We start from the raw sequence: 52,058 nt of genomic DNA, 5'->3' as shown, positions 1-52,058 counted from the left end.
CCCCCCCCCCCCCCCCCCCCCCCCCCCCCCCCCCCCCCCCCCCCCCCCCCCCCCCCCCCCCCCCCCCCCCCCCCCCCCCCCCCCCCCCCCCGGGGCCAGTTCGGCGTCGTCGCCCAACCACGCGATGGATTCAGGAAGCTCGGGGATATCACGGGCGAGGAAACGCGAACGGGCCAGGATAAGGGCGAGGCGGTGCGCGACGGGCCCGCCGTCGCGCAGGGTGCGCATATACCAGGAGGTATCCCCCATTTTTTCCGAGAGCACCCGGAAGGCGAGGAGCCCGGCATCCGGTTCGGGACCTTCCGCAAACCAGCCGAGCATCACGGGGAGGAGCTGGCGGGCGATCGCTGCGCTCCTGCTGCTTCCCGCGGTCAGGGCGGCGATATGGCGCAAGGCCCCGGCAGGGTCGCGGTAGCCGATACTGGCGAGGCGGCTGCGGGCGGCCTCGGGGGCGAGGGAAATATCATCCGCGGAGAGCTGGGCTGCGGCGGGCAGGAGAGGCCGATAGAAAATATCTTGGTGGAGTTCACGCACCTCCCGGCGTACCTGCGCGAAAGCTTCGAGAAGCGCGCCGGCGTCGGGCAGGCCGAGGGAGCGGGCCAGGCGGCGCAGGTCATCTTCCCGGGTCGGAAGCACGGCGGCGCGGCGCAAGCGCACCATTTGGGCGCGGTGTTCCAGGCAACGCAGCCACCGGTAGTGGTGGTCGAGGCGGGCGGCATGCGTGCGAGAAATATATCCGCCTTCGGACAGACTCGCGAGCGCCGTGGTAGTAGTGGCCGAGCGGATGGTGGTATCTACTCGCCCGTGGACTAATTGGAGGAGCTGGACGGTGAATTCGACGTCGCGCAGGCCGCCCGCCCCTAGTTTGATATGGCGTTCGCGTTGGGCGGTGGGGATATGGGATTCGACGCGGGTACGCATGGCCCGGGCGTCGGTCACGAAATTCTCTCGGGAGGCAGCGTTCCATACCAGCGGGCGGGTGGCGCGCACGTAACTTTCACCGAGTTCGCGGTTTCCTGCGGCTACCCGGGCTTTGAGGAGGGCTTGGAATTCCCAGCTTTGCGCCCAGGTAGCGTAGTAATCCAGGTGGGAGGCAAGGGTGCGGACAAGGGAGCCGGTGCCGCCTTCGGGGCGTAGCGCGGTATCAATGGTCCACAGGGCACTTTCGGGACCGGGTGCGCTGATATATCCGGCGAGGGTGGTGGCCAGTGCGGTGCCGATCTCCAGTGCCCGTTCTTCGCTCACGCCCGGGCGGGGTTCGGTGATATAAACAACGTCCACGTCGGAGGCGTAATTGAGTTCCCCTCCCCCAGTTTTCCCGAGCGCGATGATCGTGAAGTCAATATCCTGGGCATCAGGTACCCGGGTGCGGGCGAGCTGGAGGGCACCTTCCAGGGTGGCGCAGGCCAGGTTAGAGAGGGTGGCGGCCGCCTCGGGCAGGCGGATAAGGGGGTCGGGGAGGGTGAGATCCCAGCCGGCCAGGGTGAGAATACGGGTGTAATAGTGGGCTCGTAGCGCGGCAATAGCATCCTGGAGGTTGTTTGCGGTGCCGGTGAGCCAGGGGGCGAGGGCAGCTCGCATGGCGGTGCGTTCCTCCGCCTCGCTCAGGAGCGCGCGCCTTTCTGCTTCCTCCGCGCTGCCGCACAGGTTACGGGCGGCTTCCGGGTGCCGGGCCAGGTGATCGGCCAGCGCGGTGGAAAGCCCGAGGACAGCGAGGAGGCGCGGCCGGGCGGCGGCGTCGCAGCCTACGCCCTCCCGGCGGGTTAAACCGAGCCGGGCACAGGCCGCAAGTGCCCGGTCCGGGTCCGCCACGTGCGTGAAATCCTCGGGCTGCCAGGCGCCGGCCTCCAGATCCGGAACGGCGCGTTCGGGGGCCGTGAATCCAGAGCGCCGGGCCCGCTGGGCGAGGGTGAGACGACGCATACCCGTTCCCCGCTACCCTAGCGATCCGCGCGGAAACGTGCGCGTTCCAGCGGGGTAACCTGGGCGCGGTATTCGGCCCATTCGGCGCGTTTATCACGCAGGAAGTAATCGAAGGCATCTTCGCCCAGAATCTCGGCAACCAGATCGGAGCCCTCCATGAGCTTGAGGGCGGAGTCCAGGCTCCCGGGTAGGGATTCGATGCCGAGTACCGAGCGTTCCATATCGGTGAGGAGGAGAACGTCCGTATCGGCCGGATCGGAAAGATCGTATTTCCCTTCGATTCCGGCCAGGCCAGCGCCGAGTACCGCAGCAAAAGCTAGGTAGGGATTGGCGGCCGTGTCCAGGGCGCGGTATTCCAGGCGTGCTGATTGCGGTTTCGTGGGTTTATATTCGGGTACCCGCACGAGGGCGGATTGATTGCGCGGCCCCCAGCACACATAGGGTGGGGCTTCCCCGCCGCCCCACAGTCGCTTATAGGAATTGACGTGCTGGTTGGTGACAGCGGTAATTTCGCGGGCGTGGCGCATGAGGCCGGCGAGGAAACGCCGCGCCGTCACCGACATTCCGAACTGGCCGCGTTGATCGTGGAAGGCATTTGTTTCGCCTTCGAAAAGCGAGAAATGGGTGTGCATGGCCGATCCGGGCCAGTGCGCCAAGGGCTTGGGCATGAAGGATGCTTCCACCCCGTGACGCAGTGCCACTTCTTTAATGATGACGCGGGCGGCCATAATGCTATCGGCCATCGTTAGGCAATCGGCGTAGCGCAGATCTACTTCTTGCTGGCCCGGGCCAATTTCGTGGTGGGAAAATTCCACGCTGATGCCCACGTCCTCCAGGGAGAGGATCACATCCCTGCGGAAATTATGAGCCACCGAGCGGGTAACGTAATCAAAATAGGAGGCCGAATCGATCGGGGTGGGCTCTTCATCATCGCTCGCCCCGGGCTGGAACAGGTAGAACTCGACTTCCGGGTGGGCGTAGGCGGTGAAGCCCAGATCCTCGCAGCGCCGCAGGGTACGTTGCAGAATGGCCCGGGGGTCGGAGCGGGCTGGTTCACCTTCGCGGGTGAGGATATCGCAGAACATGAAAGCGGCGTCGTCGCTCCCATCCACGCCACGCAATACCGCAAAGGTAGAAGCATCCGGGCGCGCAATCATATCTGACTCATAAACGCGCGTGAGCCCTTGAATGGCCGAGCCGTCAAAACCGACGCCCTCCGCGAAAGCATTATCGAGCTCCACGGGGGCTACCGCCACGGATTTGAGGGTGCCGACGATATCGGTGAACCACAACCGCACGTAGCGGATGCCCCGGTCGGTTATGGTGCGAAGGACGTGTTCTTGCTGGTCATCCATGGCGCTTCATCTTTCCGTTCTGTATCCGTGGGGTGTTGCGGGCGTGGTCCATTAGGTGTGGGTGCGAATTGCGGCGGGTAGTAATCCGCGCACGAAGCGCCGCAGGTGGCGGCGCCGCGCGTGCGGGAGATCGTGGGCGAGCGGGTGGGAACGGAAGCGGGTTTCCAATACGCTCAGGGCCTCGCGCAGCTGGTACCAATTTGTGATGTCTTCGCCGGCAAAATGCAGCCACGGGAGGGCCGCGCCGACGTCGCGCATATCCCGCGAGTTAATTCGCTCGAGGGAACGGACCCATTCATCCGCGCATTCCAGGGCATAAGCCCAGCCCACATAAGAAGCGAGGACGTCCGCGCTCACCCCAGCGAAACGGGGAGCCGCGGTGAGGAAACGCCGGAAACCTTCCACTTGGTCGCTGGCCACCACCCCGTTCGGAGTGAGAGAAGAAAAATTGAGGAGCCCCACGAATCCGCAGAACACCAGCCAGCCGCCCACGATGAGCCAATACCAGGACAGTTCAAAAGCCAGGGCCCCGATAAAGGCCAATCCCGTCAGGGCGATACCACCGAAGAAGAGTACGGCTGCCAGCGACCCCACTAATTCGCGCCCGTGGTGGTACCAGCCCCGCCGCGATACCACTTCCGCTTTGCTATCGCGCGCGATGGCGAGGGCGAGGCGGGTGGAGAAGCCCTGCACGCGTAGCACCGGGCGGGAGGCGGCGGGCAGCCCGGCGTTTTCCATCGCGGTGCGATACGAGCGATCATCGAATGGCTCAGATTCACGGAATGCTGCCGATTCGGCGCTCTGCGGGGAGGCGAGGGCCGCCAGAACCCGCATCTCAAAAGGTTCGAGGGTGGAGGTATCCGCCTCGGTGAGCGAAATTGTGATCATCTGGCCACGTAAGGCCGGATCGCGGAAGAAGTCAATGGTGAGGAACCCGCGGGCGGCCAGGTCGAGGAGGGTGGTGATGGCGGCGTCGTCCGCGGCGTAGTGGCGGTGCATAAAAGCCCCGAGGGCGGCCGGCATCTCCGGAGGGATGGTGCGCACCGGCGGGCGGGTATGCCGGCGGCGGCGCCGGTAATTATGGCCGGTTACCCCGGCAGGTTCACGCGGATACACCCCGCGCGGCAGATCGGCATATTCCCTACTGGGGATAAGCGCCAGGCACATAATGACCAGGGCAGTCACCCCGATCCCTAAGGCTAACCAGAATTCCAGTGCGTTCATGGACACCAGCTCAAGCAAGGGTTCCACAGTCACCTCCTCGCACCTAGCGTACCGTGCCCGATGATGCACCGGCGCGCGTGACCTAGTACTCTAAGCCATAGATATCGGGAGGTAATCATGACGGAGTTCTCACCGGCACGAATTCGGGTGCAGCACCTGAATGAAATGGTCGCTAACGGAGAGGTGCTCACGGCACTGACCTGCTATGACGCTCTCACAGCGCGCATTTTGGACGCGGCCGGAATCGATATTTTGGTGGTGGGTGATTCCATCGGCAATACCGCCATGGGATTCTCCTCCACAATCCAGGTCACCCTGGAAGATATTGAGCGCGCCACCAGCGCCGTTATGCGCGGCACCACCCGGGCTTTCATCATTGCCGATATGCCGATGGGCACCTATGAAGAAGGCCCTGCGCAAGCTATCCGCACCGCTATCCGCCTGGTGCGGGCGGGCGCCGATGCGGTGAAATTAGAAGGCGGGGAAGCTTTCGCACCCATCGTCGAAGCCCTCACCCACGCCGGGATTAACGTGGTGGCCCACGTCGGCTACCGGCCCCACGCCGACGCTGCCTTGGGTGGCCCCCGGGTGCAAGGCCGGGATGAAGAAGAAAGTGAGGCCATTATCGACGATGCGGTCTCGCTGGAGAAGGCGGGCGCTATTGCCGTCGTCGTCGAAATGGTACCCGGGAAACTCGGAGCGAAAATTACCGAAATTCTCTCAGTTCCCACCCTCGGGATCGGGGCCGGCTACCGCACGTCCGGGCAGCTACTCGTATGGCCGGATATGGCCGGAATGAATGAATGGCAGCCCTCCTACGCCAAGCGTTTTGGTGAGGTGGGTAGCGCGCTCAGCAACGCGGTCACGGCTTTCCGCACGGCCGTCAAGAGCCGGGAATTCCCGGATAAGGAGCACAGTTTCTAAGCCACTACAATGGTGGCTATGAGTCTTGCAGCACGTGCGCCGCTCGGTTCGGCGCGTCCCGGAAAGATTTCGCCGCGCCGTAAAGTTCCGGCCCATATTGAACGCCCCGAATACATGTTTCATGACGGGCCGGAAGTGATCACCGCCTCGGATGTGAAAACTGAGGAAACGATTGAGCGGATTCGGGTGGCGGGAACCATTGCCGCGGATGCCATGTACGAGGCCGCCAAAGCGATCCGCCCGGGCGTGAGCACCGATGAACTAGACCGCATCGCCCACGAGTACATGATCGATAACGGCGCCTACCCCTCGTGCCTGGGCTATATGGGTTTCCCCAAGTCGATCTGCACTTCCGTCAACGAAGTTATCTGCCACGGTATCCCTGATGACCAGGTGCTACGCGAAGGTGACATTATCAACCTGGACGTGACGGCCTATAAGGACGGCGTGCACGGGGATACCAATGCCACTTTCGGTGTGGGTGAGATCGACGAAGAATCCCGCCTGCTTATTGAACGCACCGCCACCGCCACCCTGCGCGGGATTAAGGCGGCGCGCCCCGGGCGCCAGGTCAACGTGATCGGCCGAGTGATTGAGTCGTATACCAAGCGTTTCGATTACGGGGACGTGCGTGATTTCACCGGGCACGGCGTGGGAGAGGCTTTCCATTCCGGCCTCATTATTCCGCATTACGACGCCGCACCTTTGCACGGGGAAACCATCGAAGAGAATATGGTCTTTACGGTGGAGCCCATGGTGACGCTGGGAACTATCGACTATGAGATCTGGGATGATGACTGGACGGTCGTGACCAAGGACCGCGGGCGCACCGCCCAATTTGAGCACACCATCGTGGTGCGGGAAAGCGGGCCAGAGATTTTGACGCTGCCCTCCGATCCGAAACTCGGGCTGCGGCTCTAGGCGGATATGCACGCTGGGGCAGATATGCACGTGGGGGCGGATTCGAAAATCCGCCCCCACTGTCATCTTGGCCTATACGCCGGGTTCTGTACCGCTCGCGCGGCGGCGACCATCCATCTACGTGCGCCATTGCTGACGCACTCTAGCAATCCACCCGTGCCCTAGACGAGGAGCCTGACGGGGCACTGTCTGATCTTGCTCCCGGTGGGGCTTGCCGTGCCATGCCGGTCACCCGGCACGCGGTGGTCTCTTACACCACCCTTTCACCCTTACCTTGCGGCGGTTTACTTTCTGTTGCGCTTTCCCGCGGGTCACCCCGGGTGGGCGTTACCCACCACCGTCCTCTACGGAGCCCGGACGTTCCTCGAGGCGCATACGCGCCGCGCGGCCGCCCGGCCAACATGACCCGTTTATGCTACCAGTCTGACGGGTGCACGGCAGCCATCCCCGCGATTATTACCCGGATTCGAAACGATACAAGAATGCCTTTTCTGAATGTATATACCGCATCAATTACCGCGAGTAATATTGCCGGATTGTTACTTTGCTCATATACGAAAGCGCGAAAGGCTGGGAAAGTAAGGCAGGCCGTTCCTACTCGAACTACCGCAATTATTAAGTGTTTGAGGATCCCTTGCCCCTAAATATTAAACCTGCTTAGAATCCGATCAACAGTCAAAACAGCGACGTTTCGCAAGTTTTCTCTGTTAGTAGGTAATGGATGCGGGGGCCGACTTTGCGTGAGGGTCGGCCCCCGCACCGCAACACAGACGGCTACGCACACGCCACGAGCTGCATATATACACCGCCGTAGACGCTCACCACATTTAACCAAAGGTCATATACGGATACACCGCACGGCCCGTAGACTTTGGATGTTTCATTAAACACTCAAAATTGCAGATTAGCCGCTCAGGATAGTACTGCAATGTCTTTCGCGAAGGATTCCCATGAGGCAGCGTATCTCCCGAATCGCCAGTACTCTCACCGTGACCACCCTCGCCCTCACAATGGCGGGTACCGTGGCCGCCCAGGCCCAACCGACCGCCGACTCCCCCGCTCCGGGCGCTTCCTTTAGCTCCTGCACGGATTCCCCGAAAGCAACGGCCGCGGTCGCCCAAGCGAATTCCGAACGGGACGCGCTGCTCCAGAAATCGGAAACTGCACAGCAAGATCTCACAGCCGCCCAGGCTGCCGCAACGGAGGCACAAGCCGCGAAAGATTCGGCTACCGCGAAACTGAACGCCGCGGAGAAGGCCGCCCAGGCTGCCGTACAGGCCCGCGATGCGGCCAAGGCTGCGCTGGATGCGTTCCAGGCGGAAGGGCAGGCGGCGAAAGATGCGATTCCCGCGGCGCGCACCGCTCTGGAAGCGGCGGAGAGCCAGGTAGTGGCGGCGTCGGCCCAAAAGGAGAAAGACGCCGCAGCAGCGGCCGACGCACAACGCGTTCTTGACGAGAAGACTGCGCAGCTCGCCGCGAAGACGCAGGTGGAGAAAGATGCCCGCGCAAAGCTGGAGGCGGCGCAGGAGGCCGAGGCTGCCGGAAATGCTGAACGCGAGAAGCTCGCCGCGCAGCTGCGTGAGGTAACCGCGAAGAAGAATCAGGCGGACGCGGATTTGCAGACTGCACGGGCCAAGGAACGCGCGGCTCAGGATACCCGCGACCAGGTTGCCGCGCGGGAAGCGGAAAAGGTTGCCGCGGCGCAGCGGGCGCACGACGACGCCGTCGCTGCCGTTCCCGCCGCCCAGAGCGCGAAAGATGAAGCGCAGCAGGCGGCCACCGCGGCAGCTAACGATGTGACGCTCAAGCGCGCTGATGATGAAACTGCCCAGCGTAATGTCAAGGATTCGGAAGCGAAGCTGGCGCAGGCCACGCAAAAACTCGGCGATCTTGAGAATGCGCTTACCGGACTCAAGAACCGCCAGGCCGAGGTGCAGGCCGCACTGCCGGGACTGGAACAGGCCAAGAATGATGCCGAAGCCGCCTACAACGAGGCCCAAGCGGCCGAGGACGAGGCGAAGGAGATGTACGAAGCCGCCGCCGGGGACAAGAAGAATTACAGTAACGAGGAAGTGGAGCAGTTCCGGCAGGAATGGGAAGCGAAGAAGGCTGAAACCGCCCCGAAGAAGGCTGCATTCACGCAGGCGAATGAGGCGTATACCGCCAAGGTTGCGGAAAAGAATGAGCTCGCCACCCAGATTCCCGCCAAAGAAGCGGAGCGTGATGCGGCGCAGACCGAGAAGACTGGCCTGGAGGCCACCCACGCCGCGAATCAGCAGGCCGCGCAGGAAAGCGCCGCGCAGCTGACGGCCGCGGTGGAAAGCGAGAAGGCGAAGCGCGCTGCTGTTGCCGAGAAAGACGCGGCTCTCACCGCGGCTCAGCAGCAGGTAGAAACCACGAAGGCAGCCCTCGCCGCCGCGGAGACCGCCGCGACGGAAGCAACCCGCCCCGCCGATGAGGCGCTAACGGCAGCCCAGCAGGAAACCACCGCCGCACAGGAGAAAGCCACGCAGGCGAACAAGGAGCTGGAAGACCTCTCCGCGAAGATTATCAATGAGTTCGTGCCGAAGCTCAATGACCTCAAGGCTAAGCGCGAAGAAGCCCAGCAGGAGCACACCCAAGCGGCAACAGCCCTGACGGAGGCCGAGACCGCGAAGGGCGCTGCCGACCAGGAACTTGAGAAGGCGAAGGCGGCGGCGGACAAGAGTTCCACCGCGCTGACGGCCGCCGAGGGGGCACGCGATAAGGCCCGCCAGCAGGTTGCGGATCTGGAAGCAGCCGCGGCGAAGCTGGACGGCTTGCAGGCCGAATATGACAAGTTGGCAGCGGCGGCTACCCAGCCGGAGGCTGATGCCGCGGCGGCCCGTGAGCACGATACGGCTGCGAGCGCCACCCTTGCCGAAGCGACGCAGAAGGTCGCGGCGGCGGATGCTGCGGCGAAACAGCTCACGGATGATCTAGCGGCGGTCGATGCCCGTATCGCGGCATTGCGTACCTTCCTGGAGAAATGTGCGGCAGAGCAGCCGGAAACTCCTGGTGCGGGAGAGACGCCGGGTGCGGGTGAGCAACCCGGCACCGGGGCTGCTACTCCGAGCGCGCCGGCACCGGAAACGCCTGCACCGAATGCCCCGGCACCGGGCGGCAAGCACGCCGATCCTGCCGCTCCGGTAGCCCCGGCAGCCCGCGCTAAGCAGTCGGTTGCCAAGCACGCCGCGGCCGCGGCGCAGCTGCCGAACACCGGTGCGGAAAGTACCGGTGTGGCCGGTGCGGCTCTGCTGCTTATGCTGGCTGGAACGGGCGCGGTGGCGTATGCCTCCCGCAAGCGTGCCGCGCGCTAGAAACCGCATGGCTAGCGTTCCCTACCAGCCGCGGGCCTAGCCGGCACGGGCACAGCCGCGGGCCTAGCCGGCACGGGCACAGCCGCGGGCCTAGCCGGCACGGGCAGCTGGGAACATAGCCCCAAGAAGCGCATTCGGATGGTGGCCGGGAAGATCTTTATGGTCTTTCCGGCCACCTATATGTGTGCCAGAGCTGAAGTGGTACTGGAGCTACAGCAAGAGCCCATTTTCTTGTCGGGAAGTACCACTACGTGCGGCCCGATGTTCTCGGGTACCACTCTGATGGCTCACCTGGCTCAACGCGAGCCTCGCTCCCGGGCCTGGCTAATGCTCGGGCAAGGAAAAATGTTCTCCGCGCCCCGCGCACCCGGGCAATCACCTAGGCTTCGTCGTAATCCACCGGAACGATAATGCAGTCGTAATCCTCGGAAAGATAAATATCATCTTCCGGGGTGGACTTGATTTGTGCTACTTCTACCGGGGAGAGTGTGATTCCAGCGCCGGTGGCACCGTTGGGAGTCATGGTCATGACCGCGTAGCCACCGGTGGCAACCGAGTGTTCGTACACTTTTTTGAGCGACGCCGCCAGCGGTGCATAAAGCTCCTCGCGGTGGGCGCGGATTTTTTCTTGAGAGGCGGTAAGCTCGGCAACCACATCTTCCAATTCGGAACGCTGCGCCAGTACTTTTTCTTGGAGTGCATCAATAGCTGCGCCCAGTTCCCGCACCCGTTCCTCGCCGCCTTCAACCGCTTCAAGCGCGGTGAATTCTCTGTCCGAAGTTTCCTCGAGGGTAGCCCGCAAAGCCGCCATTTCGTCTTCCAAAACAAGCAGATCGCGGGATGTCAGCCCGGTTCCGGCATTATATTCTTCTTCTTTGTCCGCAACCTGGCGCGCTAATTCCGCGCTGGTTTTTTCAATATCTGCCAAGTCTGCCCGTGCCTGCTCCAGCTGCGTTTCCGCCGCGGCTTTTTCCCGCCCGCGCGCGGCAATCGCATTGAGGAGTTTCCCCAGGGATACCCGCAGCGGATGCTGAGTATTCTCCCGCTCGAGGCGGTTGAGCTGCGCATCCAAATCAGCAACTTGAAGCAGGATAAGTTGATCGGCACGGGGTGCTTTCATCGGGTGGATCTCCTTCGACTCGCACGAAAGGCGCGCGGCGCGCCTCCCCTATTCTATGTGGGAGAGCCCGCCCCGCGCAGGGTACCGCCACCGCAGCCGCGGTCGCCTCAGCCACGCACCGCGATATTCCACGCATCCGTGGGAATCGCGGAGATATACGTATTCAGCTGCGGGAAATGTTCACGCAGGCGCTCCTCCATCTCACCGAGCACCGGCCATTCACTGGCCCAGTGGGTGGCGCAGATGAGCGCGCAGCCACCGTCCCAGATATGGTCGGTGGCCGGGTGGTGGCGTAAATCCGCGGTGAGATAGGCATCCGCGCCCGCGGCTTTCGCGGCCGCTAAGAGTGAATCTCCCGAACCGGAGCAGATAGCCAGGCGCCGCACTTCCCGCTCGGGATCACCCGCCCCGAGCACCCCGGCCGGGGTATGCGGTAATACCTGAGCTACCTTCTCCACCAGTTTCCCGAAGGGCACGGGCGCAATGCTCCCCACCCCGCCGATTCCGGATTCGGGATCCAGCGGCCTCTCGATCTCCACGCCCAGAAGCCGCGCGAGCGCAACGGTGGAGGCCACCACGTCCGCATTGGTATGGGCACTGAAAAGCGCGACTCGCCCGCGCACCAACTGCGTTATCCACCGCCCCTTGGCGAAAGTTCCCGCCACGGTGGAAGTTCCGCGCAAAAAGAGCGGGTGGTGGGTGATGAGGAGGTCAGCACCGCGTTCGCAGGCTTCTTGCACGGTTGCTTCACACGGGTCGACGGCGAAAGCGACGCTGCGCACCTCATCGCTGGGCAGGCCTGCCACCAGGCCGACCCGATCCCAGCTTTCCGCGCACGCGGGTGGGAATAATTCGTCCATAACCGCGGTGATATCCGCCACTGTATATGTCATGAATCCACCCTACCCGGGGCGCCTACGGAACTGAAAATGCGCGTTCATTCTCAAGTACGGCGCCTAATTCCGCCAGGAAAACACTAGATAGACATGATATCTGTCACATTGATAGGCTGAGGGGCATGACCGCATCCGATATTCCCACCGTTATTCCCACCGTTCCCCTTGCCGATGGCGGGCAGATTCCCCTCGTCGGGATCGGCTCTCTGCTAGCCAAGGGAAACGAACTTGCCACCATCCTGGGCCACATCATCGCCGATGGCTACCGCCTCGTCGATACCGCCCAGCAGTACGCCAATGAAACAGCCGTGGGGGAAGCGGTGAAACGCTCCGGGGTGGCGCGCTCGGAGGTGTTTATCACTTCGAAAGTGGCCGGCGCGGAACAGGGCAAACGCTATACCCGGCGCAGCATCGAAGATTCCTTGCGCCGCCTCGATACTGATTACCTCGATGCCCTCCTCATCCACTGGCCCAATCCTTCCCGCGGCCTGTACGTGGAAACCTGGGAAGAAATGCTCGCCGCCCAGGCCGAGGGCGTGGTGCGCCACGTGGGAGTCTCTAATTTCTTGCCGGAACATCTCACGCGCCTGCATGAGGCCACCGGGGTGTGGCCGGTACTCAACCAGATCCAGCTCTCGGTTGCCCTCCCGCGCACCGATCTGCGCGCCTTCCATGAGCGCCACGGCATTGTCACCCAAGCGTGGCGCCCGCTGGGCGGCCCGGAGAAGCTGCTGGATCAGATTGTGGTGGGGCGCCTGGCTGCCAAGCACGGGGTAAGTGCGGGCCAGATTGTGCTGCGCTGGTGTGTCCAGCAGGGCATTGTGGTGATTCCGTCGTCGTCCCGCCGCGAGCGCTGGCGGGCGAATGCTGATCTCTTCAGCTTCACCCTGGATGAATCAGATATGCGGGATTTAGCCGCATTGGATACCGGTGACCTGCACGTTTGGGATGCGCGTACGCATGAAGAGTGGTAGCACCACCGGCGCGCGATGAAGCGCATAGCGGTATAAGCGCATAGGCGGTATAAAGAGTGGGCCCGACCGGATTCGAACCGATGACACCCTGGGTGTAAACCAGGTGCTCTGACCAACTGAGCTACGGGCCCGCGCGCTGCGCACTCGGATGATCCTACCCGATGCGCGGCCCGCGCGCACCTTCTCACCGAAAATACCTACCGCCCACATCCTTGGGCGAGGTGAGGAGCCTAGTAGCGCAGGCCCTTATTGGTCAGGCGCACGCCCGTCCAGGATTCACCGAGGGCCACGGATGTGGTTGGTTGCATCCCCGCGGTATCGGCAGCCTCTTCAATATCGTTATGCGGTACCGCATTCGACACCCGCCCGGTGGGCACGAAGAGCCAGCAGATAGCATTTTCGTCGTCGAAATTAGCCTTGATATCCAGGAGCAAATCGGCGAGGTCATCGACGTTGCCATCGTCTGCACGCCACCAGGCGATGGCGCCGTCCACGATATCGCGCGAATCTTCGTCCAGCAGCTCGCTTCCGATAGTTTCTTCGATCTGCGCGCGGACCTGGGTGGCTACGTCGTCGTCGTAGCCAAATTCTTGGATGATGTTCCCTTTCTGGAAACCAAACGAACTCATGGCTTAAGCTCATCTGATCGCCGCCGTTTTTTCAAGTTAATCTCAGCCGCGTGCCTCGTGATTTTGGTGATCATTCCGGTACGACGACGCGCGCCGCCCGGTATCCGGGCGCCGCGAAACCCACCCGCCGCGCGCCCCGTCCACCGCTCAGCTTAATTCCCCTCATGCCTGTGCGATGGCTCTCAACAACGCGGTACTATAAGAGTGCATGTGTAAGAGGCACCACAGCCGCTCTGGGACTAAAGCCGCGAACGGGTAGCCTTGACACGTCCCTAAGAAACATGACCACTCAAGCAATGGAGGAGATTCCGTGGCTTCACAAGATTCTGATGCTCGCATGGTATCCGGCCAGCTCAGCCAGATCCCGGATGTTGATCCGGAAGAAACCCGCGAATGGCTAGCGTCCGTGGATGATCTGATTGAAACAAATGGTGCGGATCGGGCGCGGTTTATCCTCGCCAGCGTGGACGAACACGCGCGCACCAAGGGAGTTTCGGTCTCCCCTGATCTCGTCACGCCCTATATCAATACGATTCCGGCTGAAGAAGAACCTCCCTACCCGGGCACCGCGGAAGAAGAGGAACTCGAACATCAGTTCCGCAGCTGGACCCGGTGGAACGCGGCCGTGATGGTAACGCGCGCCCAGCGCCCCGGCGTGGGGGTTGGGGGGCATATTTCTTCCTACGCCGCCCAAGCCACCCTCTATGAAGTGGGCTTCAACCACTTCTTCCGCGGTCCGGATGCTCCCGGCGGCGGGGATCAAATCTTCTTCCAGGGCCACTCCTCCCCCGGTAATTACGCCCGCGCCTATCTGGAAGGGCGCCTGACGGAAGCTGACCTGGATTCTTTCCGCCAGGAAGCCTCCCGCATTTCCGGCGGGCGCGGTCTCCCTTCCTACCCGCATCCCCACCAGATGCCGGACTTCTGGCAGTTCCCCACCGTGTCCCTGGGTATCGGTGCCACGAATTCCATCTACCAGGCATGGTTCAATCGCTACCTGAGCGAACGCGGCATTAAGGACACCTCTGATTCGCACGTCTGGGCCTTCCTGGGCGATGGCGAAATGGACGAACCCGAATCGCGCGGGATGCTCCAGCTGGCCGCCTCCCAGAAGCTCGATAATCTCACCTGGGTGGTCAATTGCAACCTCCAGCGCCTGGACGGGCCGGTGCGCGGCAACGGCAATATCGTTCAGGAACTCGAGTCTTTCTTTAAGGGCGCGGGCTGGAATGTCATTAAGGTGCTGTGGGGCTCGGGCTGGGATAAGCTCCTCGCCCAGGATAAGGACCACGCCCTCGTGGATCTCATGACGTCCACCCCGGATGGGGACTACCAGGGCTTCAAGGCAAACGATGGTTCTTATGTGCGCAATAACTTCTTCGGGCGTGACCCGCGCACAAAGGCCATGGTGGAAGATTGGTCCGATGATGAGATTTGGGCGTTGCGCCGCGGCGGCCATGATCATCACAAGATTTACGCCGCCTACCGGGCTGCCCTCGCCCATAAGGGCCAGCCCACCGTGATTCTGGCGCAAACGGTCAAGGGTTATGACCTCGGCTCCAATTTCGCCGGGCGCAATGCCACCCACCAGATGAAGAAGCTCAACAGCAACGATCTCAAGCTGCTGCGCGATACCCTGCGCATCCCCATTGATGATTCCCAGCTGGAAGATCCCTATAACGCGCCCTACTACAAGCCTGCTGAAGATCACCCGGCGATGAAGCATATGCGTGAACGGCGCGAAGCTCTGGGTGGCTACCTGCCCCAGCGCCGCACCCACCAGGGTGGGATCGCCCTGCCGGCCGATAAGCCTTTCCAGTCCATGAAGAAGGGCTCGGGCAAGCAGAAGGTGGCCACCACTATGGCCCTGGTGCGCCTGCTCAAGGACATTATGCGCGATAAGGAATTCGGCTTCCGCATGGTACCTATCGTCCCGGACGAAGCGCGTACCTTCGGCATGGATTCCATGTTCCCCTCGGCCAAGATCTTCAATACCCAGGGCCAGCAGTACACCGCGGTGGATCACGATATGCTGCTCTCCTACAAGGAATCCACCCAGGGCCAGCTGCTCCACACCGGTATTACCGAAGCCGGTTCCCTCTCCGCTTTCGTGGCGGCCGGAACCTCGTATGCCACCCATAACACCCCGATGGTGCCTTTCTACATCTTCTACTCGATGTTTGGATTCCAGCGCACCGGGGATCAGTTCTGGGCGGCCTACGATCAGCTGGCACGCGGTTTCATTATTGGTGGCACCGCCGGGCGCACCACCCTCACGGGTGAAGGCTCTCAGCATATGGACGGGCACTCCCCCGTGCTCGCCTCCACCAACCCGGGCATGGTTATTTACGATGCGGCCTACGCTTACGAACTCGGCCATATTTTCAAGGATGGCCTCACGCGTATGTACGGGGATGGCTCGGACGGGCGTGAGCAGAACGTCATGTACTACCTCACGGTCTACAACGAACCCATCCACCAGCCGGCCGAACCGGAGAATGTGGATGTGGATGGCATTATCCGCGGTATCTACAAGCTCGATGAAGCCGATGGCCTGGGCGGCCCGCGCGTCAACCTGCTTTCCTCGGGCGTGGGGGTGCGCTGGGCTCGCGAAGCCAAACGTATGCTGCGCGATGACTGGGGCGTGGATGCCACCGTCTACTCCGTGACTTCCTGGTATGAGCTGCGCAAGGATGGCTTGGCCACCAATGAATACAACTACCTCCACCCGGAGGAAGAACCGCGCAAGGCCTATGTGACCGCGAAGCTGGAAGGCGAAGAAGGCCCCTTCATCGCCACCTCCGATTTCGAGCACCAGGTTCAAGATTCCATCCGCGAATGGATCCCGGGTGATTATGAGACGCTCGGCGCCAACGGGATTGGTATTTCCGATACCCGCCCGGCCGCCCGGCGTTACTTCAAGATCGATGATGCCACGATGGTGGTGCGGGCCCTGTACGCGCTGGCCAAGGCCGGCAAGATCGACCGCTCGGTTGTCCGCCAGGCAATCGAGAAGTACGATCTGCATAACCCGGCCGCAGCCGAACCGGTGCCCGATAACGATCCGGAGTAAACCGGAGTAAAGCTACCCGGGCGGGCCTGCATCGCTGGCATAGCCAGTATCCCCGGCGCGCCAAGCTACGGCGCTCGGGCGCTGCACTGGCAGCGGTGCAGGCCCGGCGTCGTCGTAACTAATTGAATAGTGTTTGAGCATCTGTGCTCTCACACGTAGCATAGTGTGGCGGTCCCTTCTCACGCGGCGAGCTATTTTCGCACAGTGAGCTTTCGGGCCGCCACACCTATATGGAGGCGAGTGATTGACCGTTTATCGACTGGCGTGGAGGCATCTACGCGACCGCAAATTCCAGCTCTTCGCGATTGCTGTGTTACAGATCGCGCAGGTGCTCCTCGGGCTCACCCTCCCCGCGCTGGGCGCGAACGTTATCGATTACGGCATCCTGGAAGGCAATAGCTCCTATATCTGGTCGCGCGGGCTACTCATGCTCCTCTTTACCCTCGCGCAGGTGCTCTGCGCTATCGGGGCGATCTATTACGGGGCGCTGGTGTCCACCCATCTGGGCCGGGAGCTGCGCCGCGAAACTTTCGCGCACGTGCAGCGCTTCTCCCCCGCGGACCAGCAGCGCTTTGGGGCCTCCACCCTCGTGACTCGTACCACGAACGACGTCAATCAAATCCAAATGGTCACCCTCATGTCCCTCACTATTATGGTGACGGCCCCGATTATGGGAGTGGGCGGGGTGCTCATGGCCATCGGGCAGGATGTGGTACTTTCTCTCACCCTTCTTGTGATTATTCCGGTGCTCACCGCAATTATTCTGGTGTGTACCGCGATGCTCGCCAAACGCTACGAAACCCTGCAGCGGCGTGTGGATGCGATTAACGATGCGCTGCGCTCGCAGCTGTCCGGGGCGCGGGTGATTCGGGCTTTCCGTCGCGAAGATGCGATGGCGGGGGAATTCGAGGGCCACAATCGTAATTTCCGTTCGATTATGCTCCAGATCGGCACGATTTGGTCCGCGCTGCTGCCGGCTATGAGCGCGGTCATCGGGCTGGCCTCCGCGCTTATCGTCTGGATTGGCGGGCATCGAATTGTCGGAGGTTCCATGCCGGTGGGGGCGCTGGCGGCTTTTATTACCTACCTCATGATGATTCTGGGCGCGGTCATGATGCTCGGCATGATTATTATGGTGGTTCCGCGCGGTAATGTGTCCGCCGAGCGTGTGATCGAGGTCAATAGCACCGTCCCCTCCATTGCGGACGCGCCGAATGCGCGGGAGATGCCGCCCGGGCCGCTCACTTTCAGCTTGCGCGATATTTCCCTCACCTACGCGGATGCGGACGAACCGGCCTTGCGCGGCATTTCTATAACGTTCAGACCTGGAACGACGACGGCGATTATCGGCGCCTCGGGCTCAGGCAAATCATCGCTGGTCAAAATACTGCCCCGCCTCGTGGATGTGAGCACGGGGCGCTACACCGTGGAAGCTAGCACCGGGGCCGGCGACGTAGATGTGCGTGATATTCGACTCGCTGATTTCCGCCGCCGGGTAGCCATTGTGCCCCAGCGTGCTTTCCTGTTCAGCGGAACCGTGGCCAGCAATGTTGCTGGATCCACCCGCGATATTGATCAGGAGCGGGTGATCAATGCACTGCGCTGCGCCCAGGCCTGGGATTTTGTGCAAGCCGGGGGCGGGCTGGAGATGCCGGTAGAAACCGGGGGAACCAATCTTTCCGGCGGGCAGCGCCAGCGCCTGACCATCGCGCGGGCTCTTTACCGTGCCCTCCCCGATAACTCCGGGCGGGCCGGAGCGGACCTGGTGGTTTTTGATGATTCTTTCTCCGCCCTCGACTACGCCACCGATGCGCGGGTACGGGCGAATCTCAAGGAGCGGGTCCGAGATGCGGCGGTGGTCATTATCGCCCAACGTATTTCGACCACCCGCAGCGCCGATTGCGTCGTCGTTCTGGATTGCGGCGAGGTGGTGGGTTGCGGAACGCACACCGAACTTATGGAAACAAATGAGATGTACCGCTCCATTGTGCGCTCCCAGGAGCGCGAGCCGGAAGGCGACGCGGTACGCGATACAGAAGCGGACAGCGCGGAAACGAACGGCACCGCGGCCGCAACGAATGAGGAGGCGCGAGCATGAGAGGTGCCGGAAATATTGACGAAGCTCGTGATATCCGCGGGGCGCTCCTCACCCTTATTCGCCACTACCTGCGCCATTATGTGGGGCGGATCCTGGCGGTGCTGCTGCTCTCGCTTATCGCGACCGCGGCGGTGGTGGCCGCGCCCTTCCTCCTCGGGCAGGGCACCAACGTGGTGGTCGACGGGATTCGCGCGGGCGGGGTGGATTTCCCGGAGCTGGCGCGGGTGCTGAGCCTGGCGGCCGGATGTTATATTCTCTCGGCGCTGCTGCGTTTCTGGTTCGGCTATATCATTCGCCTCATTATTCAGGATCTCGGCTATGAGATGCGGCGGGATTGCCAGCAGAAAATTGATCGGATGCCGCTGTCCGTGCTGGATAAACAGCAGCGCGGGGACGTGCTCTCGCGGGTCACGAACGACGTCGATAACGTGACCCAGTCCCTGCTGCAAACCCTGTCCGAAGTGCTCTCCGCGATATACCAGATCATCGGGATCGTGGCGGTCATGGTCTATTTGTCCTGGTCGGTAGCCCTTGCCTCGCTTGTGGTGATCCCGGTGGGGATTATCGGCATTCTGCTTCTCCTGCGTCGCTCCCGCCCGTATTTCCGCGACCAGTGGCGGCTCACAGGTGAGGTATCCGCCGTGGTGGAGGAGAGCTTCACCGGGCTGGATGTGGTGGCTGCCTACGGGCTGGAAGATGAATTCCAGCGCCAGTTTGATGCCGCGAATGGAGAGCTTTACGATGCTTCCTTCCGTGCTCAGGCGATTGCGCAAATGTCCCAGCCGCTCATGATGCTGGTACAGAACGGTTCCTTCGCTATCGTCACGCTCCTGGGGAGTATCCAGGCGATGACCGGCACGATGACCATTGGTGGACTCCAGGCGATGATGCAATACACCCGCCAGCTTTCCCACCCGCTCCAGTCCCTAGCATCTACCGCGAATCTCATCCAATCCGCGGCGGCCTCCGCGGAGCGGATTTTCGATTACCTCGCCCAGGAAGAAATGGAGCCGGATGCGAGTTCGAGCTATCGCGAGGTGGTGGCTCCCGAAGCGCGGCGTGGCACTATCGAGTTTTCGCATGTGCGTTTTGCTTACGAACCGGATACCCCGGTGATCCGTGACCTCTCGCTGCGGGTGGAGCCGGGGCATTCGGTGGCGATTGTGGGGCCCACCGGCGCCGGGAAAACCACGCTCGTCAATTTGCTTATGCGTTTTTACGAGGTAGATGGCGGGGCGATTACCGTGGACGGTGCGCCCATCGATTCTTTTACCAAGGAATCTCTGCGGGAACATTTCGGGATGGTCCTGCAAGACACCTGGCTGTTTGACGGCACTGTCTGGGAAAATATTGCTTTCGGAAAGGAAAAGGCGACGCGCGACGACGCCATTGCCGCCGCGGCCGCCCTGGGTATCGATGATCTTCTCGAGACTCTCCCCCACGGTTTCGATACCCATATTGGCGATGAGGGCGAGAATGTATCCGCCGGGGAGAAGCAGCTCATCACCATTGCGCGAGCGTACCTAGCCAATCCCGATGTGCTGATTCTGGATGAGGCCACCAGTTCGGTGGATACCCGCACCGAGGCGCTTATCCAGGATGCCATGGAGCGGCTGCGCGAAGGGCGTACCTCTTTCATTATTGCCCACCGCCTCTCCACCGTCCGCAATGCCACCACGATCCTGGTCATGGAAGCCGGAGACGTGGTGGAAAGTGGTAGCCATGAGGAATTGCTGGCAGCCGGCGGCGCCTATGCCCGCCTCTACGAAAGCCAGTGGGCCTAGGCCGTGCGGCGCGTAAGGTAGCCGGACATGAGCCGTGCTACCGCACTGGCACCCAGGCTGAGAACCCACAGGGCAGCTATGAGAATCAGAACGCTCGGGTGCCCGGCATTTTTAATAATGAGGAAGACCAAGAGAATAGCTCCCAGCGCAGCAGCGCCCACCGGGATCGCCTGCATCGTGGGGCGCAGCCATGCGGGAGCGGGGCGCCGGGGTTGTTCCAGCAACGTGAACCATTGGTAGACCCCCAGGAGATAAACCTGGCCGAGCGCAACCCAGAGCATGCCAAAGCACGTACAGGTCCAGATAGCAAGGCTAAATTCCGGGGCCCCTTGCGCCATATCCATGGAGTTAATATAGAGAAGCGGATAGCCAAGGAAAGCACCCAGGATCGCCGCTCCCGCCGCAATCTTTCCAGACATGTAGGCATTCATCATAAGATCCTTCCGTTGAGTTATATAATCAACCGCCGCGGTGACGACCTTATTTTTGAGTCTAACGATGCCTCGGGTGGATGGATACGGCCACGGGCCACACCAATAGCATCTTAATCAAATTGTATCCCGGGGTAATGCTACTGTAAGCCTTGTTAATATAACCGTGGCCGGTGTTAATGGGATTGTGACTGTTCCACCTCGGCAAAATCCCGCAGAATTTCACCGAGCTCAGCCGCGGTTCCCACGTGCCGCCAAGCTAGCTCCCATTCGCTACGCGGGGCGGTCCCCCACTCCACAAGCACCGTGGGCAGGCCATGCTGGCCTGCGCCTTCGACGTCGTGAATACGATCCCCCACCATAAGAGCCCGTGAGGTATCGACGCCCTGCGCCCGCAATTCGCGCAGCGCCGCCCCCACCACTTCAGCTTTCCCGTACCCGGGGATATCTTCAGGATCCCCGGCAATGTAGCGGAAGTGCTGTGCTACGCCCTGGTGTTCCAGAATCGCGCGGGCATTCTTTTCGTTTTTCGACGTCGCAATAGCAAGCGGCACCCAGGCTGCGTCCAGCTCCTCCACCAATTCACGCATCCCCGGGAAAATCGGGGTGTCGAGCATGCGCTGTTCGTAGCGCACCCGGTAGCGGCGCACCATCTCCACCGGGTCGGCCGCGCCGAGCTTCGTGAAGGTATCGATAAGCGGCGGGCCAATGAACTGCACGAAGAATTCTTCGGGGTGATCCTCCCCCATTTCTTCACGCAGAGTGGCCCGGAAAGTTTTTTTGACGATAGCGGCGGAATCGTGGAAAGTTCCGTCCAGATCAATAAGGATAGGGTTCACAGGTCAAGTCCGGCGGTATCGCCTGCTCCTTGTCTCGCGATTTCGTTAGTTACTAGGTCAAGTACGGTGGTGGGGCCGCGCCCCACGGGTCCGTTCACCACCACATCCAGGGCATGGCCCAGTTCATCTTCCACAATCCAGCCTTCTTCAAGGGGTTCTTCCGCGCCGGGAAGAATAAGGGTGGAGGAGAGCAAGGGTTCGCCCATCTCCGTAACCACAGCCTGGGTGATGCGGTGATCCGGGATACGCACGCCCACCGTGTGTTTCTTCGGGTTGAGGGTCATGCGCGGCACTTCTTTAGTGCCCTTGAGAATGAACGTGTAGGGCCCGGGCGTGAGGCTTTTGATGAGCCGAAAATCTGGATTATCTACGATCACAAGCTGCCCGAGCTGCGCGAAATCATGGCAGAGCAGGGTGAAATGGTGTTTATCACCCACCTGCCGGATGGTGCGAATCCGTTCCAGGCCCTCTTTATTGCCCATCTGGCACACAATGGCGTAACCGGAATCAGTGGGCAGGGCCACCACCTCACCGCGCCGGAGCCGATCCACCACTTTGGTGACGAGCCGCGGTTGCGGATCCTCAGGATGAATATCAATGAAGGTAGCCATGGCCACTAGTCTAGTCGAGGGCGCGACACGAGGAAGCCGCGCAGCTTTACTCCGCCGCACTCCGCTTTACTCTGACTTACTCTGACTCCGTTGCACGCGTCGCCCTACTCCGCCGCCCTACTCCGCCGCGCGCGCCGCCTCGCGCAGCTCCGCGAGCTGCGCCGCACTGGTATAAGGCTCCATTTCCCGCAGGTACGCGCGGGCTTCGCTGGCGCGTCCGGCTGCCAGCGCGGTACGTACCAGCGCTTCCCCAGCCTCGAAACTATGGGTGGCCGGATCCCAGTGCGCCAGACCTAAGCTGAGGGCCTGATCCGGGTGGCCGGCCTCGCGCAGAATAGCCATGGCGCGGGCGAGGATGTGCCCGTCCGCATTGCGGTCCGTGGCGGTGGTGAGGAGCCGCAGCGCTCGCTCCGGATCGGAGCTCACCGCGAGGCGAGCCATATGCAGCTGCGGGTACCAGGAAGCCGGGGAGCTGGAGAGCTCTTCCGCGAGAGCGTAGATCGCCAGATCCGCGGAAAGAAGGCTTCCGGTCACCTCCGCGGTAAGCGGATCCACGGGCGGGAGTTCGTTTTCGGCGTCGCGTGCCAGGGTGACAAGCTGGGTGAAAGCCTCGACGTCGTTGGGATCTTCAGCAAGCCGATCACGCAGCGCCTGCGCGGTGGCGGTATCGGCTTCCGGGGCCCGAGTATGCTGGAAGAGTTGCTGCATCAAATCGAGGAATGCCATGATGCGAGCGTACCGAAAATAGGGAGGTCGTGCGATGGAGGTAGCGCAACTCATGTCGCTGGGCGCGGATATCCTGGAGCGGGAAGGCTACCCGGATGCCACCGAGAGTTTCGAGCTGAGCCGCGTGGATAGCGTGACACGCTGGGCTGTTGCAGTGGCGCTGGAGGATGCCAGCGGCGTGGTGGTACCCGATAGCGAGATTTGCGCGGCGAATACTCTCGGGGATCTGGTGCGGCTCAGCTGCCCGGGCGCGGAATTCAGCATCACCCCGTCCGCTTCTAGGAACGACGGCGCCGCTGCCACCCGCCCCATGCCTACTACCACAGCGGCGGATGCCGCGGGGCTTAGCCCGGAGAAGCCGGAGAGGCCCGCTGAAGATGCTCCGCTTTCCGCGGCGGATTTGCGGGCTGCCCTCGGGCTTTAGCCCCCCCCGGGCTTTACCCCACCCGGTGCAGCCAACGCACCGGGGCGCCCGCGCCGGCGTAGCGGAAGGGTTCGAGTTCATCATCCCAGGCTTGGCCGAGGGCAATATCGAGAAGCCGGCGCATTTCTGCGGCGTCGTTCCCGGCGTTTTCCAGCGCGGCCCGCACCCGGTTTTCGGGGATCACCACATTGCCGGTCAGATCTGTTTGGGCGTAGAAAATACCGAGGCCGGGGGTGGCGGACCAGCGGCCTCCTTCGGATACCGGGCTAGCATCCTCGGTGATTTCAAAACGTAAGTGTTCCCAGCCGTTGAGCGCGGAAGCGAGCATGGCACCGGTTCCCACTTCTCCCGTCCACGAGGCTTCTGCCCGGTTCATATGCGGGGCGGCAGGTTGTTTGGTCCACTCAAAATGCGGTTCGTATCCGAGCACACTTGTAACCGCCCATTCAACGTGGGGTTGAACGGCCGGCATGACAGAGTGAATGAATATGACGCCGCGAGTGGCGTATTTATGTGCCATAGCATTCCTCCTGCGCTTGGGTGGCTTTCCCCGTGCTACCCACGCGGAGGGGCTACTAGAGCGATTGTAGCGCAGAAGAGACGCGCAGCTGGCGAATATCGCGCATCGCTTGTTTGCGTACGTCCCGTTCCAGGCGGTCGAGGTAGAGGTGGCCGTCCAGGTGATCACATTCGTGCTGGATGCAGCGCCCGAGGAGGCCCTCCCCTTCCACAATTTTCTTCTTACCGTCCAGGTCAATACCTTCAGCGCGGGCATACCAGGCCCGCTTAGTCGGATAGTACAGATCCGGGACGGATAGGCAGCCTTCGTCACCGTCCTGGTATTCATCTTCGGAGAGCGCCACGATCACGGGGTTGAGAATGTAATCGATCTCGCCGTCGATGTGCCAGGAGAAGGCGCGCAGGGAGACCCCGATTTGGTTGGCTGCCAGGCCCGCCCGGGCGTCGTCGTTCACGTTCTCGAGCAGGTCTTCTACCAGGCGCACAATGCCCGGGGTGATGTCCCGAATCGGATCGCAGGGGGTGCGCAGGACCGGGTCTCCCACCACGCGAATCTCCCGGTATGCCATAGCGAACTCCTTTGGTAAGATTCTTCACATTTACTCACCCCGCGGCGCGGGTGGCCGCGGGTGCCGGACAGAGCAGAACGGCGGTAAGCCTACGCTCACCGCCGTTCGTTCGCTCCCGCAGCTGGACTCGAACCAGCAACCGTTCGATTACCGGCGAATTTTGCGAGCGGTGCCCAGTATAGCCGATGAAACAGCTAATAATGATGCAGATGTGAAAGCCGTGGTTATTGATATTGCAAAATATCAGCATGGAAAAATTGCTAGAGAGCTTCGAGGAGCAGCTTAAAGCCGCGCGGCGCTCCCCTAATACGATTCGGCTCAGGCTTTACTACCTCCGGCGCATCGCGGCGCGGGCAGAGTTACTGGCGGTTACCCATGATGAGCTAGTGGCGTGGCTTGCTAATCCCGGGTGGAGTAAGGCGACGGCGCGCAGCGCGCGCACGGCCCTAGTCCTTTTCTTCAAGTGGTGTTATGAGAGCGGGCGGCGCGCAGATAACCCGGCGCACGGTCTGCCGGAGATTGGAGAGACGCCGCCTTGCCCGCATCCTACGCCGGAGGACGCGTATGCGGTTGCACTTAAGGCATCGCTGCCGCGGGTGCGGCTTATGCTCCGGCTAGCCGGCGAGCTAGGCATGAGACGGGCCGAAGTGGCGCAAGTGCACATTCAGGATTTAAGTCAGGATGCCTACAGCGCGTTATTGTGCGTGCATGGTAAAGGTGGTAAAGACCGCATCATCCCGCTAAGCGCCGGGCTAGCGCGCGAGATTCGAATAGCTTGCATGAAAGGCGGCGGCTACGCTTTCCCATCAGAGCGCGGCGTACACTTGAGCGCAGATTACGTAGGCAAGCTGGTAGCGCGGGCGCTCCCTCCGGGGTGGTCTATGCATTCCCTGCGCCATCGATTCGCTACGCGATGCTGGAGCGAAACACACGATTTATTGAGCGTTTCACAGCTTTTGGGTCATGCGAGCACAAAGACGACACAGCGTTATGTGGCGAATGATTACCGCCGCTTGCGCGAGGTGGCGCGCGCGGCCGCGTGACCCATCACACACCATAATTCCATTGTGGAATACCGGGCTGGAATATAGAATATAAGCACAAGGCAAGGGAAAGGCCCGGCCATAATGGAGATAAGCTCCAGATAGGAATACTAAAATGTACGGTATTTTCGATGCACAGCCCGTCAAAGATCACCGCGATGAGCTCATCGCCGATATTGAAGAAAAATTCGACGAGACGCTAGACAAAGACGACATCTATCGTTTCATGATCACCATTGGCAAGCATCTTAACCTGCAAGCCGGGCATATCGGCGATTCGATTTCTTTCGGCTTCCTAGGCTCCCGCCGCGAATACGGCTCATACATTATTCGCGGCGACGGCGCAGAATACCAGCTGATCACGCAATCCTACCAGAATCTAGTAAACCAAGGGCGCGAGGGTATGACGGCCGAGGAACTGGCGGCCGAACCGCATCGCCGTGTGCTGCGCGAACCGCGCAATACCCTCCACGAGCTCGAGCTCATCCTCGATTGGCTGGATGAATTTGATCTCGATGAAGCCATCGAGAGCCTAGGGGATGATATTACCGCCGCGGTAGACGCGGCTGAGACCGAGCGCGCCGCGATCATGGCGGCCGCCGAGTTCCCTATCTACGCGTGGGAAGCCCGCCGGATTTATGCGGGAATCCCCCTCGATGAGCGCGTCAAAGATCGCGAGGTCAAGGCGGCATTTCTCGAGCGCTGGCATGAGCGCACCGGGCGCTAATGCAAGGCCCAGTATTCGCGGCTTATAGAACCCTCCTCGGGCTCCAACGCGCAGAGCTTGCAGAGCTACTGCGCGTTGGAGAGAGGAGCATCCGGGCATGGGAGAGCGAACGCTCCCCCATACCGGATGAGATCGCCAATAAAGTAGAGAAAATGATAGCCGCGCAAGGCGATCTAGCCGGAAAGATGGCTAGCCATAATGGCACCGTGATTATGCCGCGCACCGGCGGGCATGGCTATCCCCGCGGGTTTTACATGGCGGCCCTCGGGCGCGCGCTCGAGCATAACCCGCAGATCAGCACCGCATGGGAATCATAAGCCACCTTTGCCGCGCGGGATGCTTTTCAGCTCCTTTCTAATAGCCGCGATATCACGATCATTCGCGCGCAAATGATCGAGCATAAGCTTATGCGTATCACTGCTCGAGGAGATCAGCAGATCTAGCTTTTCACTCACTACGGCGACCTCCTGCCGGGTAGCGGTCACGCCATCTTTCATGCTCCCCCCGTGATTCGGTGAAAGCTCCGCGGCCGCGGTAGCAAGATCGGATTTCATCGATCTAAAACTGCGCATCAGCGGCGGCAGGGCGGCGAGGATAGCGGCGATACCGGCGCCGCCGCCGAGGATTGCAATAAATTCGCTCATGCGCGGGTGCTTCCCTCCTCGAGGGAGTGGCGGCCACCGGGCACCGGGCGCGGGCCGGGTGTAATGTCATATAGGCCGGCGGCGGCAAGGCCTAGCAGGATGCCGGAGCTAATCGCCTGCCATGCCCCGCTATCAGCAAGCAGATAGGCGGCAAGATTGAGAATAACGGCGAGGGCGACGGCTGCGGCCGCGCTCCACTTCCCCGCTAATCCGATGCTTTTTAGCAGATTGACGAGGGCGAGGATAGCAGGGACGCTAGCTAGCGTGAGGGCGGTTTCCATTAGGCGCACTCCTTTTCATTTTCTTCGAGCTTCGCGATCTTCGCGCCTAGCGCCGCGATCTCTTCCTTAACTTTTGCGAAATTCTCATCGAGCCAGGCTACCGTTGCGCCGGGGGTGGTTTCCCCGCGCTGGTTTCCCTTGCGCGTGAGCTTCATATTCATCACTGCATCGCGGGTGTTCCCGGGAATGTTATTCAGATTCTCATCGAGCCAGGCCACCGTAGCGCGTAGCGTCGTGTGCCCGCTTGAGTGAGGGCCGCGCCGCTCGATAGGCATATCCATAATCGCGTTAGCAATTTCTTGAGCAGTAGGCATATCTTCATCTCCTTGTTCTTCGCCCGCAAAGATAGCGGGAATTTGATAAATTTTCGGGCTACCCGGGCAGATTTTCCCGTAAGCGCCGCTCCAGCGCTCCCCGGTCTGGTCAGCGCTCCAGGTGGCCATATCTTCGGGATTGAAAGCGCCAAAATTGCCCTCGCATCCGAGTCGGTGCCAGGCCAGGCCGGCGGTAGATGCTACCGATGCGATGCGATTCGGCACGCTCGGATGATTATCACGCACCCATGCCCACAGCCGGCGGGCGGTGGCTAGCTGCGCCGCGTTCAAGGGCTGTTCGCGGGCACCGTCCCAGGTTTCCACCGAGATAGTTCCGTAATTTCCCTCGAGATCAGCGCGCGCTGCCTGCGCGGTGTCCGCGGTTTGATAGAGCACACCGTCCGCATCAATATAGAAGTGTGCATAGGTGCCGTTAGGTGCGGGGGCGCCGTGGTAGAGCGGGCCATGAGCCGGGCCAGGCCACGCCGTATGCAAGGTCATGCGAACAGGGGTGTGTTCGCGGCCAGCTTCGTAGTAGATCGCGTGATGAGCGAAAGGGCAGAGCGCCATCATTTTCCTTTCTCTTATAGCCAGATTGCGAGCCATTTCACCCAGGGGGCGTAAAAGCTCCCATTGGTGGTGTTGCGTAGGCAGAATTTGAAGCCACTAGCCGAATAATCCGCGGCCGCGCCGCTAACTCCCGGGTCTGTCATCGGTGAGATGATCACGATATCCGGGGCGCGGTCATGCGAGCGGGTGAAAGTTTGGGGATACCACCCTACTTTCTGCCCGGAGCTAATTGTGGCGTTTGCGTATTGATAGCTGCCTACTTCCATTTCCGGCATAGTGGCGAAAGCGTCATTTAGGCGCTGCGCGGTGAGTAATTCGCCATCTTTAAAAGGCGTGATCATGCGCTCCTCCATTCTTTCAGGGTTAGGGCGGTGTGCCAGCGTTTCGGGGTAATTTCGTGTCGTATCCCCGTGATATGAGTGACCGCGCGGGTGCCGCGGTAGTTCGCCGTCAAGGCGTCGAGGATTTCGAGGGCGAGCAGGCGTGAAAGCGCGGCGTTATCGCGGTGATTCATATCATCATTCCATGGGGTAGCTTCTACTGCTGTGAGGGCTTGCTCTGGCTGATATGAGCGCATCAGGCCGCGCAGATGCTCGGAAAGCTCCGGGATGGACGCGGCGCAGGTTTCGATCTGCGCCGTATTCGTGCCATAAGCTCCGGCAAGCGTTGCCGAATCGGTGCGCAGCGTGGTAGTGGTGCCTTGAAAGCGGCCATCTTCCCCGCGCTCCGCGGCGTTATTCGTGGCGGTGATGCCGGTGAAAATGGTCGAGGTGTCGATCTGCGCGGCCGCGCTGGTAGGGGTGATTGCCGGCAGGCCGGTTTCCGGCTTCGTGAATACGATCTCACCGCGCAGGGTGGCGGGCGGCGCATCGATGACGCGCAGCACGCCGCGCGCATCCACATACCAGGTGACGCCACATGTGGCGGCGAAAATGTCGAGCCATGTGGTATAAGGGGATTCCTTGACCATATCGCCGAGGCGCGGGCGGGTGGCGGTGCCGGTGATCTGGTAGCCGGCGGGCAGGTGGAGCTGCTCGAGGAGCTGGCGGAATCCCGCCTGCCACGTCACCGGGCGGGCGCGGGTCTCCTGCCATTTAGTTTTAGCCCCGGTAATGGCCACGGCATCATGTGCGGTAATGGTGAGGGTGTAGCCGCCGCGCGGCTCGGGGGTGGAGATGGTTTTCTCGAGCCGGCCGGTGAAGATCGCGGCGCGGGTTGCGCGATCGATCAGCCGGAGCGGGGTGCCTTTGATCAGCCCGCTAGCCCGAGGGTCAAGGCTGTTTATAATCCGGGCTTCGAGCGTGCCTAGCATGGCCTGCCCGCTCACGCCCGTATAGGTGACGCCGCGGGTGGTGGTGATTGAGGTGGCGGCGCCTTGGATTTCATACCAGGCGCTGCGCTCCGGCGCCGCCGATAGTGTCCCGTAGCCTACCCGGCTAATGCCGAGGATGAACCACGGCTTGACCCGCTCCGGGTCGGGCAGGGTGAAGCTACCGAGGATGGCCTTGCCTAGAATCGCGCTTACGTAATCCCGGCGCGGTAGGTAGGCCATGAGGGCGGCGCGGCCCGGGCCGGGCGTGTCCGAATCGGTGATAATGGTGATTTTGAAGCGGGAATAAGCGCGCCATCCCTCGAAACGCACGACCACCGGCAAGAGCGGGTCAAGCGTGAAAGTTTGCGCGCGGGGGCTGGTGAAAGGATGCACGGCACCCTGTACCCCTACGCGCGCGCCGGCGGGCGGCACGATATACGGGTCGATCTTGATCTGCCACGTGTCGCCGGCCGGTAGCGGGTCGAGGTGGATTTCCGCGCTAGGCTCTTGCAGCATCAGCTGTCCATCCATGCTCAGGTAGGCGCCGCGCACGATCTCATGATCTAGCAAAGCACTCACGGGTTACCTCCTTCCGGCTGTGGTTTCGTATTCTTTGATCGCGGCGACGACGCGCTGCCCTATCTCCGCGCTAGGCGCAAGCGCAGAAACGTTGATGATATAGGTCACGCCGGTAGGGACGGGGCCGGCACCGGCCGGCTCGAGGGATAAGCTCATGCCGGCTTTTGCTTCCACCATGCCGGGCAGGTCACCCGTAAAGCCTTGCAGAGAGCGCCGAACTGAGCCATATGAGGATTCAAGGCCGCGCAGGAACCCGCGCATGATCAGCCGGCCATTTTCCGTGAGGAGCTTCGCATCGCGCGGGGCGGGGCCTTTCCAGTCCGGAATCCAATCGGTAAGGCCGCTAAAGAATCCCTTAACGCCCTCCCACATGCTTTGCAAGCCATCTAGCAGGCCTTGCAGGATAGCCCGGCCCGCATCCCACAAGAGCGAACCGAGATCGCCGAGGGCGCCGAGGATTTTATCCGGCAACCCTTTCACCCAATCCACGAGCGCGTTAAATTTCTCCACGGCACCATCTTTAAGCGCGGTGAGCTTTTCGACAACCCATTCTTTGGCGGTTTGGAATGCGTTGGAGAGCCATTCGGCGGCTTGATCTGCTGCTTCCCCCGGCGCCGTCTTAATCCACTCGATCACATCTGAGATGGTTTCCTTAATCCCGTCCCATATCTCTTGAACTTTCGTCCACAGATCGGAGAAGAATGTCTTGACGGTTTCAACGGCGTTGCTAATCCACTCCGGCACGGTCACCGTGAACCATTGCACCACCGAATCTATAGCGCTCTTAATGTTCTCCCAGATGACGGCTACCGCATTGCGGAATCCCTCGCAGCGCTGCCAGAGCAAGATAATCCCGGCCACTAGTGCAATGATCGCAAGAGTAATCCAGGTGAGCGGGTTAGCGCTCATGGCGGCATTCCAGAGCCACTGAGCGGCAGTGGCAAGAGCTACGGCCACTTTCCAAGCATTCAGCGCCGCAGTTGCTACTTTGAATGCGATGGCTCCGGCCATGATAGGCGCGGCCACCGCCGCCAAAGCAATCAGATACGGCTTCGCTTTCTTCAAGCCCGGCAAGAGATTCCCATTGAGCCAGGTCACTAGCTGATTGATATACGGCAGGAGCTTTTCGCCTAGCTCCGCGCTCAGATTCTCAAAATTCGCTTTCGCTACCTCAGTCTGGTGCGCCACGGTATCGGTTTCGCGGCCGAATTTGCCGGTCATATCCGCGGTTTGGTCCATGATCAGCGAGAGCGTGGCGGCTTGCTGCGCTTGAGCGTCAAAGCTGCCGCCTAGCTTCTGGAATCCCATCGCCGCGGCGCGCGCATCGATATCCACCTGACGCAAGCTCACGCCGTATCTTTCGATAGGGTCACGCTCCCCCTTGAGAGCTGAGGAGAGCGCATTCACGGCGTCAGCGGTAGAGCCACCAAAGCCCGCGGCAAGATCAGCACCCAGCCGGATAAGATTATCAGTCTTGCCGGCCAGTTCATCCACGGATGTGCCACCATTTTTTAACTGTGTGGCGATGATAGCGGCCAGCTCATTATAAGAATTCGCGCTCAATCCTACGGCGGTGGCGGCTTCATCAGCGAGCTTATGCACCGTGGCGGCGTGATCTTTGAAAATATCATCAATGGTGCCGGTGGATTGCTCGAGATCACTAGCTGCTTTGATTCCATAGGCGGCCCATGCTCCTCCGAGCGCGCCGATCTTCTTCGCCATCGAGGAAAGGGAATTACCGAGCGTGTCGATTTCTTTGCGGATGCCGGAGAAACTACCGGTGGTTTTACCGAATTTCTCCAGCTCTTTACGCGCCTGCCCGGTATTAGCAAGCACGCTAATATTAACGACATTTCCGGCCATTTCCTGCCCTCCTCTTCTTGCTTAGCGGCGGCGCGCGCGATTCACGCGGGCGCGCTGCTCCCTTACGATTGCGGCCCGCTCATGGATGGTTAAGGCCCAGTAATCGCGCGGGGGTATGTGTGCTTCTAATGCGAATTGCGCCATTTCGCGCAGGCGTTTGTCTGCGCGGGCGCGCATCATTCCCCCGCTTCGCCCTCCTCGGTGTAGCCGATGGCTTCGAGGAGATCAGCGACGGCCGCGGGGGTGCGGGTTTCTGCTTTGGCTTTGGCTCCGGCTTGCTGGATTGCTTGAGCTTGCGGCATGGATAGGCCGCGGGCTTCCTCGAGGGAAAGCTCTTTACCCAGGCGATGCGCGGCGATGATGGTAATAGCGGCCACATAATCCGCTTTGCCGGACTCCTCCGATTCTTCGCCGATAGGCCGGCCGAGGGCGCGCTCCATCAGATCGAATTCAGCGATAGTAATATTATCCATGATGATAGCCATAGGGTTAGTTTCCTTTCACTTCTAGGCGATTCGCCTCGAGGAGATCACGCAAGCCGCGCACTAGCCGGTCATACACTTGGGGTTGTGTGGCTTTGAGTGCGGGGCGCATGTAGCTCATGCGGGGGTAGCCGTGCTTCTTGAAAGACCGGCCGCGGCCGTCGGTGCCGTATTCCTGCACGCCGGCGTAAGGTACGCGCTTCCGGCCGGCGCGTACTACTGCTTTGGTTTTGCCGCGGCCGGCTCGGATGGTAGCGGCCACCGCGCTATTTTTAGCGCGGCGGCGCGCGTCCTTTGCCACGATCTCACCGAGATCATGCACGAGGTCGCGCATGTCCTCGGTGTCTGCGCCGCTCTTGGAGAGAGCGCGCATGAGATCGCGATACCCCATGACCTTGAGACGCATCGGGCCGGAGCGGATATCAAGATCAATACTCTTTGATTCCATGACTAGGCGGTCACGAGTTTCGGCTTGCCGTCAAGCTCGAATTCAGCGCTAGTGGTGAATTCGCCGGGGCCGGCTTCCCCGCCGAGTTCGCCGGGTGCGGGCAGGGTGAGCGTGCCGGTAAAATGCGGCTGATCAGCGGTAGCGGTTTTATTGCCGTGCGGGGCGATCTTATAAGGCACGTTCTTCCGGCCGGCGTTATCCCAGAGCTTACGCCAAAGAGACTGCGACGCCGTGGACTGGACAAAGCCCGCTTCGAGGATGTACTTGCGGGTGTTACCCTGCGCGGCGTCCTCGAATGTGGTTACGTCGCTATCTTTTTCTTCATTCTTAATGTGGTATTCGGTGAGATCGCCGCGGTATTCCGTCCCGTCGATCTCAAGAATCAGGGCATTACCTTTAATGCGAGTCGAACCCATGATTAGTCTCTTTCTGTGATTTCGTTTTCAATGGTGATATCTAGGGCGGCGAAAATATTGCCGGAGCCATCGCGCAGGTTGTAGAGACTCCCCGCGCGGGTGAGGTATCCGGCTTCGCTGTTGATCAGCGCCGCGTAGACCTCCCACACAAGAGCGTTCGCTTCGGCTACCGCGCCGGCGGCGTCCCGGGCTTCGAGGATACACAGCGCCTTGTATTCGGCTTTCAAGCTGCCGAATGTTTCGCCGGGCGTATAGCTCGGGGCTTCCAGCAAAATATGCTTTCCGTGGATGATCTCGGGCTGATCAGCGCGCACTGTATAGCCGGTTACTGCGAGGGCATCCACTAAGTGCGCGGCGTATCGGTTGAGTGGATTCATGCGAATCCTCCCGGCAGATATGGGGCGAGCAAGGGCCGGACGGGGCCGAGCGGGTCGCGGGCGAGCCGGATAGCGCCGTCTTGGTCGCCGAATGCCGCGAAAATACCACCGGGCGATTTAACGCGGGTTTCTAGCTCCCGCGCGGCGGTCAAGATCGCGGCTTCCCGAATCACATCCGGCACGCTAGCCGAGCCGATCAGCTGATCTACGAGCGCGGTGCCTTGCTCGAGGAGCGCATCTAGCTCCGCGTTATTCCCGGCCGGTAGCTTCAGATGCTCACGCAGCCGCTCCCTTAGCGCGCTCATTACGCGGCCTTGAACTTGACCGGCACGAGTGCGGCCGGGGCCGGAGCGGAATGCGCGGCGTAACCGTAGACCGAGTACTGCTCGGTGAGGTTGCGGATGTTTTGGTCATTGAGCCGGAGCGGTGCGCCGGGCGATTCCAGCACCTCAATAGCGGCGCTCGAGTAACCGGCGAAAATGCCGGTACCGGAGCCGAGGGAGACCACGGGCAGGCCGGCAAGATTCGCAGATGCCGCGGTTACGGATAGGGTGCCTTGCTTGGAATCCGGGGCCGGCGTGAATTGGAGCGCCTTGCGCTGCTCCGGCAATTTCGCAAGAATCCCGAATACGTCCGGCGACACGGCGATGCCCTCGAGCGGGAAGATCACTTTATTATCAAAATGATCAGTGAGAGCCAGCAAGAGATCAATAAGCCCGTTCACGGTGAGTGCGGCCGCGGTGGTAGCGGCTTCCACCGGCGTCGTGGTGAGATTGGTCTTGATCGTTTCGGTGACGAGGATGCGGGTTGCGCGCTCGATCTCATTCGCGTAGGCGATGGCCTGCGCGCGGTGCAGGGCATCGAGGTAATTCACGCTTGCACGCTGCACCACCTGCTTAGAGACTTCGCTCCAGCCGCCGTAAGTCTTGACCGCAGCCGATGCGGTTTCGAGCGTGATCTTACCGAACGGCAGATCGTCCGTCTCATTCGCCTGTTCACTGACCTTAACCGTATTCGTGGCAATTTCCGGGTACTCATAGCTCATACCGGCCGCGGGCAAGGTGTACGAGTGCGTGAAGATGTTAGTAATCTTCTGCTTCGCTTCCATGAGCCGGAGCGTTTTATTCACCCATACCGGCTTCTGCGCGGTATCCGCTAGTACGGCGGTTTCTGTGGCTTCGCGTAGCTCGAGGGCGCGCGGGTCACCATTCGCCGCGGCCTTAATATATTCGCCGGCTGAGCGGAATACGCACGCCGGCGCGGCCGCTCCTCCGGCGGTGTTGTCTCGGACAGTTTCGAGGGTGCGGCGCAGCTCTTCGAGACCTGCGCGCAGCTCCACCACCTCAGTATTTTCGGTATCCATTGCGGGGGTTTCCTTTCGGTTTCTTACTTCACTAACTTTTGCGTCCTCATAAGCCGGAAAGCTCACGAGCGAAACTTCCAATAATTGCGCGCGGGTATGCGTGTATAAAGTGTCTTCGTCGCGCTCGGTAATGTCGTATTCTTGCGGCTCAAAGCCCACAGACACGGCACTGAGCGCGCCGTCTTTTGCGAGGGTATAAGCATCATCCCCCGCGCGGGTATGGCTAATGCGGCCTGTGATCATAAGGCCCGCCTCGGTATCCTCGAGCGCAGTTACTACGCCGATTGTTTCGCGGTGCTCGAGGCGGAGCTTCACGGCTTCGCCGGTGAGTGCGCCGCGCTGGAATTTCTCAGCAATGCCCGGCCACAGCTCGGTTTCAGTTTCCCAGGGCACGGCAAGAGCGGTGAAAGTGCGTTCCTCGGTGACTTCCGGCGCCGCGGCGGGTGTTTCGCGGTATTGCAGGCCGGTAATCGGATTATTCGGCTTCGACATTCTCGGAATCCTTTTCTTCAATTTCAACAACCGCGGGGGTTTCTTCGAGCGGGTCTAGCCCCTCGATCTCTCTCACTTCGCCGGGGGTGAGGAATCCCGCGCGCAGGGCGATTTCGTGCGCTTGGTAGCGGGTGAGAGTATCCGGCCGGAGGAAGCCGTCAAGGTTGAAGCGCACCGTCTGCCCGGCAGGTGCGAGATCAGTTAAAGCGTCCTCGATCTCCGCGAGATACGTCATGAGGGTTTGCCGGACGAATTGCTGATTTTCGCTCTCGAGATTCGCGTAGGTTTGCGCTCCTCCCTCGATGGTGGCAAGCATGAGCCGTGCCGGAATCCCGAACATTCGCGCCACCTGTACCACATCTTCGCGGCGCGATTCGATGAATTGCAGCTCCGCGGGGGTGAGCTTGAGCGGCGAATATTTCAGGCCGTTGCCCATGACCGCAATGCCGGATTCGTATTGCAATGTTTTATTAGCGTGTTGCTTATAATCCTTTGCTTGCTGCGCCGTGATCGGTTGATCGGTGGTGAGGATGCCGGTAGGCACTCCCCCCGCGGTCGTCCAGTTATCCGCGTAATGTTGTGTTGCTAGTGCGCCTTGGACGGTGGCCATGCACGCCTGCAAGGGCGACAGCCCTAACAGTTCGCCGGGTGTGTGTGTCAGGCGCAAGTGCCGGATATCGGAGAGCGGCACCGGCTTCCCCTTATACGAATACGCCGGGATGCCGCGCTCATTCGCGGCCACTCCCACATGCAGCGGGTCAAGGATGGTTACGTCTACGATTTCATACCCGGCGCGCTTCACGAGCCAATAGGCATTACCGCGCTGCGCCATGCTCGAGACCGTTTCGGCGGTGAAAGCACCGAATGAAAGCAGAGTGAGGTCGGGGCGGTTGAGGAAGCTAGCCCGCTGTGCGCGGTCGAGCCGGTGGCCACCGCGCCACACATCGATAGTGAGCTGCCGGGCTGAGGTTTCGAGGATTTGCAGAGCGCGATAAACGGCTACCAGCCCGCGCGCGTCATTGTAGAGCGGGGCGGCGGGGCGGGCGGGCACCACCGGGCCGGCCGTGGTTTCCGGCTCGGTGGTGGAGCGGGTGAGAATGCCCATCCTTGAGAGTAGCGCCGTGTGCTTCATGGCCACCATCATGAACGCTTCTTCGGGCGCGCGTGTGGTTTTCTAGCGTAGCGCTAGAAAATAGAACGCTACGCTACACGAGCACAAACGGAGATTCTTTCAAGAAACGGGCGGCGCCGTCCTGCGCGATAGCCATCGCCCGCAGCGCATCGATAGCCCCGGCGCTCTTTTTGGGGTCGAAAGAGAGCGCCGAGGAGGTGTCTTTCAGCGCGGCGTTTTCGATGGCTTCGATGAGGGCGGGTGCGCCGTCATGCTCGATCTCACCGGAGCGGATGCGATCTAGCAAGGATTGGCAGGCGGTCGCGTATTCCTTAAATGAAAGCGTGGTGATAGGCATCTCGAGGTCGGGCAGATCTTGCAAAATGGTGCGGTTAGGGCCGGAATCGTCGGTGAGGATGCGGCGGTATCCCCTGCGCGCGAGGTTGCGCAGGGCGCCGGTAAGCCATTCCGTGCCGGGCGCGGTTGCTACCTGCTCCACGCACGGCATGAACCCGGCAGGGTCGAGCCAGCCCGCGTAGATCGTCGCCGAGGTGCCACCGGGGGCGATATCGAAAGCGATCACGATATCATTCGGCGCGGCGGGTTTATAGCGCTCCGCGGGGGCGGTGTCCGGGTCGTAATTCCATCGCCGCGCATCAAACGCCGCGAGGTCAATAACCGTCTCTTTCGATTGTGTTAGCAGGTTGAGGAATGAGCGGCGCCATTCGCCTACGGGCATTCCCCGGCCGAGGTCTCGAATGCGGCGGGCGGTTTGCGTATGCCCTATAGCCGGGTGGAATGCGAGGGCCTCATCAGAGTAGGGGTCAGCCGCGGCGATCTCATCCGGCGCGCTCCACTCAAAATAGAACCGGCGCGCTTGCGGGTCTTTGACGGCGCGGCGTCCTAGCTCGAGCGCTTGATTCATATAAGCGCTATTTGCGGTGCCCATAGTGGAGCACCTAACGAGCATGATCAGCGGGACGGTCAGGAATCCGGGCTTTGCCGCGGTCTCTAACGCGATGCCCTCATCAATTGAAAAGGCCCACATCTCATCAATGCTTACTAGGTTATTGTGGTCGCCGTGCAGGGCGTCGTCGGTTGGTGGGAATGGCATTATACGCGAGCCTTGCGGCAGATATTCCGCGCTTTCCTGCCCTTTGCCGCGCAAGATTTTCCAATCCAGCCCGCGATTACCTTTCGCAAGATCAAGCCCATCAACGAGGGAACGCCATCGCTTGCCCGCGTCTTTGCCGGTCTGCGCGGTCATATACGACTGCCACCCATTGAACATGACGGCGCCGGCGCGGTGCCATGCTTCCAATAGCTTGGATTTCCCGGCCTGCCGCGGCACGGTGATATCTCCCTCGGTGTAATACAGCTCCCCGGGGTGCTCCGGGTCAAGCTCCCAGGCCACATCTGTAACCCATCGCTGCCACGGCATGAATTTATCGCCGGTGATGATCTCATCGATCTTTGCAACGAGCGGGCCGAGGGTAGGCCGGGCGGGATTGCGGGCGGTGGCGTACTTCGGCCACCCGGGGCGATTCTCATTTGGCATGGTCGCCGGCCTTTTCCCCGGTGATCGCTTCCCGGGTCATCAGATCAATAACGCTGGCGAGCGTGTCGTAAGCGTCAGAGGTTTTCGCGCGTGGCTCCGGCATAGCCTGTAGACCTTCCTGCAAGAGCGCCATTAGCTTTGAAGTGGCTACGCTGATCTTGGACTGCTGGATGCCGGTATCTACTGCTTTGGCGGTGGAGCGCAGCGACACGGAGAGGGCGCGCCACTTGCCGGTTAGCAGGCCTTGCCCCTCGAGTTCTTCGCATAGGGCATCTACCGCGGCTTCATTAGGCCCGGCGGGGGTGGCTGGCTCAGGCATGGCGAATAGCTGCGCTTGGTTCATTTCCTTTTCCTAATTTTTTTCTACGAATCGCTTACCTTTGCCCGGTTTCCCGCCGTTTTTCCTCAGCGTTTGGGGAAAAATGGAGGGAGGGGGCGCGAGTTCCCGTGGTTGAACGTTCAGAAAAACGGCGTCATTCTGCCGGGCCAAAGTAGCCCGGCGTCACGTCAGGCTGGCGCGGGGCGCGTGTGATTCTGGCGCCGGCCGCCGTGTTGCAATGCAGATGCTCCGGGCGGAGGTTCTCTATCGCATCGCTACCACCACGGGCGCGGGGTAGCTGGTGGCCGATGCTCAGGCTACCGGGTGCGGGGTGGCGCAGTGTGAGGTCGATGCGCTGCCCACACTTAGCGCAGCGGTCGCCATAGATAGAGACGAGGGCGAGGGCGGTCTTGCGTATCTTCCTGCCCCTAATCACGCCGGCCACCCCCCTCCCTGCTGCCGATATACACACCGAGCATGAGGGCGGTGCCTACTGCCATAGCGCAGGCCAGGGCACGCACTGGCACGAGAGGGGCGAACACGGCCACGGCCAGGCTTGCGAGGGTGAAGAGATAGGCCATGATCACAGGCCACACTACCCGGTAGCGGTTATTCATTGGGCTTTCCTTTCTTCAATCCGAGGGCCGGGAACGGCACGCCAAAGGATGCGAGGGCGTCTAGCTCTTCCACGCGCCACGGCCGGTTACCTTGTAGACGGTGGTAGAACGTGCCGCGTGTGAGTCCTACTTCACGCGCGAGCCGGTCTACGCTCACGCCGTTTTCTTTCATATAGCGACGCACGCACGCGCTAGCTACCAGCGGGTAGATGCTTTTCAGCGGGCTATCACTCATAGCGCCAGCTCCAGGCCTTGTGCGTCCTCCAGGATAGCGGCGAGGTGGCGGCGGATAGCGGCCACGCTGTCATAACAGCTAGCCCGCGCGGCGCTTGAGGTGATAGCCCCGGCGGTGGCTTCAATGCTGCCCAGGCTTGCGCGTATGAGTGCGGCGCTGGTCTGGATGGCGCGCCCGCGTGGTGTCCACATTTCACCGGCGCGGTGTGTTGTCCGGGCGCGTGCCCGGTCTGCGTCTGTAATCATCATTTCTTCTCTTTCCTTTCACGCAGCATTTCGCGCGCTCTGCGCTGCGCAGGGTTTAGGTGTGCGGTGAGCTGTGCCTTTATCTTTGCCATTGCGTTAGCCGCGTATTGTGCATAATTATTCGTTTCCGATGCAAGGGCGGGCGGCGGCGTCACCCTTTCCCTGCTCACTGCTTCGCGTGCATTTACCGCCGCTTCACGCAGCAGGGGCGCATTAGCCCGCCGGTATTGCTCTTCCTTCGAGATAGCCCGCCGCTGCACGGGTTGGAGTGGCAGGTTAGCTAACCGCGCCGGGCGGGTAGCTTGCCCTGTCGAGGGCGTGGCGCGGGTAGCTAACACATGGGAGGGCGTGCCGGGCGCTAGCCCGGCTCCATTTTCATCATGAGAGAGAGTGTGCCCCGGTAGGGGCACTCCCTCCCTAGAGGTGAGGAGAGGGGCATCTACTTCCCATAAGGGTGGATCCGATGCGGGCGCCTCATCTTTTTCTTTCTCCGGCTCTTGGATTACGGGCACACTAACGAGGTACTGCCCATTGGAGCGTGATTCGGCGATGGCGGCATCCGTGCGGGCGTTGTGTGCGCGGGTGTCGTCGTCATGGCGGCGGCGTGCGCCTTTGATAAGCTCCACGAGCTTTTTCTTAATGATGCGGATAAAGCCGGGATGCTTCTTCCCGTTCATCACGCCGCCGCGCGCGTAAGTGATAATTCCCATGGCTTCAAGGCGCTGCAGGCAGACGCTAATCCACCGCCGGCTGTATCCGGTGGCTTGTCCTAGCTGGAATTGTGTTACGGCGCCTTGCCCGCTTTTATATGGCAAGAGCTTGACGAGGGCTTCCAGCACGCAGCGCGTGCCCTTCTTCTCATCGCGTAACTCTCCCCAGCCACGGCGGGCAAGGGAGGTAAGCAGGGCGCGGGTCTCCGCGTGAGCGGTAGGAATCCTAGCCATTATTCCCCGCTTCGCCGGTGCGCTTGTCCGCGTTTGCGATCCAGGCCCTAATAACTTGCGATAAGCCGGCTTCGGTCTTTTCGCGCTCTTCTTTGATGCGCATCTTCAACTCACTACGCACCGCGCAGCACGCTACATACAGCTTTTCGGCGAGGGCACGCAGGGAGTCCAGCTCCGCTACCGTGTCAAGTAGCAGGACTTCGGTTACGTACTCTGGCTTCCTCGAATCTGCGTAGCAATCGCGCACACAACCGGCGCGCAGGCCGATTTCAATAAGGTGGTTATCCATCTGATGCAGCAAGAGATCGATATTAAGATCGGAAAGCCGGGCCGGGGTAGGCGCTGCGGGGTGCGCTGCGCGGGCTTCGCTCTCATTCATTAGGCTTTCTTTCTGTGAGGAGGTGAGATTATGGACGATTCGAATACCAGCCCGGATAGTGTCGAGGAGATTTTGACGGCTATCTTTTTCGAGCTGCAAGAGTTGAATACAACGCTCAAAACGGCGTTGCTTCGCAAAGGCGGCTAGTTGTTAGCGTCGTCAGCGTTGCGCCGTGCTGCATCGATTTCTTTAGCGCGGCGCAGCGCTTGACGAGAGATATAAAGAGAGCGAGCCAAAGACTGCGCGCGCTGCTCGGTTTCCTGTTTTTCATCGGGCCGCGCCGGGCGGGGGGTGTGGTCGAAAAGCTGGATGAGCCGGTCACGCTCACGGCGCAGCGCCATACGCTTGCGGCAATTGCGGCCACCGGCGCGGGATGCGCGGGCGACCCGTTTCAAGCTTTCCTCGATCTGCTGCTTAATCTCCGGGGTGATCATGCTGCCCGCTCCTCGAGCTTGAACGAATCGCCATCAAGGGGCGGAATTTCAACACCCAGCCGCGCGAGCCGCTGGAGGTCACGCAGAGTAATACCACGGGTGCCGTTGAGCCAGCGTGAAACGCAATTCGGGTAATAACCTAGCTTCTTCGCTAGATCGCGCTGGGTCATGTGATTTGCGTCTAAGTAATTGCGGATGTTTCCGCGAACTGTATCGGTGTAGCTCTCCATGGCTCATATAGTTCCATTTCGGTTACACCCTGTCAAGCGGCATTAGCTCCGCTTCGCTTGCAAAATGTTCCATATTGGAATTATCATTACCACATGAGCACGCAAGAGATTCAACACGAAACGCCTACACTTGCCGATATTGTTGCCGGCAACATTCGGGCGCGCGCCGGGCGCCTAGGCATGAGCCAAAGGGATTTAGCCCGCGCACTTAATGTGACACACTCCACTATCAATAAGCGGTGGATGGGTGGCCGGACGTGGAAGCTCGAGGAGCTGGACGAGGTTGCGGCCGCGCTGCGCTGCGCGCCGTGGGATTTGACTAACCCCGTATACGAAAGCGGCGGCAAGCCTACGCTCACCGCCGTTCGTTCGCTCCCGCAGCTGGACTCGAACCAGCAACCGTTCGATTAACAGTCGAATGCTCTGCCATTGAGCTATGCGGGAATTTGCAACAGAAAAGATAATAGTCAATGGCGGGACGCGAAGCAACTTCAGAGGTGTGTGCTCTGCCACTCCCAGGCGTCAGTGCCGCTCGCCACCGCGAAAGGGCCCGCCGCCACCGCGGCTACCGGCTGCTTCACCACGGCGGATTAGCCATCACCGCGGCTACCGGATCCCCCACGCCAGCCGAGGGTGCACTCAGGTGCTGGCGCAGGGCGCGCCCGGCGAAGAACATGACGATCAGCAGAATGACTCCTACAATCGCGGCCGCAATCATGCGCCGGCGCGCGATGCGCTGAATCTCCTCCGCCTGGGCGGCATCGAGGGAAGCGGGAGTTTCCAGCTTCTCCGGCAGCTCCTGCGCTTCCGATAGCTGCTGCGCTTCTGGCAGCTCGGGTTTCGCGGGCAGCTGCGGTTTCTCGGATGTTGACATGGGGCTACTCTAGCCCACACGCTGCCCGGTGAGCATGAACAGCACCATCTTGGTGGGAGCCAGGGCGCGCACCGCGTGCGGGAGACGGGTGGGCAGGTGCACGAGGCCGCCGGGGCGCAGCTGCACAGTGCGTCCCTCAGTGCGCATTTCCACCTCACCTTCTAGTACCTGGATGAGTACGGGAACGGCGGCGGTGTGCTCGGAAAGTTCCTCCCCGGTATCGAAGGAGAAGACCACCACATTCACACCTTCAGCGCGCAGCGCGGTGGTGGAAACGGTCGAGGCGGCGGCGTAATCCACCGTGGCGCCAAGATCTTCCAGGTAGGAAAGCTGCGGGGTAGTGTCACTCATCGGTTGTCCTTTCAGTTCGAGGTAGTGGCGGATTCGGCGGGTTTACGAGCCACCATGGCCACACCGGCCAGGTGGTGGCGGTACTTGCGGAAGAGGGCACGCATGGCCAGCACCCGCGCCCGTAGCTCTTTATCGCGCAGCACATTTCGGAGGATACGTGCCACCCCGCGCAGGCCTTCGTCGGCCAGATTACGGCGGAGGGACAGCAGCGCCATAGGAGCCTCCCCCACCCATTCCACGTCGAAACCGGCGTCGGTGAGCACCTGGCGCCATTCAGCCTGGGTGAGCGGACGCGCGTTGACGCGAATCGTCTGGGCCAGGCCCTTGCGCAGGGTATCGGCAATGCTTGGATCGATACTATCCGGGGTGAGGCTCAGCTCGTGGATGGCGTAGCGCCCGCCCGGGCGCAGCAACCGGAAAGCTTCGCTCACAATCGCGGCTTTCGAATTGGCGCCCTGCATGGTGAGCATCGCTTCACCCACGACCACATCCGCACTTGCCTCGGGAAGTCCAGATTTCTGCGCGGTGGAATTAACGACGACGCCGCCCACTTTTTCAACGATCCCCCTGACGCGGGTCACCGCATTCTTGTCCTGATCGACTCCGGTATAGGAGTGAATGGGCTGGGCGATAATGAGTTCCGCGGTTCGGCCCAGGCCGGGGGCGAATTCCACCACGTCCGCATTGGCCAGCTGGGCGTGTTCAAGCATGGCCATCGTCAAATGCAGGCCACCGGGGCGCAATACCCGCTTCCCCGCGCGGGCGAGCACCCAGTGCCCGGCGGCGGTAGCGGTAGGACGATCAGATTGTGGAAGCGGAGCATTGTCATCGATCATGGATTCACTTTAATCCCGCGCGGCTGTTGAGAAAAGGGTATTTCACAGTTTCCACACACAACTTCCATCACTTCAAAAACCGAATAATTACTACGCGAAAGCTAATCATTAGACAAACGCCAATCAACCATTACAGAGAAACACAAAACCTATGCGGATAAGTGTCTTAAAATGCACGTAATACAGACTCATGTGTCGCACCCCACAACACTTTGAACCGATATGCATCCTTGCCCTAAACGTTTAGGTGGCATAGCTTGACCTCAACGCAACTAATTGGGACAAAGGAGACCCTAATGAAACCGGCAACTCTCAAAGACGTGGCTAGGGCCGCCGGTGTGTCCATTTGGACTGTCTCCAATACGTTTTCCGGTAAAGCTCCCGTAACGCAATCAACCAAAACCCGGGTATTGGAAGCGGCCAAAACACTCCGTTATATCCCTAACCAAACGGCACGCGCTCTGCGCCGTGAAACTCCCGGCCCAATCGTTGTAATGACAGCATCGACATCCAATGCCTACTACGTAGATATGCTCGACGGCATTCACGAAATGCTACGTACATCCTCCCATGGCGTACGCACAGCTGACCTCGCTCCCGAAGGCAGGTTTGACCAGAAAACTGAAGATCTGGTTGTTATCGAGGCAATACAATCGCGGGCAGCTGGAGTTATTAGCACTCTTACTCTATCTGTAGACAACCATGAGAAGCTCTGCGAGTGGGGAATCCCCATTGTCTATGTCGACTCGCAGGGACCAACCGCACCTTCCGGTTCGGTGTCTGTAACCTCAAATAACGAACAAGCAGCGTATCAAATCGGTGAACATCTCAATTACCACCGACTCGACAAGTGGCTTTTATTGATCTATCCCGAGCGGTGGTCCACGAGGCAAACTCGAATTAAAGGTATGGAAAACGCCGCCGAGAAGTTCGGAGCAACTCTTTCGATTCTCGAATGCGCTAATGACTCACAATCAAGTGCAACCGTATTAGAGGAGTATCTCAGGGATAGGAAGACAGAGGGGCTCGCGGTCATTGCCGGTAACAATCCACTTCTCCTCGGAACTATGCACGCACTCCAAGCATGCGACCTTCATGTTCCTGATCAAGTCGCGTTAGTCGCATTTGACGAATTTACTTGGTCAACTTTTGTCGATCCTCCAGTGACGTTAATTGACGAAGATTCTCGGGATATCGGCGCAAAAGCCGCTCTGAAACTCATTCACATCATGCAAGAGCATCCACAAGGAGCGATCCGCTACCACAACCAGGAGTCTGAGGAGGTGAATGTCAAACTCAGAATTCGCGGTTCCTGCGGATGCTAAAAGAATTTGAAAACAATTTGGACCAAACGGTCTATCTAACCAAAAGGAGATCTCAACGATGAGAACAGTAAAAAAGGTACTCGCCTTCGCTACCAGCATCTTGCTAGCCACAACTTTCTCGGGTTGCACTTCAGGCGACTCCGCTACGGAAGCACCCAAACCGGACAAAATCGAGAAAATCGGCTTGATGGTTCAGGACATGTCAAATCCTTTCTTCTCCGCTATGGATAAGGGCGCGAAAGAAGCCGCCGAAAAGATTGGTGCGACCCTCAACGTCCAAGACGCCAAACTTGATCTGGCGAATCAGAATACTCAGATCGATACATTCATTCAGCAAGGCGTGGACCTTATCGTTGTCTCCGCTGTGGACGAGTCCGGCCTACAACCCGCCATCGAACGTGCCCGACAGGCAGGAATCTTCGTGGTAGCTGTTGATACTCCCGCAAAGGGAGCGGATGCCATTGTAATGACCGATGCCGTCCAGGCTGGTGAAATTGCATGCACCTATCTGTTCGAACAAATGGGTGGTAAGGGGAACATTTTGGTTGTTGATGGTACGCCTATCCAAACGATCACAGATCGTATCAAGGGCTGCAATCAAGCTATGAGAAATTTCCCTGGCATTAAGGAAGTCGGACATCAGAACTCGCAAAACGACCGTGCTACCGGCCTCTCCGTGACTACCGACATGCTTACCGCAGCCAGCGATGTCCAGGGCATCTTTGGCATGAATGATCCATCCGCGCTTGGTGCGACGCTTGCTGTCCAGCAAGCGGGGCGTACGAGTGAAATTAAAGTGGTGGGAATCGACGCTTCCCCTGAAGGACTTCAGGAGCTCCGAACCGCAGGTTCTCCTTTTGTCGGTACTGCCACCCAAGAGCCCGCAAAGATGGTAGAGAAGGCAATCGAGGTTGGACAGCAACTTGCTCGTGGAGAATCGCTCACAGAAACCACTATCCTTATTCCTTCGCAAATCATTACTCGTGATGCGGTCGACGAATACCCGGGATGGTAGAGATGACACTTCTCAAGCTCGAAGGAATCAGGAAAAGATTCGGTGCCACACAAGCACTCGGAGGAGTTTCCTTTGATCTGCACGCCGGAGAGATTCATGCGCTCATGGGAGAAAACGGTGCCGGCAAGTCAACCTTGATGAAGATCCTGGCGGGGAACTTGGCTGCCGACAGTGGAAAGATCTTCGTTGATGGGCAAGAAGCCCGTATCTCTTCTCCTAACGATGCCCGTAAACACGGCATCGCGATCATCCATCAAGAAATCAACACCGTCCCAAATCTGACCGTGGCCGAAAACCTCTGTCTTGGCGTTGAACCACTCAAACACGGGATTCTTGATCGCGACAAGATGCGTTCTGATGCACGTGCCAAATTATCTGCCATTGGAGTGGACATCGATGTGAACAGGCCACTCGGTTCGTTCTCCATCGGCATGCAACAGATGGTAGAAATTGCCCGTGCGGCTGCCGAGAATGCTCGCATTCTCGTTCTCGACGAGCCAACTGCCGCGCTTTCCCGCGCTGAGACAGAAGACCTTTTCAGAATTATTCGGGAGCAGCAGCAGAACGGTGTTGGTCTTATCTACATCACTCACCGCATGGAAGAAGTGTGGAAGCTGGCTGATAGAGTCTCCGTTCTTCGGGACGGAACATCCGTCGGGACACAGTCCCTAGCCGACTTAACACCTGACGAAATCGTGAGGATGATGGTCGGAAGAAAAATCGGCGATCTATACGAACATGCAGACCGTTCATCAGGAGAAATAGTACTTGAGGCGAAAGATCTCAAAGCGCCTGGCGTTGAGGATGTTTCCTTCAAGGCTCGAGCCGGGCAAATTCTTGGGTTCGCAGGCTTGGTTGGTGCCGGACGTTCGGAAACCGTCAGGCTACTTATGGGAGCGGATCCGATAAATAGCGGAACGTTGCTACTCAAGGGTAAAAGCTATCATCCTAAAAGCCCCAAGGAAGCCCTAGAAGCTGGTATCGCTATGGTGCCAGAATCCAGAAAAGAACAGGGGCTGTTTTTGGATCACACAACGGCATCGAATATCTCAATTGCCTCTTTGGGGAACTTCACCAAACTCGGTGTGCTCGCACGAGGCGCAATTCGAAAGAAAGTTCGCCAGATCATGGAGGTGCTCAATATTAGAAAGACCTCCACGAATCTCCCCGTACGGGCTCTATCTGGAGGGAACCAACAAAAGGCACTTCTCGGCCGCACTCTCATGGCGGGCGCCGATCTCTTGATTTTTGACGAGCCTACGCGCGGTGTTGACATCGGGGCGAAAAGGGAGATCTACGAAATCATGAATGATCTGGCTAAAGAAGGAAAAACCATCATCATGGTTTCCTCTGACCTTCCCGAAGTCCTGGGAATGTCTGATCGCATCATCGTTATGCGAAAAGGAAAAGTCGTGGGAGAACTCGATGCACGAGACGCCACGGAAGAATCGGTCATGAGCCTCGCGACCGGAGCAACAAAGGAACAAGCATGACTATAGAAGCTGCACCTCGACGGAAAATGAACTTCGCTGCGTGGTGGGATAAGGTCGGGATTCTCGCGGTCCTTGTCCTTCTCGTTGTGATTATGGCGCTCATAGCCCCGAACTTCATGTCGATGAACAACCTCATGAATATCGCCCGTTCGATCTCTATCAACGCGATCATTGCGGCCGGCATGACCTTCGTTATTATCACCGCCGGCATTGATCTCTCGGTCGGGTCAATCGTTGCCGTATCCGGCGTAACCGCAGTACTGGCCTGTATCTCCGGCGCTCCAGCTATCGTAGGGATAATCGCTGGGATTCTTGCCGGTGCAGTTGCAGGATGGGTGAATGGTGCTTTATCAGCATACCTAGCCCTCGCGCCCTTTATTGTGACGCTCGGCATGATGACATTCCTCCGCGGCCTTGGATACACGCTCACTGGGGGCCAACCCATCGTGGACAATAAACTAGCTTTCAGGGACCTCGGAAACGGGTACATTGCTGGAATTCCAGCTCCCGTTATTGTGATGATCATTGTGTACATCATCTGCTGGTTTGTCCTGGAACGAACGAAGTACGGAAGGCACGTTTACGCAGTCGGCGGTAATCCCGAGGCAGCACGCCTTGCTGGAATCAACGTCAAGCGAGTGCTTACCTCCGTTTACGTCATTGCGGGAGCACTATCAGGGCTTGCAGGAGTCATTTTCGCTGCGCGCGTCGTTTCCGCGCAACCGACGGCCGGCACCGGATACGAACTTGATGCAATCGCTGCAGTTGTTCTGGGTGGAACGTCTCTTGCCGGTGGTAAGGGGAAGATCATTGGGACCCTCATCGGTGCGATCATTCTCGGAGTGCTCTCGACCGGCATGATTCTCATGAATGTCCAATTCTTCACCCAGCTACTGATTAAGGGCGTCGTCATTATTCTCGCCGTCGCCATTGACTCCCTCAAGCAGAAGAGCACCAAGGCAGGAAAGTAGATGAAGATCCATAAAGTAATAAGTAATATAGAAGGAAAGCGGGCGTTCGAGCCGATCTACTTCGATGAACCACAAGTTCTCACAGACCCTTTATGGTTAGCACGGACCAATACTGGAGAGCAGATCCTTTGCCAGCGATTGACTGATCAGCCAGCTCCGCAAGAGGTCACCAGATTCGTCACCACGCTCAGTTTTGAGGGTGAGGCAAGTTTTACACTGGATAGATCTGTCGAATCCGGCGAAGGAATCACAAGAGGATCTGGTACCGAAACCGACTCGTGGGCCCGCGTTAACACAGGTTATTTCGATATTGATGTGTGTACGGGTACCGCAGAGGGAACCGGCGCCTCGAAGTGGGGGCTCAAGCATTTCCGTACACTAGACGAGAATATCGATCTCCTCCCATCTGGAAACAACGCGATTGGTGGATTCTACGGCCCGTTCTTCACTCCTGAAAACGGTTTGATCAATCCACCCGAGCATACAAAGGTAGCGATTGAGATTCTTGAAGACGGGCCAGTCTTGCTTTCTTTCAAGATGTTTGGGGTCATTCCAGATGGACTCCTCCCAGAGCTCAAGGGCAAAAATTTCTCAATCGAGTGGTCTTTTACCTACAAAACACCCTGGTTCAGTCGGCGCTATCACGTTGATGATTTCCAAACTGTGATCAACGGACGGTCGATAACTAACAAGATCACTGTTGGGGATGAATTCGAGGCCGGACAAGGCAAATTACTCTTTGATCGGTTCGCGTGCTACGGAGGCTCCCGATATCGCAGCGGTGATCCTTACGCTGGTCACCTAGCCGAGATGGTTGAACAAACAATCTCTGACGAGACATTACCTAAACGCAAGAAACTTGAAGAATTTAAGGCCGCCTTGACGGATGATATTGAGAACGCTCATTGGGATTTGTATTGGCGCCTATTCTCAACTTTCGAAGGCGCTTTGACGGATGAGACAATCCGCAACCGACTGGCAATTGTTCGCGAGAAATCTTTTGTTGATGCGGAGCGGCGCGATTGGCGAATCGAATCTAAACCTATCGATGTCCAAAAGGAGGAGCACGAAACGATCTTCCCCGGAGCTGCCGGTAAGACCGTCGAATACGACACAACTACTGGTCGCGCGATGATCTGGTATACGTCAAAGCCATCAGGAGGCTTCCAGATCGTGCAGCGCAAACAGTCGGGGTGGGGAAACTGGGGTACCAACCTTGAAAACGAGTGCCCTGAACTCCCCGTGGGTGTCGATATCAAAACGGCATATGGCAAATTTGCATCTAATTGGGAAGAGATAGCCGACCAGCTAGAAACTCCTCCGGAAGTGCTTTAGAACCTCAGATTCCCACATGCCGGTTGCCGGGTTTCTACATATCCCAGAGTAGGGCGGCACGATTACCGTATACGAAGCTGGGTGGCTTACACGATCATCATGTAAGCCACCCAGCTCTATTGTATCTAGATGCCAATGCTGACATATGTGGCTCATGCGGGGAAGTTGAGTGGCAGGGTCAGGTCGTATTGTTCCGCGTCATACAAGTGATCGGCTAGATCCACGATTCGCCCGGACTCATCATAAGCGCTACGCCTCACTCGTAAGAGCGGGGCTCCGGATGCCACGTGTAAGAGTTCTGCTTCCGTGGCCGACGCACTGCGCGCGCTAATACGCTGGACCCCGCCCCGTAACATAATCCCGTGGCTTCTGAAGAAAGCGTAGAGACCTCCTGATGATATAGCGGTAAGCGAGGGAGCCAGATCGGCTGGGATCCAGTTACGCATAATCCCCATACGGTTTCCCTCTGCCCACCGCAAACGCTCTAAAGCCACAATTTCTTTATCTTCCGGGCAATGCATATCAGTCGCCAGACCACTATCAGCAAACACCACCCGATATTGGAGAACATCCGTGCGCGGTTCACGGCCCGAAGCCCGTAGATCATCGGAGAGGCTTGCCAGGGAAGGATCACGTTGAAAAACCCGTGGCATCACTCTGGTACCGACACGCGGACGCCGCGAGAGTTTCCCTTCATCGGTCAGCACTTGTAACGCCCGCCGTAGCGTGGGACGCGAAACTCCCAACCTGCGTGACATGGACACTTCATCTTCGAGGAGCTGGCCGGGCAAGAGAGTCCCAGAGTCGATAAGACTCGCTAATGATTGCGTGATTTGTTGATGTAAAGGAGTAGAAGACCGAGAATCAAAAACAATCCGGGGCGCAACTGGAACGTCCAGCTGATCTACATTCTCTTTTCCACGGGGTGTTGACATTAACGTGACCCTCTCACCCTTATTTGTTCACCTAATTGTAAACATAGCTGATAATCGTATGTTTGGCTAGCGTTTACGGCCTTTTAGCGCTTCAATAGCGGCCTTTATGGTCACCTTCATTCAAGTTTCTCACCCTCCCCTACTTATCCTTTGTATTTACAAGTGAGAGGTCTGGGGTTATTTTGGGAACAAATGAGGCGCCCCGCTGGTGGGGTTGCTGGTTTGGACTCACAAAGGAGTGTTAACGAATGGATATACCTCATTGGATTAATGGCAGCCTATACACGGGCCAGCCAGAGGGAAAGATCGAGGTTGACGACCCTGCTAGTGGGCAGACACGCGGGTATCTGTTGCAGGCAAGCCGTGAAGATCTTGACTACGCCGTGGGGATTGCCGTTAAGGCTCAAAAGGCTTGGGCTCGTACTTCCCTGGCGAAGCGTACTGAGATTATGTATCGGATACGTCAGCTTGTCCTTGACCATCAAGACGAGATCGCGAAAGCGATTGTGGCCGAGCATGGGAAGGATTATTCGGATGCTATTGGGGAGATCCAGCGGGGGCGGGAGACCCTTGATTTTGCTTGCGGGATTAATGTTGCCCTGAAAGGTGAAACATCCTCGAATATTTCCACCGGGGTAGATATTCACACGCTACGCCAGCCTCTCGGTGTTGTCGCTGGGATTTGCCCGTTTAATTTCCCAGTTATGGTGCCTATGTGGATGCACCCCATCGCGATTGCTACCGGCAATGCTTTCATTTTGAAACCGGCACCGGCCACACCGTCTGCTTCTCTTTTGATCGCGCGTTTATATAAGGAAGCCGGCCTGCCGGACGGGATTTTCCAGGTTATTTCCGGGTCGAATGATTTCACGATGGCCGTGATTGACCATCCGGATATCAAGGCTGTTTCTTTCGTGGGCTCAACGCCTGTGGCGAAACTGATTCAGGAACGTGCGGTAAGGGCAGGAAAGCGTGTCCAAGCGTTGGGTGGGGCTAATAATCACGCGATTGTTATGCCCGATGCTGATATCGACTTTGCCGGCAAACACCTCTCGGCTGCGGCTTTCGGAGCTGCTGGTGAACGCTGCATGGCATTACCTGTTGCTGTGGCCGTGGGCGGTGTTGGTGAAAAACTAGCGAAAGCCGTCAAAGAACATGCCGAGCTTATCCGAGTAGGTTACGGTCTGGACGACGGCGTACAGATGGGCCCGGTTATTAACGCCCACGCTAAAGAACGAATCATTAACGCGATCACTGATGCGGAAAACAAGGGCGCGAAAGTTATCCTCGATGGGCGCACTCTCAAAGTGAGCGGGCGCGAGAACGGGTATTTCCTTGGCCCAACCATCTGCACGCACGTCTCGCGTGATTCCGTCTTGTACAGAGAAGAAACTTTCGGTCCTGTCCTGGCAATCGTCGAGGTAGACACCTACGAAGAAGCAATCGCTCTCGTTAATTCCTCGCCTTACGGTAACGGAGCAGCGATCTTCACCAACGATGGTGGCCTGGCACGTCGTTTCGAGCTGGAAGTTGAAGCTGGCATGGTCGGTATCAACGTTCCT

General features: G+C 59.6%; 58 protein-coding genes, 2 tRNA genes, 1 other RNA gene and 2 pseudogenes. 19 read left to right on the top strand and 44 right to left on the bottom strand.

Annotated features, from left to right (window positions below):
* The 3 genes from PWJ82_RS03740 to PWJ82_RS03730 form a co-directional block, all read right to left on the bottom strand.
* The coding region (locus PWJ82_RS03740) for a bifunctional [glutamine synthetase] adenylyltransferase/[glutamine synthetase]-adenylyl-L-tyrosine phosphorylase (protein ID WP_274735405.1) at positions 1 to 1,923 on the bottom strand (1,923 nt) is incomplete at its 3' end.
* 17 nt (positions 1,924 to 1,940) lie between these two features.
* Positions 1,941 to 3,278: a glutamine synthetase family protein gene (locus PWJ82_RS03735; RefSeq protein ID WP_274734438.1), complete on the bottom strand. Its 1,338-nt coding sequence runs from the start codon at positions 3,276 to 3,278 to the stop codon at positions 1,941 to 1,943.
* Between the two features lie 51 nt (positions 3,279 to 3,329).
* Entirely contained in the window at positions 3,330 to 4,529 is a 1,200-nt protein-coding gene (locus PWJ82_RS03730) for a DUF2207 family protein (RefSeq protein ID WP_274735403.1), read from the bottom strand.
* A 90-nt stretch (positions 4,530 to 4,619) separates the two neighbouring features.
* On the opposite strand from PWJ82_RS03730, the gene panB reads away from it, so the two are divergent.
* Both panB and map read left to right on the top strand, forming a co-directional pair.
* On the top strand, positions 4,620 to 5,426 hold the full coding sequence (panB, locus tag PWJ82_RS03725) for a 3-methyl-2-oxobutanoate hydroxymethyltransferase (RefSeq protein WP_274735402.1): 807 nt from the start codon (positions 4,620 to 4,622) through the stop codon (positions 5,424 to 5,426).
* Between the two features lie 9 nt (positions 5,427 to 5,435).
* Complete coding sequence (map, locus tag PWJ82_RS03720; RefSeq protein ID WP_274735401.1) at positions 5,436 to 6,347, top strand: type I methionyl aminopeptidase; 912 nt, start codon at positions 5,436 to 5,438, stop codon at positions 6,345 to 6,347.
* Between the two features lie 59 nt (positions 6,348 to 6,406).
* Here map and rnpB read toward each other — a convergent pair.
* Positions 6,407 to 6,751, bottom strand: an RNA gene (gene rnpB, locus PWJ82_RS03715) — RNase P RNA component class A.
* Between the two features lie 546 nt (positions 6,752 to 7,297).
* Between rnpB and PWJ82_RS03710 the strand changes: the two genes are divergently transcribed.
* Positions 7,298 to 9,685 (top strand): LPXTG cell wall anchor domain-containing protein, encoded by a 2,388-nt coding sequence (locus tag PWJ82_RS03710; protein ID WP_274735400.1) that lies wholly within the window; start codon positions 7,298 to 7,300, stop codon positions 9,683 to 9,685.
* Between the two features lie 379 nt (positions 9,686 to 10,064).
* On the opposite strand, the gene PWJ82_RS03705 is transcribed toward PWJ82_RS03710, so the two are convergent.
* Positions 10,065 to 10,805 carry a zinc ribbon domain-containing protein gene (locus tag PWJ82_RS03705; protein ID WP_274735399.1) on the bottom strand — a complete coding sequence of 247 codons (741 nt, stop codon included), beginning with the start codon at positions 10,803 to 10,805 and terminating at the stop codon, positions 10,065 to 10,067.
* 107 nt (positions 10,806 to 10,912) lie between these two features.
* Positions 10,913 to 11,698, bottom strand: a complete 786-nt coding sequence (locus PWJ82_RS03700; protein ID WP_274735398.1) for a Nif3-like dinuclear metal center hexameric protein — start codon at positions 11,696 to 11,698, stop codon at positions 10,913 to 10,915.
* A gap of 125 nt (positions 11,699 to 11,823) precedes the next feature.
* Between PWJ82_RS03700 and PWJ82_RS03695 the strand changes: the two genes are divergently transcribed.
* Complete coding sequence (locus PWJ82_RS03695; RefSeq protein ID WP_274735397.1) at positions 11,824 to 12,675, top strand: aldo/keto reductase; 852 nt, start codon at positions 11,824 to 11,826, stop codon at positions 12,673 to 12,675.
* A 57-nt stretch (positions 12,676 to 12,732) separates the two neighbouring features.
* On the opposite strand, the gene PWJ82_RS03690 is transcribed toward PWJ82_RS03695, so the two are convergent.
* A tRNA-Val gene (locus PWJ82_RS03690) sits at positions 12,733 to 12,806 on the bottom strand.
* 99 nt (positions 12,807 to 12,905) lie between these two features.
* Positions 12,906 to 13,304: a DUF3052 domain-containing protein gene (locus tag PWJ82_RS03685; RefSeq protein ID WP_126134573.1), complete on the bottom strand. Its 399-nt coding sequence runs from the start codon at positions 13,302 to 13,304 to the stop codon at positions 12,906 to 12,908.
* A gap of 337 nt (positions 13,305 to 13,641) precedes the next feature.
* On the opposite strand from PWJ82_RS03685, the gene aceE reads away from it, so the two are divergent.
* Positions 13,642 to 16,377, top strand: a complete 2,736-nt coding sequence (gene aceE, locus PWJ82_RS03680; RefSeq protein WP_274735409.1) for a pyruvate dehydrogenase (acetyl-transferring), homodimeric type — start codon at positions 13,642 to 13,644, stop codon at positions 16,375 to 16,377.
* Between the two features lie 12 nt (positions 16,378 to 16,389).
* Here aceE and PWJ82_RS03675 read toward each other — a convergent pair whose 3' ends face one another.
* Positions 16,390 to 16,530 (bottom strand): hypothetical protein, encoded by a 141-nt coding sequence (locus tag PWJ82_RS03675; RefSeq protein WP_274734445.1) that lies wholly within the window; start codon positions 16,528 to 16,530, stop codon positions 16,390 to 16,392.
* A 91-nt stretch (positions 16,531 to 16,621) separates the two neighbouring features.
* Here PWJ82_RS03675 and PWJ82_RS03670 point away from each other — a divergent pair, with 91 nt between their 5' ends.
* Both PWJ82_RS03670 and PWJ82_RS03665 read left to right on the top strand, forming a co-directional pair.
* A complete protein-coding gene (locus tag PWJ82_RS03670; RefSeq protein WP_274735396.1) occupies positions 16,622 to 18,475 on the top strand; it encodes an ABC transporter ATP-binding protein in 1,854 nt (617 codons plus the stop codon).
* Positions 18,472 to 20,259, top strand: coding sequence for an ABC transporter ATP-binding protein (locus tag PWJ82_RS03665; protein ID WP_274735395.1), 1,788 nt, complete (start codon positions 18,472 to 18,474; stop codon positions 20,257 to 20,259). The genes PWJ82_RS03670 and PWJ82_RS03665 overlap by 4 nt, the downstream gene beginning before the upstream one ends.
* On the opposite strand, the gene PWJ82_RS03660 is transcribed toward PWJ82_RS03665, so the two are convergent.
* From PWJ82_RS03660 to PWJ82_RS03645, 4 genes are all read right to left on the bottom strand, one after another.
* Positions 20,256 to 20,693, bottom strand: a complete 438-nt coding sequence (locus PWJ82_RS03660) for a hypothetical protein (RefSeq protein WP_274735393.1) — start codon at positions 20,691 to 20,693, stop codon at positions 20,256 to 20,258. The genes PWJ82_RS03665 and PWJ82_RS03660 overlap by 4 nt on opposite strands.
* A gap of 173 nt (positions 20,694 to 20,866) precedes the next feature.
* Positions 20,867 to 21,529: an HAD hydrolase-like protein gene (locus PWJ82_RS03655; RefSeq protein WP_274735392.1), complete on the bottom strand. Its 663-nt coding sequence runs from the start codon at positions 21,527 to 21,529 to the stop codon at positions 20,867 to 20,869.
* Positions 21,526 to 22,140, bottom strand: coding sequence for an L-threonylcarbamoyladenylate synthase (locus PWJ82_RS03650; RefSeq protein WP_274734450.1), 615 nt, complete (start codon positions 22,138 to 22,140; stop codon positions 21,526 to 21,528). The genes PWJ82_RS03655 and PWJ82_RS03650 overlap by 4 nt, the downstream gene beginning before the upstream one ends.
* Positions 22,141 to 22,257: 117 nt before the next feature.
* Entirely contained in the window at positions 22,258 to 22,866 is a 609-nt protein-coding gene (locus PWJ82_RS03645) for a hypothetical protein (RefSeq protein ID WP_274735391.1), read from the bottom strand.
* Between the two features lie 34 nt (positions 22,867 to 22,900).
* On the opposite strand from PWJ82_RS03645, the gene PWJ82_RS03640 reads away from it, so the two are divergent.
* Entirely contained in the window at positions 22,901 to 23,290 is a 390-nt protein-coding gene (locus PWJ82_RS03640) for a phosphopantetheine-binding protein (protein WP_274735389.1), read from the top strand.
* A gap of 13 nt (positions 23,291 to 23,303) precedes the next feature.
* Here PWJ82_RS03640 and PWJ82_RS03635 read toward each other — a convergent pair whose 3' ends face one another.
* A complete protein-coding gene (locus PWJ82_RS03635) occupies positions 23,304 to 23,810 on the bottom strand; it encodes a DUF3145 domain-containing protein (RefSeq protein WP_026428785.1) in 507 nt (168 codons plus the stop codon).
* Positions 23,811 to 23,865: 55 nt separating this feature from the next.
* Positions 23,866 to 24,378 carry a peptide deformylase gene (gene def, locus PWJ82_RS03630; protein ID WP_126134581.1) on the bottom strand — a complete coding sequence of 171 codons (513 nt, stop codon included), beginning with the start codon at positions 24,376 to 24,378 and terminating at the stop codon, positions 23,866 to 23,868.
* A gap of 248 nt (positions 24,379 to 24,626) precedes the next feature.
* Here def and PWJ82_RS03625 point away from each other — a divergent pair, with 248 nt between their 5' ends.
* The 4 genes and pseudogenes from PWJ82_RS03625 to PWJ82_RS03615 all read left to right on the top strand — a co-directional run bounded on the left by PWJ82_RS03625 (position 24,627) and on the right by PWJ82_RS03615 (position 26,465).
* Positions 24,627 to 25,421 carry a tyrosine-type recombinase/integrase gene (locus PWJ82_RS03625; RefSeq protein ID WP_274735388.1) on the top strand — a complete coding sequence of 265 codons (795 nt, stop codon included), beginning with the start codon at positions 24,627 to 24,629 and terminating at the stop codon, positions 25,419 to 25,421.
* 115 nt (positions 25,422 to 25,536) lie between these two features.
* A complete protein-coding gene (locus PWJ82_RS03620) occupies positions 25,537 to 26,148 on the top strand; it encodes a hypothetical protein (protein WP_274735386.1) in 612 nt (203 codons plus the stop codon).
* Positions 26,148 to 26,288 (top strand): annotated as a pseudogene (locus tag PWJ82_RS09580) (helix-turn-helix domain-containing protein); the annotation flags it as partial. The gene PWJ82_RS03620 and the pseudogene PWJ82_RS09580, both read left to right, overlap by 1 nt.
* Before the next feature lie 45 nt (positions 26,289 to 26,333).
* Positions 26,334 to 26,465, top strand: a complete 132-nt coding sequence (locus PWJ82_RS03615; protein WP_274735384.1) for a hypothetical protein — start codon at positions 26,334 to 26,336, stop codon at positions 26,463 to 26,465.
* Here PWJ82_RS03615 and PWJ82_RS03610 read toward each other — a convergent pair.
* The 23 genes from PWJ82_RS03610 to PWJ82_RS03505 all read right to left on the bottom strand — a co-directional run bounded on the left by PWJ82_RS03610 (position 26,460) and on the right by PWJ82_RS03505 (position 41,361).
* Complete coding sequence (locus PWJ82_RS03610) at positions 26,460 to 26,792, bottom strand: hypothetical protein (protein ID WP_274735383.1); 333 nt, start codon at positions 26,790 to 26,792, stop codon at positions 26,460 to 26,462. The genes PWJ82_RS03615 and PWJ82_RS03610 overlap by 6 nt on opposite strands.
* Positions 26,789 to 27,073, bottom strand: a complete 285-nt coding sequence (locus tag PWJ82_RS03605; protein ID WP_274735382.1) for a hypothetical protein — start codon at positions 27,071 to 27,073, stop codon at positions 26,789 to 26,791. Before PWJ82_RS03605 ends, PWJ82_RS03610 begins: the two co-directional genes overlap by 4 nt.
* Positions 27,073 to 27,960: an N-acetylmuramoyl-L-alanine amidase gene (locus PWJ82_RS03600; RefSeq protein ID WP_274735380.1), complete on the bottom strand. Its 888-nt coding sequence runs from the start codon at positions 27,958 to 27,960 to the stop codon at positions 27,073 to 27,075. Before PWJ82_RS03600 ends, PWJ82_RS03605 begins: the two co-directional genes overlap by 1 nt.
* An 11-nt stretch (positions 27,961 to 27,971) precedes the next feature.
* Positions 27,972 to 28,298 carry a hypothetical protein gene (locus tag PWJ82_RS03595; RefSeq protein WP_274735379.1) on the bottom strand — a complete coding sequence of 109 codons (327 nt, stop codon included), beginning with the start codon at positions 28,296 to 28,298 and terminating at the stop codon, positions 27,972 to 27,974.
* Positions 28,295 to 29,848 (bottom strand): hypothetical protein, encoded by a 1,554-nt coding sequence (locus PWJ82_RS03590; RefSeq protein ID WP_274735378.1) that lies wholly within the window; start codon positions 29,846 to 29,848, stop codon positions 28,295 to 28,297. Before PWJ82_RS03590 ends, PWJ82_RS03595 begins: the two co-directional genes overlap by 4 nt.
* Before the next feature lie 3 nt (positions 29,849 to 29,851).
* Positions 29,852 to 31,711, bottom strand: a complete 1,860-nt coding sequence (locus PWJ82_RS03585) for a hypothetical protein (RefSeq protein WP_274735377.1) — start codon at positions 31,709 to 31,711, stop codon at positions 29,852 to 29,854.
* Between the two features lie 176 nt (positions 31,712 to 31,887).
* Positions 31,888 to 32,196 (bottom strand): hypothetical protein, encoded by a 309-nt coding sequence (locus PWJ82_RS03580; protein ID WP_274735376.1) that lies wholly within the window; start codon positions 32,194 to 32,196, stop codon positions 31,888 to 31,890.
* A gap of 4 nt (positions 32,197 to 32,200) precedes the next feature.
* Entirely contained in the window at positions 32,201 to 32,641 is a 441-nt protein-coding gene (locus PWJ82_RS03575) for a hypothetical protein (RefSeq protein ID WP_274735375.1), read from the bottom strand.
* A 2-nt stretch (positions 32,642 to 32,643) separates the two neighbouring features.
* Positions 32,644 to 33,057, bottom strand: a complete 414-nt coding sequence (locus tag PWJ82_RS03570; protein WP_274735374.1) for a hypothetical protein — start codon at positions 33,055 to 33,057, stop codon at positions 32,644 to 32,646.
* 2 nt (positions 33,058 to 33,059) lie between these two features.
* The gene (locus PWJ82_RS03565; RefSeq protein WP_274735373.1) at positions 33,060 to 33,434 is read right to left on the bottom strand and encodes a hypothetical protein; all 375 of its coding nucleotides are present in this window, start codon (positions 33,432 to 33,434) and stop codon (positions 33,060 to 33,062) included.
* Positions 33,431 to 33,739, bottom strand: a complete 309-nt coding sequence (locus PWJ82_RS03560; RefSeq protein ID WP_274735372.1) for a hypothetical protein — start codon at positions 33,737 to 33,739, stop codon at positions 33,431 to 33,433. Before PWJ82_RS03560 ends, PWJ82_RS03565 begins: the two co-directional genes overlap by 4 nt.
* Entirely contained in the window at positions 33,739 to 35,289 is a 1,551-nt protein-coding gene (locus PWJ82_RS03555; RefSeq protein WP_274735370.1) for an HK97 family phage prohead protease, read from the bottom strand. The genes PWJ82_RS03560 and PWJ82_RS03555 overlap by 1 nt, the downstream gene beginning before the upstream one ends.
* Positions 35,273 to 36,433: a phage portal protein gene (locus PWJ82_RS03550; protein WP_274735369.1), complete on the bottom strand. Its 1,161-nt coding sequence runs from the start codon at positions 36,431 to 36,433 to the stop codon at positions 35,273 to 35,275. The genes PWJ82_RS03555 and PWJ82_RS03550 overlap by 17 nt, the downstream gene beginning before the upstream one ends.
* 61 nt (positions 36,434 to 36,494) lie before the next feature.
* Positions 36,495 to 37,958: a hypothetical protein gene (locus PWJ82_RS03545; protein WP_274735367.1), complete on the bottom strand. Its 1,464-nt coding sequence runs from the start codon at positions 37,956 to 37,958 to the stop codon at positions 36,495 to 36,497.
* Positions 37,948 to 38,301, bottom strand: coding sequence for a hypothetical protein (locus tag PWJ82_RS03540; protein ID WP_274735365.1), 354 nt, complete (start codon positions 38,299 to 38,301; stop codon positions 37,948 to 37,950). The genes PWJ82_RS03545 and PWJ82_RS03540 overlap by 11 nt, the downstream gene beginning before the upstream one ends.
* Positions 38,302 to 38,431: 130 nt before the next feature.
* Positions 38,432 to 38,713, bottom strand: coding sequence for an HNH endonuclease (locus tag PWJ82_RS09575; protein WP_284905797.1), 282 nt, complete (start codon positions 38,711 to 38,713; stop codon positions 38,432 to 38,434).
* Positions 38,706 to 38,894: a hypothetical protein gene (locus PWJ82_RS03535; protein ID WP_274735363.1), complete on the bottom strand. Its 189-nt coding sequence runs from the start codon at positions 38,892 to 38,894 to the stop codon at positions 38,706 to 38,708. The genes PWJ82_RS09575 and PWJ82_RS03535 overlap by 8 nt, the downstream gene beginning before the upstream one ends.
* The gene (locus PWJ82_RS03530) at positions 38,887 to 39,129 is read right to left on the bottom strand and encodes a helix-turn-helix domain-containing protein (protein ID WP_274735362.1); all 243 of its coding nucleotides are present in this window, start codon (positions 39,127 to 39,129) and stop codon (positions 38,887 to 38,889) included. Before PWJ82_RS03530 ends, PWJ82_RS03535 begins: the two co-directional genes overlap by 8 nt.
* Complete coding sequence (locus PWJ82_RS03525; RefSeq protein ID WP_274735361.1) at positions 39,126 to 39,377, bottom strand: hypothetical protein; 252 nt, start codon at positions 39,375 to 39,377, stop codon at positions 39,126 to 39,128. Before PWJ82_RS03525 ends, PWJ82_RS03530 begins: the two co-directional genes overlap by 4 nt.
* The gene (locus PWJ82_RS03520; RefSeq protein ID WP_274735360.1) at positions 39,374 to 40,318 is read right to left on the bottom strand and encodes a hypothetical protein; all 945 of its coding nucleotides are present in this window, start codon (positions 40,316 to 40,318) and stop codon (positions 39,374 to 39,376) included. Before PWJ82_RS03520 ends, PWJ82_RS03525 begins: the two co-directional genes overlap by 4 nt.
* Positions 40,311 to 40,697, bottom strand: a complete 387-nt coding sequence (locus PWJ82_RS03515) for a hypothetical protein (RefSeq protein WP_274735358.1) — start codon at positions 40,695 to 40,697, stop codon at positions 40,311 to 40,313. The genes PWJ82_RS03520 and PWJ82_RS03515 overlap by 8 nt, the downstream gene beginning before the upstream one ends.
* 143 nt (positions 40,698 to 40,840) lie before the next feature.
* Positions 40,841 to 41,131 (bottom strand): hypothetical protein, encoded by a 291-nt coding sequence (locus PWJ82_RS03510; RefSeq protein ID WP_274735357.1) that lies wholly within the window; start codon positions 41,129 to 41,131, stop codon positions 40,841 to 40,843.
* On the bottom strand, positions 41,128 to 41,361 hold the full coding sequence (locus tag PWJ82_RS03505) for a helix-turn-helix transcriptional regulator (protein ID WP_274735355.1): 234 nt from the start codon (positions 41,359 to 41,361) through the stop codon (positions 41,128 to 41,130). Before PWJ82_RS03505 ends, PWJ82_RS03510 begins: the two co-directional genes overlap by 4 nt.
* A 93-nt stretch (positions 41,362 to 41,454) precedes the next feature.
* Between PWJ82_RS03505 and PWJ82_RS09570 the strand changes: the two genes are divergently transcribed.
* Positions 41,455 to 41,772: a helix-turn-helix domain-containing protein gene (locus PWJ82_RS09570; RefSeq protein ID WP_420909483.1), complete on the top strand. Its 318-nt coding sequence runs from the start codon at positions 41,455 to 41,457 to the stop codon at positions 41,770 to 41,772.
* Here the strand turns inward: PWJ82_RS09570 and PWJ82_RS03500 are convergent.
* The 4 genes from PWJ82_RS03500 to PWJ82_RS03485 all read right to left on the bottom strand — a co-directional run bounded on the left by PWJ82_RS03500 (position 41,734) and on the right by PWJ82_RS03485 (position 43,419).
* Positions 41,734 to 41,805: transfer RNA gene (locus tag PWJ82_RS03500), tRNA-Asn, on the bottom strand. The two genes, PWJ82_RS09570 and PWJ82_RS03500, sit on opposite strands and share 39 nt — an antisense overlap.
* A 133-nt stretch (positions 41,806 to 41,938) precedes the next feature.
* A complete protein-coding gene (locus tag PWJ82_RS03495) occupies positions 41,939 to 42,235 on the bottom strand; it encodes a hypothetical protein (RefSeq protein WP_274735354.1) in 297 nt (98 codons plus the stop codon).
* Between the two features lie 9 nt (positions 42,236 to 42,244).
* Complete coding sequence (locus PWJ82_RS03490; protein ID WP_274735353.1) at positions 42,245 to 42,586, bottom strand: cupin domain-containing protein; 342 nt, start codon at positions 42,584 to 42,586, stop codon at positions 42,245 to 42,247.
* Between the two features lie 11 nt (positions 42,587 to 42,597).
* A complete protein-coding gene (locus PWJ82_RS03485) occupies positions 42,598 to 43,419 on the bottom strand; it encodes a methyltransferase domain-containing protein (RefSeq protein ID WP_274735407.1) in 822 nt (273 codons plus the stop codon).
* Between the two features lie 299 nt (positions 43,420 to 43,718).
* Between PWJ82_RS03485 and PWJ82_RS03480 the strand changes: the two genes are divergently transcribed.
* The 5 genes from PWJ82_RS03480 to PWJ82_RS03460 are packed head-to-tail and all read left to right on the top strand — an operon-like array spanning position 43,719 to position 49,561.
* A complete protein-coding gene (locus tag PWJ82_RS03480; RefSeq protein WP_274735351.1) occupies positions 43,719 to 44,747 on the top strand; it encodes a LacI family DNA-binding transcriptional regulator in 1,029 nt (342 codons plus the stop codon).
* 58 nt (positions 44,748 to 44,805) lie between these two features.
* Positions 44,806 to 45,762, top strand: coding sequence for an ABC transporter substrate-binding protein (locus tag PWJ82_RS03475; protein ID WP_274735349.1), 957 nt, complete (start codon positions 44,806 to 44,808; stop codon positions 45,760 to 45,762).
* Between the two features lie 2 nt (positions 45,763 to 45,764).
* The gene (locus tag PWJ82_RS03470; protein WP_274735348.1) at positions 45,765 to 47,255 is read left to right on the top strand and encodes a sugar ABC transporter ATP-binding protein; all 1,491 of its coding nucleotides are present in this window, start codon (positions 45,765 to 45,767) and stop codon (positions 47,253 to 47,255) included.
* Complete coding sequence (locus PWJ82_RS03465) at positions 47,252 to 48,226, top strand: ABC transporter permease (protein ID WP_274735346.1); 975 nt, start codon at positions 47,252 to 47,254, stop codon at positions 48,224 to 48,226. Before PWJ82_RS03470 ends, PWJ82_RS03465 begins: the two co-directional genes overlap by 4 nt.
* A complete protein-coding gene (locus tag PWJ82_RS03460; protein WP_274735344.1) occupies positions 48,227 to 49,561 on the top strand; it encodes a hypothetical protein in 1,335 nt (444 codons plus the stop codon).
* Positions 49,562 to 49,713: 152 nt separating this feature from the next.
* On the opposite strand, the gene PWJ82_RS03455 is transcribed toward PWJ82_RS03460, so the two are convergent.
* Complete coding sequence (locus PWJ82_RS03455; protein WP_274735342.1) at positions 49,714 to 50,214, bottom strand: GntR family transcriptional regulator; 501 nt, start codon at positions 50,212 to 50,214, stop codon at positions 49,714 to 49,716.
* A gap of 12 nt (positions 50,215 to 50,226) precedes the next feature.
* Positions 50,227 to 50,496, bottom strand: a pseudogene (locus PWJ82_RS09565) (GntR family transcriptional regulator); the annotation flags it as partial.
* Between the two features lie 248 nt (positions 50,497 to 50,744).
* Here PWJ82_RS09565 and PWJ82_RS03450 point away from each other — a divergent pair.
* The coding region (locus PWJ82_RS03450; protein WP_274735341.1) for a CoA-acylating methylmalonate-semialdehyde dehydrogenase at positions 50,745 to 52,058 on the top strand (1,314 nt) is incomplete at its 3' end.

It is taken from the genome of Actinotignum schaalii (genome assembly GCF_028864145.1).
In the GTDB taxonomy this organism is placed as follows: domain Bacteria; phylum Actinomycetota; class Actinomycetes; order Actinomycetales; family Actinomycetaceae; genus Actinotignum; species Actinotignum schaalii_B.
Note: the sequence above shows the minus strand (reverse complement) of the source record. Positions and strands in the feature narration are given on the sequence as shown.

Bases quoted from the DNA above. Each gene is read 5' to 3' on its own strand.
- PWJ82_RS03735 (WP_274734438.1), bottom strand. From the start codon at position 3,278: ATGGATGACCAGCAAGAACACGTCCTTCGCACCATAACCGACCGGGGC.
- panB (WP_274735402.1), top strand. From the start codon at position 4,620: ATGACGGAGTTCTCACCGGCACGAATTCGGGTGCAGCACCTGAATGAA.
- map (WP_274735401.1), top strand. From the start codon at position 5,436: ATGGTGGCTATGAGTCTTGCAGCACGTGCGCCGCTCGGTTCGGCGCGT.
- PWJ82_RS03710 (WP_274735400.1), top strand. From the start codon at position 7,298: ATGAGGCAGCGTATCTCCCGAATCGCCAGTACTCTCACCGTGACCACC.
- PWJ82_RS03705 (WP_274735399.1), bottom strand. From the start codon at position 10,805: ATGAAAGCACCCCGTGCCGATCAACTTATCCTGCTTCAAGTTGCTGAT.
- PWJ82_RS03700 (WP_274735398.1), bottom strand. From the start codon at position 11,698: ATGACATATACAGTGGCGGATATCACCGCGGTTATGGACGAATTATTC.
- PWJ82_RS03695 (WP_274735397.1), top strand. From the start codon at position 11,824: ATGACCGCATCCGATATTCCCACCGTTATTCCCACCGTTCCCCTTGCC.
- PWJ82_RS03685 (WP_126134573.1), bottom strand. From the start codon at position 13,304: ATGAGTTCGTTTGGTTTCCAGAAAGGGAACATCATCCAAGAATTTGGC.
- aceE (WP_274735409.1), top strand. From the start codon at position 13,642: ATGGTATCCGGCCAGCTCAGCCAGATCCCGGATGTTGATCCGGAAGAA.
- PWJ82_RS03665 (WP_274735395.1), top strand. From the start codon at position 18,472: ATGAGAGGTGCCGGAAATATTGACGAAGCTCGTGATATCCGCGGGGCG.
- PWJ82_RS03660 (WP_274735393.1), bottom strand. From the start codon at position 20,693: ATGATGAATGCCTACATGTCTGGAAAGATTGCGGCGGGAGCGGCGATC.
- PWJ82_RS03650 (WP_274734450.1), bottom strand. From the start codon at position 22,140: ATGGCTACCTTCATTGATATTCATCCTGAGGATCCGCAACCGCGGCTC.
- PWJ82_RS03645 (WP_274735391.1), bottom strand. From the start codon at position 22,866: ATGGCATTCCTCGATTTGATGCAGCAACTCTTCCAGCATACTCGGGCC.
- PWJ82_RS03640 (WP_274735389.1), top strand. From the start codon at position 22,901: ATGGAGGTAGCGCAACTCATGTCGCTGGGCGCGGATATCCTGGAGCGG.
- PWJ82_RS03635 (WP_026428785.1), bottom strand. From the start codon at position 23,810: ATGGCACATAAATACGCCACTCGCGGCGTCATATTCATTCACTCTGTC.
- def (WP_126134581.1), bottom strand. From the start codon at position 24,378: ATGGCATACCGGGAGATTCGCGTGGTGGGAGACCCGGTCCTGCGCACC.
- PWJ82_RS03625 (WP_274735388.1), top strand. From the start codon at position 24,627: ATGGAAAAATTGCTAGAGAGCTTCGAGGAGCAGCTTAAAGCCGCGCGG.
- PWJ82_RS03620 (WP_274735386.1), top strand. From the start codon at position 25,537: ATGTACGGTATTTTCGATGCACAGCCCGTCAAAGATCACCGCGATGAG.
- PWJ82_RS03615 (WP_274735384.1), top strand. From the start codon at position 26,334: ATGGCTAGCCATAATGGCACCGTGATTATGCCGCGCACCGGCGGGCAT.
- PWJ82_RS03610 (WP_274735383.1), bottom strand. From the start codon at position 26,792: ATGAGCGAATTTATTGCAATCCTCGGCGGCGGCGCCGGTATCGCCGCT.
- PWJ82_RS03605 (WP_274735382.1), bottom strand. From the start codon at position 27,073: ATGGAAACCGCCCTCACGCTAGCTAGCGTCCCTGCTATCCTCGCCCTC.
- PWJ82_RS03600 (WP_274735380.1), bottom strand. From the start codon at position 27,960: ATGATGGCGCTCTGCCCTTTCGCTCATCACGCGATCTACTACGAAGCT.
- PWJ82_RS03595 (WP_274735379.1), bottom strand. From the start codon at position 28,298: ATGATCACGCCTTTTAAAGATGGCGAATTACTCACCGCGCAGCGCCTA.
- PWJ82_RS03585 (WP_274735377.1), bottom strand. From the start codon at position 31,711: ATGGCCGGAAATGTCGTTAATATTAGCGTGCTTGCTAATACCGGGCAG.
- PWJ82_RS03580 (WP_274735376.1), bottom strand. From the start codon at position 32,196: ATGGCTATCATCATGGATAATATTACTATCGCTGAATTCGATCTGATG.
- PWJ82_RS03575 (WP_274735375.1), bottom strand. From the start codon at position 32,641: ATGGAATCAAAGAGTATTGATCTTGATATCCGCTCCGGCCCGATGCGT.
- PWJ82_RS03570 (WP_274735374.1), bottom strand. From the start codon at position 33,057: ATGGGTTCGACTCGCATTAAAGGTAATGCCCTGATTCTTGAGATCGAC.
- PWJ82_RS03565 (WP_274735373.1), bottom strand. From the start codon at position 33,434: ATGAATCCACTCAACCGATACGCCGCGCACTTAGTGGATGCCCTCGCA.
- PWJ82_RS03560 (WP_274735372.1), bottom strand. From the start codon at position 33,739: ATGAGCGCGCTAAGGGAGCGGCTGCGTGAGCATCTGAAGCTACCGGCC.
- PWJ82_RS03555 (WP_274735370.1), bottom strand. From the start codon at position 35,289: ATGTCGAAGCCGAATAATCCGATTACCGGCCTGCAATACCGCGAAACA.
- PWJ82_RS03550 (WP_274735369.1), bottom strand. From the start codon at position 36,433: ATGATGGTGGCCATGAAGCACACGGCGCTACTCTCAAGGATGGGCATT.
- PWJ82_RS03545 (WP_274735367.1), bottom strand. From the start codon at position 37,958: ATGCCAAATGAGAATCGCCCCGGGTGGCCGAAGTACGCCACCGCCCGC.
- PWJ82_RS03540 (WP_274735365.1), bottom strand. From the start codon at position 38,301: ATGAACCAAGCGCAGCTATTCGCCATGCCTGAGCCAGCCACCCCCGCC.
- PWJ82_RS03535 (WP_274735363.1), bottom strand. From the start codon at position 38,894: ATGAATAACCGCTACCGGGTAGTGTGGCCTGTGATCATGGCCTATCTC.
- PWJ82_RS03530 (WP_274735362.1), bottom strand. From the start codon at position 39,129: ATGAGTGATAGCCCGCTGAAAAGCATCTACCCGCTGGTAGCTAGCGCG.
- PWJ82_RS03525 (WP_274735361.1), bottom strand. From the start codon at position 39,377: ATGATGATTACAGACGCAGACCGGGCACGCGCCCGGACAACACACCGC.
- PWJ82_RS03520 (WP_274735360.1), bottom strand. From the start codon at position 40,318: ATGGCTAGGATTCCTACCGCTCACGCGGAGACCCGCGCCCTGCTTACC.
- PWJ82_RS03515 (WP_274735358.1), bottom strand. From the start codon at position 40,697: ATGAATGAGAGCGAAGCCCGCGCAGCGCACCCCGCAGCGCCTACCCCG.
- PWJ82_RS03510 (WP_274735357.1), bottom strand. From the start codon at position 41,131: ATGATCACCCCGGAGATTAAGCAGCAGATCGAGGAAAGCTTGAAACGG.
- PWJ82_RS03505 (WP_274735355.1), bottom strand. From the start codon at position 41,361: ATGGAGAGCTACACCGATACAGTTCGCGGAAACATCCGCAATTACTTA.
- PWJ82_RS09570 (WP_420909483.1), top strand. From the start codon at position 41,455: ATGAGCACGCAAGAGATTCAACACGAAACGCCTACACTTGCCGATATT.
- PWJ82_RS03495 (WP_274735354.1), bottom strand. From the start codon at position 42,235: ATGTCAACATCCGAGAAACCGCAGCTGCCCGCGAAACCCGAGCTGCCA.
- PWJ82_RS03490 (WP_274735353.1), bottom strand. From the start codon at position 42,586: ATGAGTGACACTACCCCGCAGCTTTCCTACCTGGAAGATCTTGGCGCC.
- PWJ82_RS03480 (WP_274735351.1), top strand. From the start codon at position 43,719: ATGAAACCGGCAACTCTCAAAGACGTGGCTAGGGCCGCCGGTGTGTCC.
- PWJ82_RS03475 (WP_274735349.1), top strand. From the start codon at position 44,806: ATGAGAACAGTAAAAAAGGTACTCGCCTTCGCTACCAGCATCTTGCTA.
- PWJ82_RS03470 (WP_274735348.1), top strand. From the start codon at position 45,765: ATGACACTTCTCAAGCTCGAAGGAATCAGGAAAAGATTCGGTGCCACA.
- PWJ82_RS03465 (WP_274735346.1), top strand. From the start codon at position 47,252: ATGACTATAGAAGCTGCACCTCGACGGAAAATGAACTTCGCTGCGTGG.
- PWJ82_RS03460 (WP_274735344.1), top strand. From the start codon at position 48,227: ATGAAGATCCATAAAGTAATAAGTAATATAGAAGGAAAGCGGGCGTTC.
- PWJ82_RS03455 (WP_274735342.1), bottom strand. From the start codon at position 50,214: ATGCCACGGGTTTTTCAACGTGATCCTTCCCTGGCAAGCCTCTCCGAT.